The sequence below is a fragment of the Flavihumibacter solisilvae genome (assembly GCF_000814475.1).
Classification (GTDB): Bacteria; Bacteroidota; Bacteroidia; order Chitinophagales; family Chitinophagaceae; genus Flavihumibacter; species Flavihumibacter solisilvae.
This window is the reverse complement of the sequence record NZ_JSVC01000004.1, coordinates 1-57,671: the sequence shown is the minus strand read 5'-3', so window position 1 is coordinate 57,671 and position 57,671 is coordinate 1. Positions and strand designations below refer to the sequence as shown.

Here is a 57,671-nt window from a genome sequence, read left to right as displayed (position 1 = left end):
TTACCCGCAACGCCATATGCCAGCAGGGAAAAATCAAAGCCTTTGTACTCAGCCCCGAGATTAATCCCGAAAGTCCAGTCCGGATTCGGATCGCCGATCATCGTGCGATCCAGATCGCTGATCACGCCGTCTTTGTTGAGATCAACATAACGAACGTCGCCTGGTTGCGCAGAAGGTTGCACCAGGGTTCCACCTTTTGAATGCGCATTAACCTCATCTTCTGTCTGGAAAATGCCATCAGTTTTCAGCCCCCAGAAATAACCAACGGGGAAACCATTTTGCGCCCGGTAAAATTCAAGTGAGTTGTCGAACAGGGAGTTCGTATTACCATGTATGATCTGGTCCTGTGTCGGGATATTATCGATCCTGTTCTTATTATAAGCACCATTCAACCCGATATTATAGTTGAAGTCGCCTATATTATTCCGGTAGTTCAATGCCAGTTCCACACCGGTGTTACGAACCTTTCCGCCATTGATCACAGGCGCATCGGCGCCTGCCGTCCCCAATACAGGAGCCACAAGCAGCCAGTCCTTTGTATCCTTGATATAATAGTCGAACGTAACATTCAGTTTGCTCCTGATAGTAGCATCGAATCCAATGTTAGTCTGTTCTGAAGTCTCCCAGGTTATATCAGGGTTACCCAGCCTGCTTGGGTATGCTCCGGGAACGAGCAATCCTTCTTCCGTACCGAAAATGTAATTCGCATTACTGAAACTCACCGGAGTCAGGTACTGGTATCCCGCAATATTCTGGTTACCCACCTGTCCCCAACTTGCACGGATTTTCAGGAAGTCAAGCCATTTCGAATTATCGGCAAAACGTTCCTTCGATACCACCCAGCCTGCCGCAAATGAGGGAAAATATCCCCATTGGTTGCCAGGTGCAAACTTCGATGATCCGTCTGCCCTGTATGTTGCATTGAACAGGTACTTTTCATTGAAGTTATATTGCAGCCTGCCGAAGTAAGACATCAACGCATCTTCGTAAGGAGATCCATCGAGTGTAATATTAGTTCCATCGGTGTTGGTTGCGTTATCCAGCCACGCATGATCCAGGTCTCCAAAGATCAAATTGCGGTTTCGCCCGTACATTCCGGAACCTGTTGATCTCAGTGCTGAACTACCTGCCATTACATCAAACTGGTGCAAATCCTTAACACGGAAATTGTAACTAAGCAGGTTGTCCCACTGTAATGACCGGCCCCTGCCCATGGACTGCGACACGGTACTGTTGTCGTTGAATGCATAAATAGAAAGTTTGTATTCAGGCAGGAAAGAACGCCCTTCGGAACTCGAAAGATTCACTCCCAGGCTTGACCTGAATCGAAGTCCCTTAACCGGCTCAACAAGTACATACAGGTCACCGAATAAACGCTGGCTGTTATACCTGTTCTGGTTATTATACAGCATTAACGCATATGGATTGGCCTCGCCATTGTTCCAGGTGGAATTGCTGTTATCGAAGAAGCTACCCTCGTCGTCATACATGGGAACGAGCGGACTTGTATTGAATGCACCCCGGATCGTGTTGTTATATTGATTGCCAACCTGGATCCCGTTATTCTTCTGGTAATTGAATGTGAGGTGTTGACCAAGTTTCACGATGTTCTTATACACACCATGTTCTGTATTGATCCGGAACGTATAGCGTTCAAAGTTGGAGAGATCCTTTCCGCCTACGATTCCTTCCTGGCCAGTGTAACCAAAGGAAGTGGAGTAGATGGAAGTTCCACCTCCGCCCTGCACACCTATCACATAATTCTGTGTGGCTGCATTTTTCACGAACATCTCATCGAGCCAGTTGGTGTTGACCGGCATATTGTTTACCTGCTCATTGGTAAAGTATGGATTCTTTCCAGAGTTGATGGCCGCTTCGTTCATGATCACTGCATATTCCTTCGCATCCAGCAGCTGCGCCTTTTCCGGCACATTCTGCAATCCGTAAAATGCATCAAGCGTAACCTGGGGCTTCTGGTTGGCCCGGCCCGTTTTTGTAGTAACCAGGATAACACCATTTGCAGCCTGTGATCCATATATAGCAGCAGAGGCCGCATCCTTCAGCACGTCCAGTGATTGGATATCTGCAGGGTTCAGGTATGAGATATCGTTGGTATAAACCCCGTCAACTATATACAGCGGTGATGCGTTACCGATAGTTCCCTTCCCTCTTATCACCACACTCATGCCGGAACCGGGCTGCCCTGAAGTAGTAGTGATCTGCACACCCGGTGCCTGTCCCTGAAGGGCCTGCAATGCATCGGTAGTGTTTTGTTTCTGAAGGTCGTCACCCTTAACCTGCAGGTTGGCACCGGTTACAAGCTTTTTCTTCTGTACTCCGTATCCGATCACAACCACATCTTCCATGCGGTCCTGTGATTCGGCAAGAAGGAGATTGAGTTCGCCTGTTCCACTCACCTTGTGCTCTGTTTGCTGGTGCCCGATATAACTGATCACCAGGATATCACCCGGTGATGCATCAATGGCAAAACGGCCGTTCTCATCTGCAGTCACCGTCTTGTTGGTACCTTTTACCGAAATGGTGGCACCGGCCAGTACCGATGCGTTCTTTTTACTGGCAACCCTTCCGCTGACCCGGGCTTGCTGGGCCAGGGCGGACTGGCAACAAAGCAACAGGACAATGGCAGACCATCGCAGCAGTCGCAGTGTAGGAATCGTTTTGTTTTTTTTCATGATCGCACTTTTAAAGTTTTATTGTCAGTGGCCTTCCATCGTAAGTGACTTGTTTGAATTTGACTGAAGCGCCCGGCGCGCCTGGCTTTGCGGGACTGATTCCCGCCACGCGAAATACTCTTTTGCTGATCATACCCGGATATTTACCGGTTCTTTCACCGATCTGCAACTCGCCGGATTTGTCTGCATAACGGAAAGGGATAACTGAAAACTCACCTTTCTCATAGTGATAGTTCAGCCCGTCGTCTTCATATAATTGAAAGGCTCCGTTGCTCCCCTGGTATACATATAATGTGATGGTGTCAGCAGGTTTCTCGGAAGTGTATTGAAGGTCAGGACCCAAAGGAAGAATCGCTCCTGCCTTTACAAATACGGGCATTCGCTCATAAGGTGCCGCAGCTTCGATCTGCTGGCCGCCGGCGTACCATTTGCCCGAATAGAAATCGTACCATCCCTGTCCTGCGGGCAGGTATACGCTGCGTGACTTACTGCGATAGTTATACACCGGGTTTATAAGCAGTGATGGACCAAACATATACTCGTCGCTGATGTTCCAGGTCTTCTTGTCAGCAGCGAAATCCATCACCAGTCCCCTCATGATCGTATTGTCACTGTGATATGCGCTTCCTGCAAGGGAGTAGATATATGGCATCAGCCGGTAACGGAGCTGGTTGTAGTAAAGCATTGACTTATATGCCGGGTGGGTCTCAGGCGCAATATTGAAGATTTCACGATAGGGATACTGACCGTGAGACCGGAACAAGGGAACAAAGGCTCCGAACTGGTACCAACGGGTCATTAATTCCCGCCATTCTTCCAGGTTTTGGGCATCCGGTTTTTCAAAACGCTGCTCTACGACAAAACCACCAATATCCATTGTCCAGTATGGCAATCCCGATAAAGAGAAATTGATACCCGCGGTGATCTGTGCCTGCATATCGTGCCAGGTGGCACCGATATCACCACTCCAAATTGCTGCAGCATAACGTTGGGATCCCGCAAACCCTGAACGGGTAAGCAGAAATACCCTTTTGTCCGGATCTGTGGAACGCTGGCCTTCATAGATCCCCTTCGCATTCTGCAAAGGATAAGCGTTAAGTACTTCCGCAGCGGGACCGAGAGCTGTCCCGCTCATTTGCTGCTTCCGCTTTTCCGGAGAAACGTTCGACAGGATATCCGGTTCGCTCGCATCCATCCACCACGCATCTATTCCTTTTTTATAGATCTTTTCATGAATAAGATCCCAGAATCCTTTCCTCGCATTCTCATTGAATGCATCGTAAAATGTAGAAATGTATCCTTTACCGATCCAGTCGCGCTGGCGGTCGGCAATATTGCGTTTATACAACCAGCCCTCTTTATCGAATTGCTGATATGAACTAATGCCTTCATAAAATTTCGGCCAGACGGAAATCATCAACCGGGTATTGAACTTTTTGTGCAATACATCGATCATGCTGTCCGGTGAGGGAAACCGGGCCGGATCAAAATCCTGGCTGCCCCATTCCGCTTCTTTCCAGTAGCTCCAGTCAAGTACGATATTATCCAGCGGAATCTTTCTCTTCCTGAATTCAGCAACTACATCCAGTATTTCCTGCTGGGTTTTGTATCGTTCACGGCTTTGCCAGAATCCCAGGGCCCATTTCGGAACGATCGGTGCCTTACCAGTAAGTTTCCGGTAACCTGCGATGACTTCATCGATACCTGATCCGTGTATGAAATAATAGTCGATGCACTGTCCCGCCTCCGAAGCGAATGCGAACTGGTCGATCTCATCCCGGGATAACGGCTCCTGCCATTTTACGGCGAGATATGATTCTGAGCCTTCCGGTTTCCATTCAATGCGCAGGGCCGACTGGCGGTTATCAGCAAGATTGACCTCCACCAACGCGGGAGCAGGATTCCATGCCTTGCGCCAGCGGTCGATGAGCAAATGTCCATCTACCCAGACCCTGAGGTATCCTCCATATATAAACCGCAGTTTGTGTACACCGGAGATTTTGCTTCCTATACTTCCTTCCCATACCACGTGTCCCTTAGCCGGGTCGAACTCTGTGGGAAGGGTCTTCCTGGAATCACCGAGAAACTCCATGTTTATATCGGCCTCTGCCTTTTGAATTACCGGCCTGGATGCCGTGGCAGTATCATTAAAATATGAGGCGGTCAGCCAGCCAGGTTCACCAGCTGCCGATTGCAATGCCAAGGTAGCAAGGGGGCGGAAAGGCCGGGTATTACCTGCTGTAGTAAGCGAATAATTGTCCCAAAGGATCCCATAATTTTTTGGAGAAACAAGGAAAGGAACAGCTACTTCCGTATTGTTCTGGAAAAAATTCACCTGCTGGCCGCGGTAATTCAGAATTCCATCCTGGTGTTGACCGAGTCCATACCAGGCATCCGAACTGTCTGACTGGAAAGTCTGACTGGGTTTCCAGGAAGGCTTTCCCTCGTAGATCGCTGGTTCAAAGCTCCGGCCATGCGGATCTTTTTCCTTCAGGATCGGCTTACCTGAGACATCAAAAAAGCTGACTGCGCCGGTAGACTTCCGCACAATGGCTGTAAGCTTTTTCGTTCGTAGGGTAACATTCCCTGTATCTTCTTTTGTTTCCCACCTGAGATTGGGATCAGCAGAATAAACCGTAACCAGGCTTTGTCTTGCGAAGATTTCCGTACCTGGAACCGCTATCACCCGGATGATGTTTTCCGCCACCACTTCCAGTTTTACGGCCTGTGTTTTTCCGGTAATGGCGTGGTCAGTGTATACAATTATACCGTCTTTTGTCCTGGTGAAAGAAGGTCTCCCCGGATCAGCTTTTACAAATAAGCAGGGAATAAGAATTACTGACAGCAGTAGCCTGGCACTCAGATTCATGGCAAACATTTCGTTGTTCTGGTGAAATAATCTGCCATAAAACTACCCGACGACCCCGATTGGTAGGGGTGTCAAATGTTTCCAATTAGGGTATCATTTGTTAATAATCAATGTTTTACAGACGCCGCATACTGCGAAGGCAACACATTGAACTCTTCCTTGAAATACTTGCTGAAGTTTTTCGGATTGTTGAAGCCAACCTCCCAGGCGATCTCAGAAATACTCTTACCGCTTTTCTGCAATAACTGTGCGGCACGTTTCAGCCGGATGGACCTGATAAATTCAAGGGGTGCCTTCCCGGTCAGGGATACTATCTTTTTGTATAAGGCTACACGGCTCATGTGCATATCCCGACTAAACTCCTCAACAGAAAAATCGGGATTGTCCATATTCCTTTCTATAACTGCAAGGGCTTGCTTTATGAATTGTTCGTCCAACGGGGTAATGGTGATTTCCTCCGGGTTCACTTCCACCTGTTTCTGGAACCGCTTCTGCAATAGTTTTTGCTGGGCCAGCAGGTTCCTGATCTTCGATGCCAGGATCTCAAACGTAAATGGCTTGGTGATGTAGTCGTTCACCCCGGCCTGTAATCCTTCGAGCTGCCGTTCCTCGCTCCCCATCGCAGTAAGCAGGATGACGGGGATATGCGCTGTCGGGGTACCACCCTTGATTCTTTTTGCCAGTTCGATCCCGTCCATTCCCGGCATCATTACGTCACTCACGACCAGGTCGGGCGACAGGCTCCTGGCTTTCTCCCATCCTTCCACCCCGTTAACGGCTTCTATCACTTTGTACTGCAGCTTAAGATTATCCTTCAAATAAAATCGAAGATCGTCGTTGTCTTCTACCACCAGGATTGTCTTTACTGAGGACGAATGGCCGTTCCCCTGGCCGTCTGCTTCCAGGGTTTGGTCCGCCGTAAACTCTTCCAAACCGTCCTCAGCCTGTGGACTTTGCTGATATATTTTCCGGGCGGGTAAGCTTACCGTAAAGCATGTCCCTTTTTCGGGTTCACTCCTGACAGTAACAGTTCCGTTGTGCAGTTTAACAAACTCGCGGGTTATGGCCAGTCCAATGCCGGTGCCCTGGTTTACCATTTCTGCCGGTACTTCACTTTGGAAAAACCGCTCAAAGATCCGCTCGTGCTGGTCGGAAGGGATACCGATACCGGAATCGCTGACCTGGATATGCAGGGTGCCATGGTTCTGCCCTTCTACCGGTTCGTCGTAAGCCAGTTGAACAGCCACGCGGCCTTTACCTGGTGTATATTTAAAAGCATTTGACAAGAGGTTAAAAAGAATTTTCTCCATTTTGTCCCTGTCGAAATAAATTTCCAGGTGTTCTATATTGGTACCGAACGAAAGGTCTGTTTGTTTCTTTTCTGCAATGTCTGAGAAAGAATATGTGATGTCGCGTATAAACTGGATAATGTCTCCAATGGCCGGGTGTAACCGGATTTCCTCCACCTCCATCTTCCGGAAGTCGAGAAGCTGGTTCACGAGATTGAGAAGGCGTTTGGCGTTTCGCTGTACCAGGTGAAGTTGCTTTTTCTGGTCAGGGTTGCCGGCATTGCTGATCAGCTTCTCCAGCGGCGCTAAAATCAGGCTCAGGGGCGTGCGGAATTCATGACTGACATTGGTAAAGAATTTTGTCTTCAGCCGGTCAATTGCCTGTACGCGTTCCGCTTCCCGACGCTGCTGCTGGACTTCAAACCGCATCCTGGCCCGGTCAATGATGATACGGCGACCGAGGTATAAAGCGCCGAACACGGTTAGCACATACAGTACCATGGCAAAGGGCGTACGCCAGAATGGAGGTGCCACGTGAATGTCCAGGGATTTCGGCTGTGACCAGCTTCCGTCGGCCAGCTGCATCTTTACTTTAAGTGTGTAATTCCCGGGATCAAGGTTCGTAAAGGTCGCCCTGCGTTGTTTTCCATCAGCATACAGCCATTCATTACTGAAGCCTTCCAGCATGTACGCATACTTATCCCGGGTTGCGTGGGAATAACCCGGTGAAGCGAATTCGACGGAGAATACGTTTTCCTCGTATTTCAGTTCCAGCTTGTCCGACACCGTAAGTGAGTTGGGAAGCAGAACACGACCATTTACCTCCTGACCCGGGTCTACCGGCTGGTTAAACACCTGCAAACCGGTAAATACTATCCTGGGCGGGAACGGCGCATTGCTGATCTTCGCCGGATCAATGATGTTGAAACCTCCCGGTCCACCGAAGATCAACTCCCCTGAAGCTGTGCGAAGTGCTGCATTCTCATTAAACTCCCTTCCCTGCAGGTTATTGATCTCGTCATAATTGGTAACCGTGAGATTAATCTTTCCATCACTCCCTTTGTCAGGTTGCACTTTACATAATCCGTTTGGAGTTGTGATCCAGAGATTTTGCTGTTTGTCTTCAGTAATGGTGAGAATGGTATTATCAGGAAGACCGTTGGCCATGGTAAACACCTCGAAATTCTTACCGCTTTCGTTCCATAGATTGAGCCCCTCACGGGTTCCGACCCAGATCTGTCCATTGCTGTCCTGGAGAAACGTAATGACATTATTATTACTGAGACTGTTCTTAGTTGAGTTGTCTTGAATCAACAATGGCGACGACCTGCCTTTCTCATAAATATAGAGGCCGATCGCTGTTCCTACCCAGAGCCGGCCGGAGCGATCTTCCATCAGCGCTGATATATACGAAGTTGGAAGGTAACGACTGAAAGAATTTGTCTTCCTGTTAAACAGGTTTAGTCCACCACCGAGAGTACCCACCCACAGATTCCTGTTTTGATCTTCAAAAATTTCCCACACCCGGTCATCTGACAGGCTGGTCGTATCGGAAGGTACATTTTTGTAATGGGTGAAGGTTCTGCCGTCGAAACTGCTTAATCCACCGAAATAGGTACCGATCCAGAGTATGCCGGTGTGATCGATACAAAGGCTAACCACCACGTTGTTACCCAGGCTGTTCATATTCCCCGGCTGGTGCAGGTATTGCCTGTAGCTGTTTTTTGACCGGTCAAAGTAGATCAGCCCTCCCCCATTCGTTCCAATCCACAGGTTGCCTTTATTGTCTTCCACGAATCGGTTCACATCATCAAAGGGAAGACTCCCCGGTTGGGATTCCTGGTGATGATAATGACGGAAGCGTGCGATCTGTTCATTGAGAAAGTTGAGGCCTTTTTTATATGTTCCAATCCAGATGATGCCCTGGTCGTCTTTGTACAATGAAGTGATACTGTTCAGACTTATGCTTGCCGGATCACGGGGATCATTGGTGATATAACGGATATGATCAATCTTTTTATCGATGATATTAATTCCACCATGATCAGTCGCAACCCAGAGAAGCCCTTTGCGATCCTCGATCATACCCGTGATGAGGTTATTATTTAATTTCAAGCCCGGAGTTGATTCGTTCAGCTGGCGGATACTATTCTGCCGCACCTGGAATAATCCTTTGGGCGTGCCGGCAACCCAGATCCAGGCATCATTGTCGCTGTCTACGAAAATATTGTAATTATAGTCGCCCGGGTTAAGCTGTCCAAGCGCAGCAATCGTTTGGACTACTTTGCCACTACGGATATCAGCTTTCTCAATAAGGCCATCCCGGTAAACGATCCAAAGGTGGCCGGATACTTCTTTCACGGCAGCAACGGTTCCGTTTGCCGGGAATCGTTCGGCCTTTTTTGCCCTGTGATCATATTTATAAAGACGGGCAGAATCGTAAACGAACCAATAGCGGTCTTCATCTCCCCTGGTGATACTGATAATATTGCCAGCCGGAAGGGAAAGTGATGCCAGGTATTTATTTACATCAGGACTGAACTTTTCCGTTTGTGCATTATAAATACAGGGCGTATTTCGCGTAAGCACCCACATTTTATTATCCGGCAGTTCATAAAGTGAACTGATATAATTGTCGATGATACTACCGGCATCTGCCTGGCTGTGCCGGAACACCTTTAAGTTATGACCGTCATAACGATTGAGCCCGGACATAGTGCCAAACCACAGGAACCCCTGCTGGTCCTGCAGCAAAGCATTTACCTGGTTATGCGAGAGCCCGGAATAAATATCGAGCCGGGAAAACATCAGATCCTCTTTCTGGGCAGTCAGCTGGAAGGTGTACAGCAGCAGTAATATCAAGCAGGAAGCAAAGCGCATGAGAGCCGGGTGTTACCCTGTAAAGATAATTGAAGATGGAAACCACAGGCAAAATACCGCCCACCACAATATTCCTTAATTATTTATTGTTTTACGATAATTATTTATACATTTACAGCATATAATTAAATTTTTGCAGTCAATGACTTCCGTACGAATTCTGGCAAGGATCCTTTTTTACCTGAGCAGGGTGCTGTGCTTACTGTACTTTGGGATGGCCTTATTTTCTCTTATTGCATTTACCAGCGGGTGGGGATTGAACGTGGTGGATGAAGGCCGTCATTTCCAGGTGTATTTACCATTTTCCCAAACTCCGATGCTGCTCGGCGATTACAACCTGACGTATATCATTTTCTATTTCATGATGCCGCTCACTTTATACGGGTTGTTTTTCCTGTTGCTGGGAAATGTTTTCAGGATATTCTTCCAACCGAGATTATTTACATCGAACGCCATCAGGCACCTGCAGGTATTCTACCTCGGTAATTTCATTGTACCACTGCTCGTGATGTTGTCTACCGCGTTATTTGCGACTCTCGACGAAATGCATATTGTTCTTACTGCCCTCCATTTTGTTGTAGGCATATTCGCATATTTCCTTGCCGCCATTTTCAGGCAGGGTGTACAACTTCAGAACGAACAGGACCTATATATCTGACCCATGCCAATTATTGTAAACATAGACGTAATGCTGGCAAAGAGGAAAATGCAGAGCAAGGAACTGGCCGAGATCCTTGGCATTACCCAAGCCAATTTGTCCATCTTAAAAACAGGAAAAGCAAAAGGTATCCGCTTCGATACACTGGAGGCCATCTGCAAGGCACTTGACTGCCAGCCGGGTGACATCCTTGAATTTGTGCCGGAGAAAGAATAAATCAACAAATACATATGCTTTCGAAAAAACGCCGGTAACGGCGAAGGGAAGCCTCTTGCCTAAAGCGAACGATCATGCATACACTAACCATCAGTAATCTCACTAAAATGTACCCGAACGGGGTAAAAGCACTGGACAACATTTCCATTGAGATCAGCAACGGCATGTTCGGGCTGCTTGGCCCGAATGGTGCAGGGAAGTCAACATTAATGAAAACGATAGCGGGACTGCAACCAGCGAGTTCGGGAGAGATCTTTTTTAACGGGCAGGACATCCTCAGCGATCCCCTGTTGATAAAACGGCATCTTGGTTACCTGCCACAAGAGTTCGGCGTTTACCCGAAACTGACTGCTTACCAGTTGCTGGATCACCTGGCAGTATTGAAAGGTGTGCACCGGAGTGAACGGCAGGACCAGATCCATGCCTTATTACAGCAGGTCAATCTTTACGCCGAGCGCAACAGGGAGGTGCACCGGTTTTCAGGGGGAATGCGCCAACGTTTCGGGATAGCACAAGCCCTGCTGGGAAGCCCGCGTATCATCATTGTTGATGAACCAACAGCAGGACTCGACCCGGAAGAGCGAAACCGTTTTAATAACCTGCTCAGTGAAATTGGCGAACAGGTGATTGTGTTGCTTTCCACTCATATTGTAGATGATGTGAAGAGCCTTTGTTCCCGGATGGCCATCATCAATAAAGGCCGCATCCTGGCAGAAGGATCACCCGCAACATTCCTGGATTCAATGGAAGGAACCATCTGGAAAAAATCGATTGACAAACTCGACCTGCCTCATTATAGTAAAAATCACCAGGTGCTTTCAACGCAATTGAATGCCGGTCGCCTGCAGATCCACATTCATTCAGTGAACGCACCCGGCAATGGCTTCGAACCGGTAGTACCCGGACTTGAGGATGTCTATTTCTTTCAACTGATTAAAGAAAACGCAGCATGACCTGGACTTTATTAATATCAGAATACCGGTTCTATTTCCGGAACCGGCTGCAATACCTGCTGTTCCCATTGATGATGGTATTGGGAGTAATGGTCAGCCAGTTCGCACGGTTCTCCTTCCCCGGAGTTTATCTCAATTCACCCTGGGTAATAACTTATGTATTTGGGCTATTAACGATCAGCAATGTATTCATCATTACACTTGTCGCAGCCCAGGTACTGACCCGCGAAAGCGATGCGCTATTTGACAGGATCCTTTATGCTACACCTCTTCAAAAAAAGCATTTCCTTCCTGGCAGGTTTTTAACTGTATTCAGTATCAGTATAATTTATTCTGTGCTGTTAAACACAGGTTACATGTTTGGCCACCTTTTACGCGCACAGGGTGGCGAAGATCTGGCAGCGTTCAACATTTTATATTACGCATATCCATTCATGTGCCTGACTTTGCCAAACGCATTCTTCTGTACCGCCATAGTTACCGCGGCCGGGTGGATCTCCAGGAACAAACTTGTCATCTGCATAGCCGGGTTATTCATTTATATCCTTTACATGGTAACCGGGCTATTCTCCAATTCCCCGTTGTTCGCAAATGCATCCCCGGTTTCAGCTGAATCTGCTGCAATCATGGGCCTTGCCGATCCGTTTGGCATGGTCCCTTTTTTCGGGCAGACCAAAGACTGGTCGCCTTTATTAAGAAATACAAGGGTAATCGGGCTGGAAGGAGATTTCCTCCTGAATCGCCTGCTGACAATAGCATTCGCACTTGTCACACTGCTTCTTGGTTACAGTGCCTATCGGTTTACGCAAAAAGAAAAACGCAAAAAGGTTACCAGGACGTCAGAACCCATTGCACCTGAAACCAATGCAAGGCCGGCTCCAAAAAAGATACTTTCCCCGGGACACTACAACCTGGCAGTTTTATCCAGCTTTATCAAACTGGAACTTCGATCAGTGATCAGTGGAATTCCAATGAAACTGGTTACTATCCTCTGGATCTTTTTCCTGTCAGTTGAGATATATAGTGAAATAGATGCCGGCATCAGGTTCCCGCAACGATATGCCAGTTCAGCATTGATGATTAAAAACATCGCCAACAGCTTTTCCTTTTTTATGCTCCCGGTTTTACTGTTCTATAGTATGGAAATGATCTGGAGAAGCCGTTCGACAAGAATAGCGGATATGGAGAGCGCAAGTCCCGTTAACCCCATAGCTGTACTGGCGGCGAAATGGATCTCGCTTTCATTAATCCCTGTACTGCTTACAATACTCGCATGTCTTCTGAGTTTGGGATTACAGCTGTTTTTACAATATAACCATATTGAATGGCACGTATATGCGACACTGTTATATATTTTGATCGTTCCAACATTGTTGTATGCCGGTATTATCATTTCCATCCAGGCACTTGTAAAAAACAAATATGCCGGTTTTCTCCTGTCAGCAGTTTTCATTTTTGCGACAAGTTCATTCATGAGCAGGGCAACCGGCTATTCACATCCTTTGCTGCGGTTTGCCAACTCCTACACAGGACAATATTCTGAAATGAATGGTTATGGTGCCTACCTGAATGCATTCGGGATGAAGATGATCTTCTGGACCGCCTTCACGATCCCAGTTGCACTGGTTGCCGCACAAAAATGGAGCGCAGGGAACTACAGGCCACGGGCAATTACAAAACTGATAATGATCCTATGCCTGGCGGTTGCTGGAGTTACCGGCTTCCATATCAGCCGGATGTCTGATGTTAGAACGGGCACCCAAAAGAATCACCAGGCTCAACAGTATGAAGAAAAATACAAAGGTTACCGCACAACAGTGCAGCCCGTTATCAAATCGGTGAAAACGCAGATCGACCTTTACCCCAACTTCAACCGCTATGACATCAGGGGTGAATACACGATGGTTAATCAACATCATCAACCCATTGATAGTCTCCTGTTATATTGTCACAAGGACATGACTATAAAAACAATGGAGATCAACGGCGCAGAGCTTACCAGGGAAGACCCGGCATTTGGACACTATAGCTATCACCTGCATAAACCATTGCAACCCGGCGATTCCATTCGCATGCAATTCGAAATCGGTTACCGATGGTCACCCTATAACCGTCATGATCCATTCAACGCAATAATGGGAAACGGCTCTTTCATGCGCATCAGCCGTTATTATCCCCGTCTCGGCTACCAGTCATCGAACGAACTGGACGACGAGGCCGAACGAAAAAGACGCGGAATGCCGCCTCCCGCAGCTTTAAAAACACCGGAGCAAAAAGATACTTCGGCAAAGGCAGATGATTTCATCCGCTTCGATGCCACCATTTCAACCGATGGAGAACATACTGCTGTTGGTACAGGTGAACTGGCAGGTCGATGGAAGGCAAACGGCCGCAATTATTTCCGGTATTCTTCGCCGGCGCCTATTCCATTCCGCTTCGCGGTATCTTCGGCTGTATATGCCTGTAAGAGCTCGGCACAGGATGGAATACCTATCGAAGTGTATTACCACCCAGGGCATAGTGAGAATGTGGAGCAATTGCTCGAAAATACCCGGCAGGCACTTCGTTATTGCCGGAAGAATTTTGGCGAATATCCCTTCAAAGCGATTCGATATGCGGAAGTCTCGTCTTTTACAGAAGGATTTGCTGCCACAGCCTATCCAGGTGTGATTTACATGACTGAAAACATGACCTTCCATTCCGATCTGGGCAAACAACGGACTCGCGATGTCATCAACGAGTTAGCTGGTCATGAACTTGCACATTCCTGGTGGGGGGACACCCAGGTTAACCCGCAGGATCTTGAAGGCGCTATCATGTTAACGGAAACACTTGCTATGTACACCGAGCTGATGATCTACAAGGAAGCCCATGGCGTTAAGGCGATGAAAGATGTGGTTGAGATGCATCGTTTCATTTATGAAAATAGCGGACTTGCATTCACTGACGGTCCGCTCTACAAGGTTCATCATAAAAATGTGGCCCTTGCGTATAACAAGGGCCTTGTAACGATGTATGAACTATATGAACTTATCGGTGAACAAAAGATCAACCTGGCACTCCGGAATTTCCTCTCGAAGCATGCATACCCAAAACCACAACCCGCTTCAACAGATCTCGTTAATGCGTTCCTTGAAGTGAGCGATGAGAAACTACACGGGAAAATCAGGGCATTGTTTTATGATTGATCAGCGGGTTGCTTTTAATTTTTCCGGCGTCCCTTTAACGCGCATTTCAATTTTCAGGTCGCCACCATTTTCACCGGAAAACTTCCCGTCAAAGCTAAGCTGGTTGCTGCCATTCACCAGGGATGGCAGCGGCCCGTTCAGTCCTATGGTCTGCAGTAATTGCCACTGCCGGTCATATAATTTCACAGTTTTACCATCACAATAGAGGTGCTGGTTGTATTTAAGTGTAACGGGAATGGTAAATGCATCCTGCTGGTTGATGGTAATGACCGGGTTGCTGAAAGTGACTTCCAGGTCGCTTTCTTTTTTCGGCACCATCGTAATAATAAATGCTGCAGCCTGTGAGGCATGCGGATTTTGAAAACTGAACGTGGAAAATACAGGTTCACCCGGCTGCCTGATCTTCTGTTCATGCACAAAATGGGAATTGTGTACCGGTATCAGCTGATGGTCACCAGCGGCATTTTTTTCGAGGTGGAATTCATTCCTTGTATCCTCCATCAACAGTTTTTGTGATGCTGTGAACATTCCCTTTTGACGGGCATCTTCCCATAATTTAATGGCTGCAAGAACTTCGTTTAGCCGGCCATGCTTCTTCATTGTTTCGAGGCTTGTTGACAATCCAAACCCTGCATCGAAACCCGCACCACGGGCGAGCATCCATTCAATGTCTTCGAGACTTGTTTCTGCTTTCAGGCTGAACCATCCCAGCATTGAAGGCATCAGGTTGCGGCGGTAAAACTGTTGGTTTCTCAGGCGCAGTTGCAATTGGCTCTCCCTGAACCCTGCATACCAGGGTTCGCCCCAGTTCATACGGGTGTAGATATGCCAGAAATAGTGGCCCGGGTTGCTGGCGTCATTGATCACTTTGCCTTTAAGTGCAGGTGATAGATTGTCAAACCATGTTTTTATGAACAACTGCTTACCATAATCGCCCATCCCTTCACTCCAGCAACCTTCCAACCCATCAAATGAGATCTGCATCAGGCCCGTTTCATTGTACAGGCGCGCAATGGTTTTCGCCATTTCCTGGTCAAGTTCATAATTACCCAGGAATACCTGGTAAGGATGATCCATCAGTTTGCCTATACTATCACCAGTCTTGTGAGCCGAGGCAGTGGTACCAAAAGCACCACGCTGGCAATTCAGGAGTTTCCATGGAGCTGATGCCGATACCGAAGAATAGCGGATGATCTCGGTACCTACGACAACTGCCTTCAGCGTGTTGTTTCCGAACTGGTTAAAGAATGACGGATCGCCAATCACTACTTCATTTGCTGATGCGTTTGCGTCAGCAGCCAGTACTGAATATCCAACACGTGCGAGCCGGGCATCAGGTATTGGCGTAACATATGGATCGTTGGTAGTTATGAAATTTGAAAGTGTATGCAAACCCAGCCGCATTTGTTGCGCTTTGGCAATATCCACGCATGCTTTCATACTTGCCCAGTTGTCGGGGAACTCCTTATTATTCATCCTGAAATGACCCCACGTATCAAACGGTCCACCATGATACAGATATCTCAAACCTGCCTGCTGTGTTAAAGCCAGGGCCTCCTTGATTGTATTGACACCAAAGTCCATGATCAGGTAAGATTCCGTTGAATGCGGAGCTACTTTTCCCCACACTCCATCCAGCATGGGATGAGGCAGGTTCTCTTTCAGCTCTATAGACGAAATAACGGCAAGGACCTGTGGGGTGGCAACTCCGAAAATGGCAAGTTTACTGCCTATAACACCACCATCCTGTTTAAATGCGGGAGCAAGATAACGGGGGTGACTCCAGTTATCAATCACGCGGTCTTTATTCCTGTTACGACAATATGCCTGGATGAGGCTTCCATAAGAAGTAGCTTTTGCAACGTCACCACGAAGCAACTGTTCATTCACTTCCACGGTTGGCTGGATGTCGCTGTCTACGTCAGGGCTCCCGCCGAGGGTTTTCACATTCAGGGCCTGGATGCCGATTGCAAAATCTTTATTGCGCACTACTCCAACTACCTCCCCTATTGTATCGGCAATTGTAGTGGGAAAGGGGCCCCATTTTATCCACTCGGCAGCGGTGGCATTTGTCAGCTGTGTTAACTCTAGTGTTATATAATCCTGCTGCTGAACTACTTTAATAGCGGCCTCAACATTACCTGGATAAGAAAGCATCAGCAGACCGGGTTTTGCCTTCCATTGTAACGACACTGGTTCCAGTTCTTTGCCATCCATTTTCACGGTAAGTAAGGCATTTCTTACACCCTGTGGAAGATAATTTTTATTGGCTGTGCCGGAAGCAAGGCTGGAAAGTCGTCCGTCGTTCGTCAAACCAAGCCGGAACTGTCTGGTTGAAAAGTTTACCTGGGCATAGACGAAGTTTTGTATAAAAAGGATCAAAGGCAGCAATAACAGCATTCGTTTCATGGCAATTGTAATTGCGGCTAAATTATCCCGTCATTTAAAACGGAAGTACTTGTATTTAACCAGCTTTCTCTTCTTATTTACCCATGAAGCAAATCATGCACCGTTTGAATAGATCAAACAAGATTTATTTCAACGTCAACGTTTCCATTGATGGCTTTTGAATATGGACAAGTCTTGTGAGCTTCATTTACCAGTTCCTGTGCAACGTCGCGCTCTAATCCCGGCAGACTGACATTAAGGCGTGCCTGCAGTACATACCCGCCGCTATCCTGGGCCAGGTCAACTTCGGCATCAAGCGCTAATTCCTCAGGAAGGGTAATCCGCCTTTTACGGGCAGCTATTCCTATCGCGGATTCGAAACAGGCAGACCAACCTGCAGCGAACAACTGCTCAGGGTTGGTTCCGGCACCACCTGTACCCGGTGTTGATAGCCGGATATTAAGATTACCATCATCACTTTTCGATACACCTTGTTCCCGGCCTCCGGCGGTGTGGGTTTTTCCTGTGTATAACACTTTTCGTGTTGTTGTGGGATTTGCCATTTTCTAACATTTATTGGTGATTAAAATAAGCTGAGGTTTCTTCGATGACCGATTGCATCAGCTGTTTGGCTTTAGTATGTTTAAGCACCGGCGCAATCTGTCCGCCCCAGAATAAGATCATTTCCCATTTCTGCTGTTCAATCGCCGCTTTTCTCAAAGACGACATGAATGTTGTTTGAAGGGGAAAGGGAAGAAAGCTTTTTTCCATTCCGGAATTTTCCCTGGAAATCCTGCTGACGAGGCCACGGCCAAGCCTGCCTGTATATGCGCGGGTAAGCATTGTATACTTTGCGGCGTCGGAAAACAGCATCTGGCGATGAACCGGTAATGCATTCGATTCGTCTGTAGCCAGGAACGCAGTACCAATCTGAACTGCATCGGCTCCAAGTGTTAGTGCTGCAGCCACACCGCGGCCGTTGGCAATTCCTCCCGCTGCGATGATGGGCACCTTAACTTTTTCCCGGATCAATTGAAGCAATACAAAGGTTCCTGTAGTGGATGCTTCCGCGGGAGCCATAAATGAAGGTCGGTGACCGCCGGCTTCAAAGCCCGATGCAACAATCATCTCAACTCCTGATCGTTCAAGCTCAATTGCTTCATCGATAGTGGTGGCGGCCCCAACGGTAGTAATGCCAAGCTTGCGGAATTGTTCCAGGACATCAGGTGCGAGGGTTCCAAAAACAAAACTGAAGACCCTGGGGCGGATATCGAGTACGACCTGCAATTGATTCTCAAACCTCGATTTGAATGGAGCAGGTTTACCAGGCAAGGGTATACCTGCTTCATCAAAGTAAGGTTTGAAAAGCCTGGATGCCAGGTCATATTGGTCATCGGACACAGTTCCGTTTTTCGCGTCCGTATCGGACACCCACAGATTCAGGTTGTAAGGCTTGCCGGTTAATGACCTGATCTTCCGGTCAACTTCATAGATTTCCTGCGGACTCAGGGTATATGCTCCATACCCGCCGAGTCCGCCTGCATTTGAAACAGTTGCCACCAATTCAGGGGACGAAAGTCCACCGCCGAACGGACCTTGCATAATCGGATATTCAATGCCTAACTGAGCTGTTGTTTTAGTGTTGTACCACATGCCTGTTGATTTATGCGCTTGTATCGGTGAGCATTTTATTTACCAGGAGCCATTTACCATCGATCCTGTGAAAGGATAGGAATTCATGATAATGAAATGCATACATTTTAACCTTAACTTCTGCTACCGCAATGGAATTTACAACACTGATTTTTATGATCTCACCTTTGAATGGCTGTCCTGAATCCTTTGGACTCTGGCGGTTCTTTACACCCTCCAGGTACTGCTCCAGTGTTTTGGCATAAGGCTGGCCTTTAACATCACCGAAAAGCAATGTACCGGGATGATAGACACGACCCAGTTTTTCCAGGTCGCCCTCATAAATCCCCTGGAAATAATCTTCCTCAAGAACTGCCGCAATCGCTGCAGAGTCTGTTAATACTGTTTCCATTTTATTTTGATTAATGCTTTGGAGCCCTGTTAAATGCCAGGACACCAAAGCGATGATTATGAACTTTTTCAACTTAGTTGAGATTATGGCCGGCAGCCATTCCACCGTCAACGTGGATGATGGCTCCATTGATGAATCCACTTTTGGCGACAGCATATACAACCTGTGCCACTTCCTCTGATTCGCCCACACGATTGATCAAATGCAGGCCGGCGTTCTGGTCAGCCGTATCACCATGCATGGGGGTACGGATAACGCCAGGAGCAATAGTGTTCACCCTGATATTGTATTTACCGAATTCTGCTGCGAGCTGTAAAGTCAATGCATGAATGGCGCCCTTACTTGAAACCGGCGCACTTGCCGGCGCACCTCCCAATGCATGATTTACCAACGGAGTACCTATATTGATCACAATCCCGTCTTTTTGCAGCAGCATTTGTGGAATAAAAGCCTGTGTTGTAAAGTATGTCCCCTTTAAATTGGTATTTAAAAACCGGTCAAGATACTCTTCATCCACTTCAAGGAACGGCCGTGTTTCAAAGATCCCGGCATTGTTTACTAAAATATCGGCCGACCCAAATTTGTCAACAGCGGTTTTCACTAATAGTTCACCTGTGCGCTTCAATCTTACATCTCCCGGTACAAAAGCGAGATTTGGACCGGCACCCAGTTCAAGATAAGCCTGCAGGATCTTTTCCTCAGTTGCTGAATTGATCACTACATTATCGCCCCTGTCTAAAAAATAGCGGGCAACTTCCTTTCCGATTCCCGAAGATGCTCCGGTCACAATTACTGTTTGCTTTTTCATTTTGCTTAACTTTTTTATTTCTTATCTGCGGTGAAACCTTTTTCACGAAGGACTGATGACTGCTCACCTGCATATCCCCAGTCGTCGAGATCTACTTCCTGGATTACGACATGGGTAAGATGCGGATCTTTGTTCAGTACTTCTGTCATCAGGTCTGTAACACCTTTAATTAACTGCTGTTTCTGTTCGCGGGTGACCCCTTCGCGGGTCGTTTCAATTTTAATGAATGGCATAATTGTAGATTTATGCAAAAGCTGTTTATGCGACAGCTTTCGCGGTTAATGAAATATTTAATTCAAAATCATTGTAAATCAATGTATCGCCCAGGTTTTTGAAGAAGTTCCCGGAACGGAATTTGATCCCGTATTTGGTCCGGTCGATCACTATCCTGCCGGCAGCTGTTAACAGGTCGCCATTAACATCAACGCTGGCGTTGAAACGAACCGGGTGGGTAATGTCTTTGATCGTCAGGTTTCCTTCTACCTCGCTGTTGTTTACTGTGGTTATCACCAGGACTGCTTCGGGGAAGCGCTCAATCCCGAAAAAGTCATCGGAAGCCAGGTGACCGGCAAATTGGGCATTGGTTGCCGGATCGGTAATGTCGAGAATGTTAATGGATGTGGTATCCACGACAACACGTCCGCCGGCGAATTCGCCATCATTTACATTGATCGTTCCGGATTTAATGGAGATTGTTCCATTGTGGGCGCCGGTAACTTTCCGGCCAACCCAATCGATATTGCTCTGCGCAGATACGATTTCGAAGTTTTGCTTTTTCATGTTCTTTGTGCTTTAAATGCAACACAAAGGACGGAAGTATCCGGAACGTGGATAGGTGATGTAGATCACATTCTAATGGGCGTTGTAAAGGCGGCTCAATGTTTCCCTTGAAACACCGAGATAAGCAGCGATCAGGTGCTTGGGGACGAGGTTGTACAATTGCGGATATAATTCCAGGAGTTCTTCATAGCGCTTCTTTGCATCATTGTTCATCAGCGACAACAATCGTTTCTGTGTGGCGACATATCCCTTGTTGGTACGCCACCTGAAGAAATATTCCAGCTGGTGAATGTCCCTGCATAATTTTTCGCGGCTCGCATTGGACAGAGACAACACTTCCGCATCGGTAATGCAATCGACATTGATGCTCGCCCTGGATTTGGTATACAGGGCATTGTAATCCGACGTCCACCACGTTGGCATCGCAAACTGCAGGATGTACATTTTGATCTCATCGTTCACGAAGAATGATTTCAGGCAACCGGAGATTACAAAATATTCAGCATCTACCCGATCGCCCTCGGCAATCAAAACCTGTCCCTTTTTAAATGACTGCGGTTCGAAGTGCTCAAAGCAATAATCAAACTGCTCATCAGTTAAAGAGGCAGTTTTAGCTATGTGTTCACGAAGGATTTCCCTTGCATTCATTGGTTTCCAAAAGTAGCGAATTCAGGAAATCGGTCGTCGCCTTATAAGGAAATAAACCAGTGCAACTATTACCATATAGGGGGCGATCCAGGTAAAATAGCTTAGGTTAAAATTACCACCGGTAACCAGCCAGGCGCCCTCACTATTTTGCGAGGGGTGGCGGGGTAGTATTGACTGCAGGTAATTCCAGCCAAAATGAATTCCTGTTGCAAGATGCAGCCGGCGGGTCCTGATCACAGCAATCCCAAACAGGAATGAACCTGCGCCTGTGGTCAGCATGGTAAACAGCATTTCATTCAATGGCATGCCATAGTTGAGATGCATGCAACCGAACAGGATGGCAGTGACGAGCTGCGCGGACCACTCGCCCCACCTGTTCAGCATCAGCCGGAACGTGTAACCCCGGAATGCCAGTTCCTGTGCAAACGCAGATAAAAAAACGGTGAATGATGAAGCCAGCAAATTGTACCAGTTTACGCCATTTTTATATTCCCAGGTAAAACCAACAATCAGTTTGATAATTAACGCCGTTACCAGCAGCATTGCGATTCCAGCGATGGTACCCACAAGAAATTCCCTTCCACCATTCCGGCCCCCAGGCAAACCAGTTACTTCCACTAATGACATCCCTTCCCACTTCAGCACCAAGCGGGTAAAGGACAACAGGAAGATGCAAAGCAGCAGGTTTGTTACCATCGCACTTTTGCCGGGGAGAAATCCGGCGATCATTTGCGCCAGGAACACCAGCAGGTAGCAGGCCGCTGCATAAGCCAATACCCTTATCAATACAGGCAACCTTGCGAAGGAAATGGAAACTATACTCATAACTTCAAAAATTTATTGGGAACAAATTGGTACTTCGGGCGCATGGTTGAAAATAAGTTCTGCAAAGAGTAGTTAACCAGCTACCGGTCAGTAAAAATTGACAATGAATCCCTGGTTGCCGGAAACAGGCGTTTTGTTTGCGGGCTGACCGGTTTAATCGGTATTTTTCCGATTACATTGCCCTTTTTGGCAATTTAGAGGCATGGACATCCGCAGAACGCTATTCAGTATATATCATCACAAATACGGCAGGTGTTTCCTGCATCTTGCATTCTGGGGCTTCTTTTTCATTGCGAGGTATTACATTGGAATGATCTCCCTTAATCCCCTTAAAGTATATCCTAAAGGCATCCTGCTGGGAAGCCTGTTTGCCACGATCACTACAGCCGCGGCTTTTTACAGTCTTGTTTACCTTATATACGAACGGATCTATAAAAAGAAGTTTTATGCGACTGCCATAATTGCGTTCCTGTTGTGGCTGGTTGCCTATGCATGGCTCGACTATTATTTCGAACTTTTGCTGTTGGCGGACGACACCTGGCGACAATTGATGATGCGGCACAACCCGGAATATTTTGAATACCTGAACCGGCATACCGGGAACATCCTTCTTTCACGTGTCGCTACACTGGGCATTGTTTACCAGTTGTTCGTCTACCTTGCTTTCCCGCTGATGATAAAAATTGCGTTTGCATTTGCAAATTACCAGGTAAGAATGGCCGAATTGTCGAAACAGAACCTGCAACTGGAATTCAGCTTCCTGAAATCGCAGGTAAACCCGCATTTCCTTTTCAATAGCCTGAACAATATTTATTCGCTGATCATTCACGACAAAAAGGACAAGGCAGCAGACCTGGTGGCGCGACTAACCGGCTTTATGCGTTACAGCCTGCACGAAACGGAGGGCAGCCATATAACCAGCCAGAAAGAAATCAGCTTGATGAAAGACTATATTGAACTGGAAAGGATCCGGCTAAACCATACGCAGGTCACTTCCTGGTTTATAACAGGCGAAAAAGAACACCAGATGCCACCGCTGCTGTTCATGCCCATGATTGAAAACGCCTTTAAATTTTGTCCCGATGAAAGCGGTTCATTCATTGAAGTGACATTAAGCATCACCAATGGCCTGCTGACATTCACCTGCAGTAATCGTTTTGATGAGGAACAGTCCGGAGACCGGAACGGTGGTATCGGGCTATTGAACAGCAGGAAACGACTGCAACAGCATTATCCCGGCAAACACACCTACGAGGCAAATCACAGGGATAACATATATTCCGTTCACGTTACAATTGAACTGGAATGACAACGATCAATTGCCTTGTTGTTGATGACGAACCGCTTGCCCGGGAAATAATCGAAACATATCTTTCGAAGATCCCGGGCTGGCAGGTGGCGGCCTCCTGCATCAATGCCATCGAAGCATACGAAGCGATGATGCGTACACCGGTTGATGTCATTTTCCTCGATATCCAAATGCCCATAATTTCCGGCATAGATTTCCTGCGAACGCTGAAGCAACCACCACTCGTCGTTTTTACCACAGCATATGCAGAACATGCAGTGACGGGCTTTGACCTTCATGCTGTAGACTACCTCGTGAAGCCGATCAGTTTCGAACGTTTCTTCCAGGCGACACAAAAAGTCATGGAAAGATTGCAAATCAAAGCTCCTCCTGCCCCTCTCCCTCCTGCAGACATTCCAACTTATTTCTTCATCAAACTGGAAGGCCGGTTGGTGAAGGTCATCTATGATGAGGTGCTTTACATGGAAGCACAGCGCGATTTCACTACTATTCACCTGGCCAATAAAAAATTACTGGCAGGCATGCACCTGAAAGCCATTGAAGACATGCTTTCACCCCCTAATATCCTCCGGGTACACAGGAGTTATATAGTTAACCTCGATGCCATCCGCGCCATAAATGGGAATGTGCTGGAAATCGCCGGAATTGAGATCCCAATCGGGGATCATTATAAAGAAAGTCTGTGGAGGCAATTGGGAATAAAATGAAGTGAATAGGTTATTAAGTCTAGTCAAAAACTGGGGCCAGATTTCGATTTTCCTGCAATTCAACCATTTTTAATAGTTGGTCTTTGGTGACTCTTCTCGTTGATAATTCAGGTAGTTTTTTCACATCGAAGAATTCAACAGCACAGGTTTCTATTCCTGGTTGCGGATAACCACCAATTATTTCACATTCCATGAATAGTTGGTAAACGTCAAATGGAAAGGGTCTGTCTTGATGTTGGTTGTAGTCAATGAGCCCCAATATTCGAATCGGCTTGACGTCATAACCGGATTCTTCTTTAACTTCTTTGACTGTTATTTCACCTGGTGTCATTCCTGCTTCAGCATAACCTCCTGGCAAACTCCACTTATTGTCTGATTTTTCTTTCACAAGCAGTATCTTATTACCCTGAATTATAACTGCTCTTATAGATACTTTAGGAGTTAAATACCCTGTATCCCGATTGAAAACAAATTCCAGCTTTTGCGAATCTATGTTTGTAAGATTAGAAATGATCTGAATACTTAACTTTAATAATTCTTCATATCTCTCCTTATCAAAAGGATCTTTAGTAAATGTCAAACCCGTTTGCGCAATAGAGTTTATTCTTTTGGCAATTTCAATCCAATGTTTTGGACTTTCCTGGTGCATTCTTGTAGATTCTTTCTGTAATTAAGATAGTTTTTGAGTGCTTGAAGTGGCGTTGTCCAAAGCTAAGAAAGAACAGGTAAGACCTGCCAGAAATAACAAAGACCTGACCCAGTTCATTCTTCCCCAGTCAGATGCTACTTCTTTGAGTGTTTCTGTACCAGGAAGTTGGGCTGAAAGAAACATCACTTCATTTCTGGGATAAAAATAGGTGAAAGTTAAAATCATCGATGACACATAACACAGTAAAGCAATACTTAAAACCAATCGAATGGAAGAAGATTTCTTCCAGTATAAGATTAATGCCAATACAATCAAAAGCATATTTGTCGGATCTATCAACTTAAAGAAAGTCCCTGGATTGGCAACTACAAAAAAATCCCTGGTTGCGGTTATTGATTGAGGAATATTGCTTTCCCAGTTGGCTGCATTAACTATTGAATTGTAGATATTGGTAAAAAACAATCCGCTTGAAAACGCAACTATTGCGTACAGAACCATTTTTTTCATGTTTCGTCATTTTTATTTCTGCTAAGCTACCTTTGAGAAAAGAGGTGCGATAGTAAAAAAACGACAAAATCAAATGCTGTCCCAATCCAACTGAAACTGCAAATGTTCGCCCGATAATTCTTTTTGCACAAGCGTGGGCGTGAGCCTGGCAAATTCCTTAAAATCCTTTATAAAGTGTGTTTGGTCGTAATATCCTGCTTCATATGCCAGGTCCGTCCAGGAGATTATTGGTCTGCTTTCAAGAATTTTATATGCCTTATGAAACCTGGCTATTCGTGCGTACATCTTGGCAGGCATACCTAATCGTTCTTTACATTTACGTTCAAAATTTCGGATACTCATACAAGCCATGCCTGCAATCTGGTCTATATTAGTGTTATTGTTGGTCAACAGGAATTGCAGGGCAAAATCAATGGGCAACGGCTCTTTTACCTGGGCTAGCTTTCTGAGAAAATATGACTGTACAATACAATCCAATTCGTGTAAAGAAATAGTGTCGTGAGATTTGTCCAAAAGCTCTTCTATCTCCCTGCCCATAACTTCCCTGGCACTATAGCCATTGTCAAACAGTTCGGTCATTGGAATATTCAAAAACCGGTTCAGCCCTCCGGGCTGAAAAATAATTGTAACGGCTGTGTGGCTTTCTTCTACCAATAACTTGAAGGGAGTAATTTGTGCTCCTATCAATGTACAGGAGGTAACAGTATGGAAATTGTCTTCCCCTGATTTCCTGGACTTAAACCGGGTATAAAGATTAATGAACATTGCCTGTTCGGGAGACGGCATAAAATTACCCTCTATACTAACAGGACCATTACTGAAATCTGATTCTATAATAAAGATATGCCGTATTAGTGAGCGTAATGCGGGATGAATATTACATCGTACTGTACGAATATTTGGTATCGGGTTGTTCATCTGTTAGCACCGAATTGCTGTAGTAAAATAGTAATTCTTTTGTTGAAAATGGTGCCCAATGTCCTTTTCACCTGGCCCTTGATGTGATAGTATAGGTTGGTAGCAGTGGCTCTCTCAAATCGAGGCGGATATCGTAAACGCCTTCCTCAACGGCAATGTCCTTACCGTACATATCCAGCGTTCCATCAAGCTCATTATCGCCATAGTGGTAGCCCCAGTCGTTGTTCAGCCGGAACACGAGGAGGCCTTTCTTCAGCGACAGGTTTTTTAACGACCATATGCCCCTGCTCTCTTCCCTGAAAGGCAGGTCTGGTATGCTGTCATTCCAGCCCTTGCCTGTAGCAGTTCCAGTAATTCCCCATATCGGAAAGATACGCCGGGCACTAAGCTTAATGTCCCTTTGTTGCATGACTAACGCATTGTACGCCCCGTTTTCATCTTTAATGAACTCCAGGTACGCATTTGGTTCCTCCGCATAAAAAAGATTTTCCTTTTCCGCAAGCAGTGATGTCTTTGGATTCTTTGAAACCTGTACCGCCAGACTTCCGTCTTCAACTGTTACATAAAATGTGAAAGAGGGTTTGGCGTTATATGCGCCTGCATATTGCTTCAGCAGTTCAACAGGCAGTTCTTTACTTACAGGGACCTTATAAGGCTTGTCAAATAATATGCAGAGTACTCGTTCTGTAATCTTATCTACCACTGCATTTTCATGATTGTTCAACAGGATAATGCATATATCCTCTTCGGGAATGCTTACCAGGTTGCTTCTATAGCCAGCCGCTCCGCCGCTATGTCCCACCATTAAGTGGCCTTCAAAAGTGGAAGTGATCCAGCCATATCCATAATTGTTTTTGTAGGGAGTGTAGGCCTTTTGTAATGTTTCCTTTTTTAACAGGCTGCCGGCTTGCAAGGCCCTGTGAAACTTATACAAGTCACCAACAGTTGAATAAATCGCGCCTGCAGCATATGGAGCCGGTGGGTCATATACAATTGCATCTTTTTTTATGTGATCTGAGAAAACGGCATAACCTATTGTTTTGTTTGGATCAGCCAAATGCTTGAAATGGAAGCCACTTTGCTGCATTTTAAGAGGTTTGAACAGATAACGACCCATCGCCTCTTCGTAAGATAATCCGCTCAATTTTTCAATGATGAAACCGAGCAGCCAATATCCAGAATTGCTATAACTCCAGTTAGTACCGGGTGCAAAGTCCAGCGGCTGTTTTCCCAGGAATTCGATGAAGGAAGTTTCGGTCTGATCTTTCATGTCGTTGCCCCGGGTATAATCGTATAATCCTGACGTATGGGTCAGCAGGTGTTCAACAGTTATACTATCTCCTTTGGGAAAGGACGGATAGAACTTTGATAGTGGATCAGACAGGGACAATTTACCCTGCTCCACGAGTTGCAGAATAAGTGTCGCCGTGAACGGCTTCGTAATGGAGTATATGGAATATATACTGGAGGAGTCATTTAACAAGCCGGAGCCTGCATTTTTCAAGCCATAACCTTTTTGGAGCAGGACCTTACCTTTATGTGCGACCAGGACCGATCCATTAAATTTATTGACCTTATGATAGGCTTGCATAAGGGCATCTAACGCCTCTTCTTTAGATTGCTGGCAAAACAAGGTCATTGCTAACCCGAGGGTTAACAGCAGCAGCATAATTTTTTTCATGATGTCAGGTTATTAATTTTTCAATTTCCGGCAGGTAGAGTGCGCCCAAAGGAATGGGGATATTTGCGACCCAAACAGATTTTTTATCGATCTTTTTAATATGTTTTTTAGAGACAATGTAAGAGCGATGGACCCTTATGAAATCGCCGGCGGGCAATAAGGCTTCCGCTTCGTTCATAGTAAGCCTGGACAGGATCTTCTGATCTTCCAAAACAAAGCTTACATAGTTGCCGTTGCTTTCCAAGTATTGGATATTATCCAGGGCAACCTTTATTTGTTCATGGCCGCTTTTGATAAATATGTGGAGGGTGTCGGAGCCGGGTGCTTTAGACGATTGCAACTTGTGCAATTCATACGCCTTGTTGCAGGCTTGCAGAAAGCGGGTTAAGGAAAAGGGTTTCAACAGGTAGTCAATTGCATTTAGCTCAAACCCTGTTACGGCATGTTCGCTGTAGGCCGTTGTAAAAATAATCATCGGTGCACCTGGAAGGGAGCGCGCCAAATCAATGCCTGAAATATCGGGCATCCGGATGTCCAGGAACACAAGGTTAGTCGGATGATTGTGTAAAAAATGTATGGCCTCGGACGCCCTGGTGAAAGTACCAGTCAGCTCAATGAAAGTGACCTTCTCGCTAAATCCTTTGATCACTTCTGCCGCCAACGGTTCGTCGTCTATGACAATGGCTTTTAACACTGGCGCGTTTTTAATTAATGATCAATGTGGCTACAAATTCGGCTTCTGTTTCTGTAAGTTTTAAGGAATATTGACCCGGGTACAGGATCCGCAACCGCTCCTTCACATTTTTCAATCCAATCCCTGAGTGATCTTTTTCCATGTTGTCAGCCCTGCCGGGATGAAGGCTATTGCGCACTTCAAATACGATCCGGTCATTTTCACAATTCAGATCAATCGATACCCATGATTTCTCCTCGAACCTGATACCATGCTTGAATGCATTTTCAACAAAGGGGATAAGAAGCATAGGAGCTATTTGTCGTTGGCAGCGGGCTTCTTCGATGTTGTCTTCCACGACAATGTTGGCGTTGCCTGGAATACGCATTTTTTGCAACGCAATATAATTCCTGAGGTAGCCAAGTTCCTTTTCCATCGGTATCGCATCAAGATTGTTTTCCTGCAGCATAAAACGCATCATGTCGCCCAGCATCTGAATACCTACTGCTGTTTGCTCCGACCCTTCCTTCCATGCAGTTCCATGCAGCGTATTGAGTGCGTTAAACAGAAAATGAGGATTGATTTGTGAGCGAAGAAATTGTAAGTCGCTTGTCCGGCGGGCCAGGTCTTTTTGAAGCCCCTTGAGTTGCAGTACCCCGTCTCTCCTGTATTGATAGATAATCCAACACAGCGGCGTAAGGATCAATACCAGCAACAGCCAATACAAGGAAAAATGAAGCATCTTATTACTGCCGCCATATACCACGGTTGCGAAAAGCGATCCTACGGTGCTTGAAGTCAGCAGGCGGAGTAAACACGGCTTTTGATACCAATGGAAGTGCTCGATGTAGGGAAATAAGACGTATATATTATAAAGGAACAGGCCGAGTACGGGTGTTGTCCAGGCTATATAGTCCTGCAGATTTCCTGGCCCGGAATCAAATAAAAGTAGTGTCAGGATATAAAAAAATAAAAGGGTTGTACCGGTGTTGACGAATGAGACTCTGAATTCTCTTCGTCCGTCTTCCTTTTCAATAAGCCAAATGATGGTCTCGCGTAGTGCGGCCAATACAGTGAGAAGAGAAACAACGCCAAGAGCTCTGTCAAATCCAAAAAAGGGGTTGTTCAGTGGCTGATCATTATACCCCAGTAAGGAAAGCAGGCGATACTCCCTATAATTCACCAGGTCCGGCCTTCCATAATAAGACAGGGCATTGGTACCAATGGCAAGCAAGTAGGCAGCAACCAGGAAGCTGATCAACGGAAAGAGCAACTTCCAGGAAAGGATCTTTTCGATGTGTTGAAGACGTATTTTTTTTGCCGCAGTTATAATGACGAGATTAACGAGGAGGTATGTGCCATACATCAGGACAATGGAACCAACCTGGGGAACGATAAAATTTTTAAAGTAGTTGAAGGGGATTCCGTTTTGTCGAAATTGAGTTAAGATCTGTTCTTCAAGTCCCCTTGAAGAGAAGGCATACCGGCCTGCCAGGCTGATTACTATTTGCGCAATAGCGAGGATGCTAACGAGTATTATTTCCTGTTCCCGCCACCTGAGTTTCATCTTTTGGAATTTTCAGCAATATTAATCCCATTGTTTTTTCGGTGCTGATAAATGTGACGGAAATTAAAAAGATGTGATGAAACCCCTTGTTAACGGTAGTTAGTTTGTAAGACTGCTGTTCGTTGAAATAAATTCTGATAATCAATCACAAACCCTGCTTCATCTACCTCTAATATCGCTTCAAAATCATTGGGAACATTCTCGAAGTAATAGGTGGAATTTGAAACACAGGTGTATTTCTGACGAACAGCCTTTAGCTGTTGTTCTAAAACGTCGCAATACAGTACGTGAATTTCCTTTGGCTGATTTCGACTTAAATTGAGCCTCCTAATTGGTAATGTGTTGGTGAAAGGTGTTAAAGAGATATCAACATCAATACACCCAGTGAATTGACTGGCTATTTTACCGTCGTTTGTCCAAATACCCTTCCCGTCGCCTTCAAATCTTATTGATCTAACCTGGTCACTATGGCGACTTATAATTTCAAAAAAAACAGTTTCCCAATTCGGGTTGGTTTCAATGCGATATTCAACTTTAAAAATTTTCCCTTCATATGAGCCAATGATGGTTGAAGTTATTTCCGAGCCCGTTTCCCCGGCTTTAACCAAACAGTTTTCTAATGAGTGGTATTCAAGTCCTGTCCAAAGTAGGTTAGTCTGCATAAATCAGTTGCCAATTACCGTACACTTGATAACTTTACTCAGCAACATAAAATTTACTGAATAAAATAAACCTTTACAATTTTACCGTCCTTGATTTCATAAATGGCAATCGCTTCCAGTTTTTCCGGCTGTCTTGCACCAGTTACACTTTCGTGGTCAATAACAGTGTTTCCCTTGATAATCCTTCCTCTGATTGTGCAATGTAAATCAGGCGAACCGTCAAATAATGCAGTATATTGTTTTCGTATAATTTCTTTACCTTTTCCCAACAGTTTGTCAGGGAAAATATAGATTTCCGCATCGTCCGCATAAGGTTCTAAAAAAGCATTAATATCTCTTGCGTTGTATGCGTTGAGTTGTTGTTGCACCAGACTTTCAGGCGTTGAGACTACAACGGTTTCAGGTTTAATAGCCTTTCCATTTTTGAATACCAGGCTTACTTGGGTAAGATTGTTCAAATCCTCTATGGGATTGGCATCGAGCAAAACCAAATCGGCAATTTTTCCTATGGAAATGCTGCCCGAACTCTTTATATTATTAAAAATATTTGCTGGATTAATTGTTGCTGATTGAAGGACTTGCCAGTTGCTCAAACCGCTTGCCTTCATTACTCTCAACTCGCTGATAAAAGAAGTAGCGTGTTGAGTACCGATGTTGCCCGCATCCGTTCCCGCTGCAATAGTTACACCGCCGTCCGCTATTTTTTTCAGGTTTACAGCTTTGATGGAATCCATTCGGGAAAAATAAGCCGTGAATTTCTGTGAATGTAACAAGCTAACATATTTTTGAACAAATGAAGTGTCCGACAAATGTTTGAAATCGTAAATCGAACCGATTGTTTTAGGATTTGCGTTTTCTAAATCGTAGGCATCATAACTGATTTTATCTTCAAACGGTTTAAAATAATTATTCTGCACCGTCATTGTAGGCGAAAGCACAATGTTTTTTGATTTGAGCAATTTTACAAACTCATCAGACACCACTTCATCCTCTATATTGTGAACCAAAAAGTCGCAGCCGTTTTGTACGGCAATCTGAGCAGTAATTCGTTCTGTAGCGTGTACAGCGACTTTCAAATTATATTTATGTGCTTCTTCGATAATGGTTTTTACAATGGGTTCAAGTTTCTTTGCCGCCGCTTCCAATCCTGTACTGTCCGGCTGTACGATGTACCAAATTTTAATGAAATCGGGATGATAGAGTAGTTGTTCTGCTACTAACTTTTTGGCATCGTTAATGGTTGTAACTAATTTGAAAGGTTCGTCTTCTTCTGAACTTTTAAATACTTCGGGTTTATAAGTTGTAAGCAATGGGCCTGTCATATAAACCTTTGGAGTGTTTGTTTTTTGTGAGAGTGAATCTCGTAACGATAGGAAATTATATGTGGCCCCAACGTCAATCACGGTAGTAATTCCCGTTTTTATATACCTATTCAGAAAGTCAGACAAATTGCTCTTTGTCCAGGCAATTTCCTGTTCATAAGAAACATACTTCCTTAAATCAAACGCATCTGGTCTTGTGTAAAGTCCACCACTTTGGCTGAAATGTACGTGTGCATCGGTCATTCCGGGTATCAGGAATTTTCCTTCGCCGTTAATAACTGTTGCGTTATTGGGGATTTTTACTTTTTTAGTTGGTTTGATGTCAGAAATGGTGTTTTCGCCAATGAGTACCGTTTGTCCGGGAATAAGTTTTTGGTTTATGACATCTACTACCGTTACGTTTTGAATATATGTTTGTCCGAAATTGTCTACCGAAACAAAAATAGCGGCTAATAAGAATATTAATTTTTTCATCTTTCAAAAAATATGATATTAAATATAAGCAAGCATAAACAACAATGAAATAGTTGATTGTCAACTAATTTCGATTGCATTTTGGGATATTCCATTGGCAACAAAATCGATCCCCACCTAAATGAAAGAATCCTGAGAGGTACTGTGCGTGCTTCGGCCGAGGATCCACGTAAGGTACGGGGTAGAATGTGTTTGCCAGGGCAGCCGTCACTCTTGACAAGGAACCGTCACGCCGCAATGGTTTCCGCTGTATTCACCTGCCAATAGAAACTGTTAGCCGTCATGTAGTAAACCGGAGCTATAGAGCTATCCTGGAACCAGCAGCTTTTAGCGGGAATGTGCCGGTAGTTGCACAAAATCACGTTCAGGAATCTTTCCGCAAAAAACTTTGCAAAATCGGTGCTTTTCACGGGTTACCTTTTCGGTTGCACTGATATTAATTAGGCGCACAAATTCGTGGGGGCGGTCGCATCCGGAACCTGTGGCTAAAAATTGAATCAACCACCCCAAAATTTGAAAAATTTCGACTTTTTTCTACCTGCATTCGCCCAGAGTCCGGCCGAAGCCGGGTAAGTGCCTGGAAGGTGCCGAGTAGACCAAAGTTGGTCGAAAGCTGGACCCTAGCTGGACCCTACGTGGAAATCTAAAATATTGATTTGCAAACATATAAAAAAACACATTTTATGGCCACAATTGACGGAAACCAACTCTTCCACAAGGGCAGTGGAAAGATCGGAAACTACATTCTTCGCCAGCGTAACGGGAAAACGGTCGTGTATAGCCGACCTGTATCCGAAACCAACTGGGCACCCACCCCGCGCCAGCAAAAAAACCGGGAGAAGTTCGCGAAAGCCAATGAGTACAGCAAGAAAGTCCTGACCGATGTGCAATTGCGCAACTTTTACAGCGGCTTCCTGAAAAAGAAGCACCTGACCATCCAGACAGTTGCCGTGCGCGACTTCAGGCAACCACCTGTAGTAGAGGGCATCGAGGTACGGTACGAACAAAACCAGGCAATCATCCGTGTGGAAGCGGATGACGACACAAAGGTTACCGGGGTTGAGGTTACGGTGATTAACAGGGATGGACAGGTTATTACCCGGGGGCAGGCACAGTATGCGGAGTATTGGTATTGGGACTTCAACGCCGGCGAACTTCCCAAAATACCTGGTGGCTACCGGGTGGAAGCAATTGCTTCGGATATGCCCGGTAATACCGGCACGCTGACCACGACGCTGGATGAACAGTAAGTTGCCTGCATCAATGTGACGCAAGCTCGATGTACCGGCAAAAGGCGTTCGCGAGCCGCATCTGGGCGGGACTTTTACAATCCGGCTCAAAGAGTCTGGGACTGGCGACGAGGATACATACTCCCCTCGCGCGGGAAACGGCTACGTTCAAACGATTTAAACTATACAGGAACTCCATTCCGCGGGGCGCATCTGCCGGAGTGGAAGTTGCCATTGAAAAAATGATTACCGGGGCTTCCTGTCCCTGGAATTTATCGACCGTCCCGACCTGTATTCCTGCCGGGACGGTCGCCTTTATTTTTCCGACCTGTGCATTATAGGGTGCGATCACTTTGATATCTTCCGCTGTAAGCACATGTTGCTGCCTGTTTTCATCGACCCAATAAACATTGTTGGTAACCAGGCCGTCTATTATCGCTTTCACCTTATTGACCTCCTCCATTGATACACCCTGGTTGCCGCTGTGTTCAACAGGAACGAACCAAAGCCCGGCTCCTGCAAATGCTGTATCACCAGCAACACGCTGGTTGATAAGCTTGTCCATGGCATGCAGCCTGCCTTCGTAGAAGAGTTCCGAAACAAACGAACAGATCGATGGATGCATCCTCCAGGTGGTATCCAGGAAAATTCCTTTTTCGGGAAGAATTGTTTTGTGCCCGCCCAGTACATGTTCTAACGCGGATACCTCCGTGCCTTCGGGGTGACTGCCCTGCTGGGGTTGCTTCAATTGCTGTGGATCGCCCAGTAATACCAGGCTTGTGGCTGCCTGTGACACAGCCAACGTGTCAATGAGTGACAGTTGACCAGCTTCGTCAACGAAAAGCACGTCTACCGTGTTAAAAAAGTCTTCCCTCGCCCAAAGCCATGCGGTACCACCAACCACTTGTACCTCACCGTTATGCAATGCTGCAAGAATGTCGGCAGGTTTGGTTACTTCCTCAATACCCTTCATGGTGGCTTCAGAAATTGTTGTCACCTTCTGCATGCAGCTTAGGGCCACACCTGCTGCACTGGCCTTATCCGATGCCTTCTTCAATAAGTTCTGAATTACCTTATGACTAAGGGCGGTTACACCTACCTTCTTTCCTTCTTTCACTAATGCCAGGATCATTTGGGAAGCCGTATAACTTTTGCCCGCGCCGGGCGGCCCCTGGATGGGAAGCACACCCTGGTCTAAAGCCGTAACCCAATGGACCGCCAGGTGTTGTGAATCGATGTCTTTTAGAAATAGGCGGGATGTACGTGGCGGATGGCCCAGCAGCAGATCTCTTCCTGCCCGGCATGGCCCATCTGCATCGATCCCGTTTTCCGCGACCCAGGTGGCTATGCGGAGAATTGCGTCGGCTTTGATTGTATCCTTGATGTCATCATGGACAAACACCGTTAGCGGATGATTATCCTTAATCGATGGCCCTTTCTTAATTCGGATGGTGTTTGTAGTGAGATCGATACTGACCACTTCGCCCGCTGGGCCGCCATAGCCTGTAGATAGTAACTTATCACCGGGATGAAGATCAGTATCCTGCGGAGGAAAGCGGTACAGGTCAATAACACTTTTTTTAACGGTTTCGCGGTTGCCCGTATAGGTTAGTCCGGCCAGTCCCGCCTTTTCATCCAGCATCTCTTCATCCGACAGGTCTCTTAACCTGAACATCTCCCACCATGTGGCTTTCTTCTCCCTGCGGTACCAGTCGAGCATATTTGCCAGCAGCCATCGTCCCTGCTCTTCATCGCTACGTTCAGACCTTTCCTGCGAAATGCCGGCAGTCAACCGTTCAAACAGGTCCTTTATTTTTTGCTGGTGGGCATCCAGTTCTTCACCGGGATCGCCATTATCAAAAATTGGCCGGGGAATTTCAGCCCCCTGCATAACCAGGCCTGATCGCAAGTTTTCGAGCCAGTTCCTTAAGGCCCTGGTTGACTCACAGTCTTCGCGGTTATACTGAGCAATAGCGAGCCGCATTTCTTCCGGCAATTCATCCGTCGGACCGATCTCCAGCAATTGTTCAAAGGCACGTTTGTGCAAAGCGGCGTCACGTAATGCCAGCTTTCGTGTAAAGCCATGTATTATTTCAAGTTCTTTCAAAGAATAAGACTCGATGCCAGCCCTTAACGCCTGCCTTGTTACAGTGAAAAGATCAACAAATATTCCTGCCCTCAGCATCCGGTCTATTTCATTTTCACGCGTACCATGCTTTCCCATCAATCGTTTTAAGGCAGCAGGCTCGTAAGAAGTGTAATGGTAAATATGCAGGTCGGGATATTTTTCCCACCGCTCCATTACCCAGTCAACAAATTGCTCAAACACAGCCTTCTCCTGGTTTGCATCGAATGCCCATAAATGATGATACACTTCAATGGATTGTTCGTAACAGGTCCAGCCGAAAAGATATTCAAGTCCACCAGTACCCACAAAAGGGTCACCTTCGAAATCAAAAAAGAGATCTCCTTCCGATGGTTCTGGCAGCCTGGCCAGGCCGGCTCCTTCCTGCGGATCAAGTAACTCATACGGTGGCGTTCCAGTTTTACGTGCTGCCACCTGCAATCTTGCCTGCTCCCTGAGCCGGGTATATGTTTCAGCAGCGCCTTTTGACGGTTTCCAGGCCAATGGCAATGGCTCTCCCGACAGTTTCTCCACTGTTGAAATATTACGCTCTGTGAGTTCTTTTGTATGAGCAGTTGATAAGCCTGCTACGAGCGAAAGGTGATCGTCAATCCTGCGCCTGCCCGAACAATGCTGCCACCAGCGACAAATGGAACAATGATCAACCGGTTCAGGGTAAGTAGTAGCGATTTCACTATCCCTCTCCAATGCCAGTAGCAATCGTTTCTGAACGAGCCTTGTATAAGCACTGAAATCATCAACGCGATAAGACTCCCTTTCGAACCCGTTAACAGGTTTGACGACATGCATCAACTCCGGGCTAACGCCCTGGATAGCTGATATCATCTGTGAATACAGGCTTATTTGGAGCACGGTGCCGGCGCAGGTGTCGACGGCCAGTTTGGTATCAGCAACTTCATATGACCAGTTACCCAGCCGACTCGGTTTATCAACTTTGAGAAGGAAGTCAGCCCGACCCTGCCATTGATCCATCTTCAATGCTGCCTGGTAAATTACATCGGCGCCATTTTTCATTGCCTGGATGGTCTGGTCAACAGTCAGAGATCCATCATTGGCAGAAGGCTTCACAATGGTAAGGCCTTGACCTTTCAAATACTGAAGATAAGCGGCTTCAAAGTGCATGCCTCTTTCCTGCAGGGCCTTTAATCCCGGGTCGAAAAAAGCAGGTAATTCCAACCGGCCTTTCGCTACCTGCATGTTTAACCAGCTGAGATGTGCGCAGGCAAGGTGATTCGAAAGGTCGGCTGCAGAGAGAAGGAGTGATGTATCCAAAATTCGCATAGCCGCTTTTTTCCTAACTTAACAAAAGCGAAAATACAACCACATGCCCGTAAACTTTAACTGCAGATGAATCACCTTTCACCTGACAGGATTGAAGAAAGTGCTGCTTTGCAACAACTGGCCTCTTCGGGGAACGAATTCCTGGCACTCTTTAACCGCAATCAACTGACCGTTGAAGTTTACAGGCCCGATAAGATTGATCGCCAGCAACCGCACGACCGTGATGAGTTTTACCTTATCATTAGCGGAGAGGGTAAGTTTCAATTGCGCGACCAGGTAATGGATTTCAAAAAAGGCGACTTCCTCTATGTACCGGCACATGATGAACACCGCTTCCTGGATTTTTCCGATGACTTTGTAACCTGGGTATTCTTTGTGGGAGATAAAAAATGACTTTCGTTCCTTCTAGTTATACTGGTCAAGCTCTTTGTGAAATGACGATATCTCCTCGCTGGTAATACCCTCGCCTTCCGTTATTTTCCAGATCATCTCCTGGATCCGTTCATAGATCCGCTTCCATTGGGGCGGCTCATACTCCGGGAGGTACTGTTCATGCGGGTTGTAATGGTTCATAAGGCGCAACCCCGGCTTCCCGCCCAGGTACAACAGCAAATCCAGCAGGTTGGGGTCATCGGTAACTTTGTGCGGTTGGTAAAAGCCTTTATTGAGCGGATAGCCCGTCACGTCTTCAGTTGCATAATCTTCCCAGGGAAAGGCCCATTTTTCGTTCAAACAGGCCAGGCCAAGGTAAATAGTCGTTGTGTCCCGGCCCGGTCCAGGACCACCTTCTGCCGGCGGAACCGTCACTATTACTTCAACCGGTGAGATCCCATATTGCATCCGGTGATGGACAAACTGGACAAACGTAAGTCCGGAAGGAATTCTCACCGTTATTGGTATTGTACTGTCGTTCACAAAGCTGATATCAGTGTAAAAAGTGTTTGCAGAGCCGTACAGTTTGCTGAGGTCGGAATTAAAAGCGTGATAGGGCCTGGCCACAACGGATATTTTAGCAGGAAGTACCCAATCCGTGCCTGTTGGCAGTCCCGGATTATCGCCCAACCCGGGCCGTGAGTGTGTACCTTCAATTGGAGAAAGTTCGCCGGAAAAATTCTTCTCTTTAGTGCAGGTCGCAAAACAAAAAACCAGGGCGAGTAAGGGTACTAATAAGCATTTCATATTGCAAAACTAGTCCGCATAGATGGGTGGAAGACCCGGCATACCGCCGGAATGCCCGCATTTTATGCTGAAACAACGAATTTAAGTGGCGGACTTTCTTTACCGGATTTAATATTATATTTACTACACCTTCCCTCTGAGACTCCCTCTCCGTCCAATCACTCAAAAAACATCAACAATGAAGCGCTCTATCCTTCCAACACTTTCGGTGAGTGTAGCACTGTTCTGCCTGTTTTCATGTGGCGGCGGACAACCAGACCAGGATGCCACGGACTCGACAACAGCTGTGAGCACCGACACTACAACTGCGGCTCCGGCAACAGCTGCCCCTGTTAACACCATCATAACCACGCCACAGAACATGATGGTAGTTACTCACAAAGTGGCTGATTTTGACAAGTGGCTGGCATCTTTTGAAGCTCATGATTCTATGAAGCTTGCCCACGGCATCCACAATTATGTAATCGGCCGTGGAGTGAAAGATCCCAACATGATACTGGTTGCAACTAAGGTCGATGACATCGAAAAAGCAAAAGCATTCGGTAAATCAGCTGACCTGAAAAAGGCTATGAAAGAATCCGGTGTACAAGGAACACCTGTTATGAGCTATACGATAATGACATACCAGGATACCGGAACTATCGAGACCGATGTACGTTCCCGCGCAACATTTACAGTGAAGGACTGGACTAACTGGCAGAGATCTTTTGACAGTTCACGCCAGTTAGGGATTGACAATGGCCTCAAGCTTCGGGTATATGGACATGAAGCAGGTAACGATAAAAAAGTAACGGTTGTATCAGCAGTGCTGGACTCAGCTAAAGCACAGGCATTCTGGAAATCAGACCAGCTGAAACAATTGCGTGCAGCATCAGGAGCAATAGGTGAACCCGACAGGTTCATCTTCAGGGTTGTGAAGCGATATTGATGAAACAATATATTTTTTAAGCCCGGTAATGAAGCCGGGCTTTTTTCTGACTGCCATAAAATACAGGTTCAATGCGGGAAAAGATCCTGGCTATACCACTGTGCATATTAATTTCCCTTTTGCTGGTTAAATGCAATCAACAACCGGATAATTCCCTGGCATCGCAAAATGATAGCATGCCTGAAATTAAAACTGAACCTGTCAATTTAGAGCTTTCAAAGCTGGTCCCAGGAAACGACAACATACAAAAAGAAGAAGTCATTGTGGAATGGGATGACTACTTCGGACAAAGAAAAAAATATTCAGCATATCCACTGGTGAAAATCCTGGATACCGTGCTTCGTAATCATCACCTGGATAAAGAGAATACCATCGTAATCTTTGATTGCATTGACGGATACAAGCCCAGTCTGCCAGTTTCAGAATTATATGGAAATATCCAGGGGTACCTGGTAGATGCTTCCGGACCCGACTCCCTTCCACATAAATTTCAGCCATATTACCTTGTCTGGAAAGGTCCAATGATCGAAGTAAAAAAATATCCCTGGCCATATGGTTTGTCTGGATTACAACTTGTATCTGCAAATGAAATGTTCAAGGTTATAAAACCTGCCGGAGCCGATAAATCAACAGGCTTCCAATTATTCTACAGCAATTGCCTGAAATGCCATTCCATAAATAAAATCGGGGGAAAGATGGGACCGGAACTGAATGTGCCGAAAAATATAACTGAATACTGGACAGAACGGGATATTGTTGGTTTTTGCCGTAACCCTGCCAGTTACCGCTACAATAGCGCTATGCCTCCTATTACCAACCTGTCTGATAAAGAGCTTGCTGAAATAGTGTCCTACCTGAAATACATGAAAGGCCACAAAACACATGCGAAATAAACTGTATTTCGTTTTTGGCTTTTAATTTGCCCCTTACAAGCGTACTTTGTTGTTCCAGCTGAAACCATGTGACTATGAAAACGAATACCCTTGGTCTGACGATTCTCCCTGCTATCAACTTCGCATCGCACCAAAACCATATTCCACTGATCAGGAATATCCTCATTACCAATACCGGCAAAACCGATTGGCAGGACCTTACATTTACCATCACCGCCAACCCCGTATTTGCACTGCCCTACAGCCACTCCATCTCCGTACTGCGGCCTGGAGAAAGCTATGAACTGAAGAACAGAACCCTGCCGATCGCACCCCAATACCTCGCTGATCTCACAGAAAAAATAAGCGGCACGCTGGACTTTGCATTACACCAGGGAGATGAAATTCTCCATTCGCAACAGGTAGGCATTGACCTCCTGCCCTATGATCATTGGAGTGGCATTGGTCACCTTCCGGAAATGATCGCAGCATACAGTACGCCGAACCACCCCGAAATTCCTGTGATCATCAGGCGCGCTGCGGCTATCCTGGAAAAATGGACGGGAATCCCGTCTTTCGATGGCTACCAATCCAAAAATCCAAACCGGGTGCGCAAACAGGTGGCAGCGATTTTTGAAGCTATTGCGGAACAACAACTGGTTTACTGTTCGGTACCGGCAAGTTTTGAAGCACATGGACAACGGGTACGGCTGGCCGATGCGATCTTCCGCGACAGGCTGGCCAACTGCCTGGACATTTCGCTGCTGTATTCCGCCTGCCTGGAAACAGTTGGGATTCACCCAATCATAGTCTTTATTAAAGGACATGCATTTATTGGAGCCTGGCTGATAGAAGAATCATTTGCCGACCAGGTTAATGATGACGCGTCACTCCTCAGCAAACGCACCGCAGATGGTATCAACGAGATCGTAGTGGTGGAATCCACATGCATGAACGCCGGGCAAACCGTCGCATTCGATGAAGCGGTGCGACATGCCGATCAAAAGCTGGCCCAGGACTTCCAGTTATTTGTAGATATCAAACGTGCCCGTTTTGGGGGCATAAGGCCTTTGCCACTTCGGGTACCCTCTGCGACTGGTTGGACGATAGTCGAAGAGTCGTCAAAGCAAAGGGGCAACTTATTACCGGAGGACATCCGGATCGGACCAGGCTTAAACCATGTGAGCAAAGTTGATGTTTCCAAACAACAGATCTGGGAGCGCAAACTGCTTGACCTGAGTCTTCGCAATACTTTGTTGAATATCCGGCTGACAAAAAGCATCATCCGGTTCATCACGACCAATGTTGAGGCACTTGAAAACGAACTGGCAGAAGGAACCGAATTCCAGGTGCTGGCGCAGCCTGCTGACTGGGACCTGTCTGGCCGGGATGCCGGTCTTTACCAGGCCATTCATAAATCCGATCCATTATCTGACCTGGTTAACCATGAATTCGGACAGCGGCGATTACGTACATACCTGTCCGAACCCGAACTTGCCGGCAGTCTCACAAATATTTACCGTGCCTCGCGCCTGGCACTGGAAGAGAACGGTGCAAATACTTTGTATATCGGCCTGGGGCTTTTGAAGTGGTTCGAAACCCCGCTGAGTGAAAAACCGCGCTACGCCCCTATCCTGCTGATACCTGTGGAGATCATCCGAAAAACCAGCCACAAAGGTTTTATTATCAGGAGCCGCGAAGAAGAAACCATCATCAATATCACCCTGCTGGAAATGTTGCGGCAGGACTTTGGGATTGCAATAAGTATGGAAAGTCTTCCGCGTGATGAACAGGGCATCAACGTAAGAGGGGTTTTCAACTACATCCGGCAGGCGAGCATGGCCCAGGATCGCTGGGATGTGGAAGAACAGGCTATATTGGGAACCTTCTCTTTCAGCAAATTCATCCTCTGGAATGACATCCACAACAATGCGGAAAAACTATTACAGCACCAGTTGGTATCAAGCCTGCTTGATGGGCAACTCAGCTGGCAGCCTGCACCGGAGATTACAACAACCGATATCAAGGACGCTGTACTGAAGCCTGAAGAGCTGGCACTACCCATTGCTACGGATTCCTCACAATTACAGGCAATACTGAGCGGGGCCAAAGGCCACAGCTTTGTTCTGCATGGCCCGCCCGGCACGGGCAAGTCACAAACCATTACCAATATCATTGCTCATGCTTTGTACGCCGGTAAACGTGTGTTGTTCGTTGCTGCCAAGAAAGCGGCACTGGATGTTGTGGAACACCGGCTGGACGCAATCGGTCTTGCTCCTTTCTGCCTGGAACTGCATTCGAATAAAGCAAAGAAATCGGCTGTACTGGACCAATTGAAACAGGCTACCCAGTCTGGAATCAAACGTGCCCCGGAAGCTTTCCAGCGCGAGGCAAGCCGCCTGTTTGATTTACGTAATGACCTTCATCAATATGTTGAATTATTGCACCGCAGCCATGGATTCGGTTATTCTTTATTCGACCTTATCAGCAGGTATAGCCAGTTGCCTGGATGCGATGATACTGTGTGCTTTCCGGCAGATTCCATTTCCGCATTAACTTCCGATCAATGGGTGCTCTGGGAAGACCGGGTGGCAGAACTGGAAGCAGCAGGAAACGTGATAGGACACCCGAAAGGTCATCCATTGGCAGAATGGCCCGCCCCTAAGTACTCCAGTCAGGTAAAAGCAGATGTAACAAGTCAATTGGTCAGACTGCTCCAGGAACTGGAACGGCTGGCAGACCTCTCCCCTAAAATAAGTACGGTGTTAATCCTGGAAGGTCGGGTAGCCAAAATCAACCAGGAAGATGCAATGGCACGAATGGCAGCAGCGTTGGTACTGTTGCCTGATTGTCCGGCCAGCATGCTTTCGGCAAATGCATTTGAGCAAACTATGTCGCAGGTGCAGGCCATTATCCCTCATGGAAAAAAAAGAGATGCCCTGAGAGCAGAACTTTTACGGGACTTCCATGATGAAATTCTCAGATTCCCTGCAGCAACAACATTAACTGAATGGAAAATAGCTGGGGACAGCTGGTTTTTACCAAGGTGGACTAAACAAAACGCCTTACTGAAAAGATTGAAAAGGTTGTCGAATTCAGGCAGGGTGAACAAAGCAGATATTGAAGGCACGCTAGCAAAACTGATCGATTACCAGCAGGAACAACAGCAACTCGAATCTGCAGGGTGGCTGCATACACTTCTTGACTTTAACTGGCGAAATGGAAACCCGGACTGGATCGCACTTGAAGAAACCGTTCACGTGCTTTTGATCTTACACCGGTCCGCAGCCGATATCCTGCCACTGGAAGAACTTCAGCAATGGCGCAAAACACTGGCAACCAGATTCAGCGAGGGTAGCAAACGCTTTACCGATTATCACCGCGATGACTTCGAAGCCTATAAATCCTCCTATCGAAACATAACCATCCATTTAAATGAGTTAAAGCAACTCGTTGAACTGGATGGAGAAAGATTATTGGCTGCTTCTGCCGACTGGAGACAGGACCTCACAAGCATGACCAGTCGCTGGCTGCAGAATATCAACAAGTTTCGCGACTGGTTTAACTACCGTCAAATTCGCAGCAAATCAATTAACGATGGTCTCACACCATTGATCACCGCATATGAAAACGAGTCATTTGACACCGGTGAACTGGTACTGCATTTCCAAAAAGGCTTGTTTCGTTCCGCAGCCGAATGGATCATTGACAATTCCCCGCTGCTCAGCAGTTTCAACAGTGAACTGTTTGATCAGAAAGTGAAAAGATTCCGTGCCATCAGCCAGCAGTTCCAGCAACTGACACGCGACGAATTGCAGGCCAGGCTTGCGGCTAAAATACCTTCGTTCTCCCAGGAAGCAGCACAAAGTTCGGAGATCGGCATCCTGCAGCGTGCACTCAGGAGCAATGGCAGGGGAATATCCATCCGAAAACTGTTTGATACAATCCCAAACCTGTTGCCGCGTCTCACACCCTGTATGCTGATGAGCCCTATCTCCGTCGCCCAATATTTTGAGCTGGGAAAGTTCCAGTTCGACCTGGTGATCTTCGACGAAGCCTCCCAGCTACCAACATGCGAAGCAATAGGCGCTATTGCCCGTGCAGCACAGGTGATTGTTGTTGGCGATCCCAGGCAGATGCCACCTACGAATTTCTTCTCCACCAACCAGGTTGATGAAGACAATATTGAAAAGGAAGATCTTGAAAGCATCCTCGACGATTGTCTCGCGCTTTCAATGCCATCCCAATACCTGCTCTGGCACTACCGAAGCAGGCATGAAAGCCTCATAGCTTTCAGCAATGCAAACTATTATGAAAACAAACTGCTCACCTTTCCTTCACCGGATGATATTAACTCACGCGTTAAATATGTGCCGGTAGACGGTGTATATGACCGTTCCAATACACGTCAGAATAAGGCAGAGGCAGACGCTATCGTTAATGAAGTGGTGCGCAGGTTAAGCGACCCGCTTCTGTCGGGGCAAAGTATTGGCATCGTGACCTTTAGTGCAGTGCAGCAGATCCTTGTGGATGATTTACTTGACAAGGTTTTCTCTTCCCGCCCAGACCTGGAAAAAACCGCTCTTGAACGCGATGAACCATTGTTTGTAAAGAACCTCGAAAATGTACAGGGTGACGAACGTGATGTGATCCTGTTTTCCGTTTGTTACGGTCCGGATATTGAAGGTAAGGTGAGTATGAACTTCGGACCCATAAACCGCGATGGTGGGTGGCGGCGGTTAAACGTTGCCGTATCACGCGCCCGCATTGAAATGATCGTTTTCTCCAGCCTGCGTTCCGACCAGCTCGACCTGCGACGTACTACTTCAGAAGGTGTGGCCAATCTCAAAGCCTTCCTGGCATATGCTGAAAAAGGAAAGATGGCGCTGGCGGTGAATACCATTCATCGTATGGACGAAGAACACAGTTTTGAAGAAGTTGTTGCAGATGCACTAAGGGGAAAAGGCTATACCGTACATACACATGTTGGCAGCTCCAGTTACAAGATCGACATCGCAGTGGTGGATCCTTCAAACGAGCATCGTTACCTGCTCGGCATTCTCACGGATGGCCGCAACTATTACCAGGCCAATACTTCCCGCGACCGCGAGATCGTGCAGGTGGACGTACTTCGCCAACTTGGCTGGAACATACATAAGATCTGGAGCACCGAATGGTGGGAAAATCCCGGGCGCGTGCTAAGTCGTCTATTTGAAGTACTTGAACATGCAAAACACAACGAAAGCTATGAAATCAAAAAAATAAATGGCGGGGATGAAACCCAGCCCGTCGCCACGAATGAAGAAGCATTCCAGCAACTGGCAGTGGTAGAACCTGCTGACAAGGCAATCTCTCTTGCAAGAGATTACAGGCCTACAGTGCTAGGGGCAATAACCATATCCAGTTCCGATGAATTCCTGTCAACCGTTAACCACTCGCGAATCCTAAACCAGGTAAAACAGGTAATAGAAATGGAAGCTCCAATCAGCAAATCATTATTGACGCGACGCATCCTTGGTGTATGGGGGATCAGTCGTGCAGGATCAAGGATCACGGCTCAACTTGAACTGGCGCTCGACAAACTGGAAGTAAAGCAAGTGGATGCGGGTTACAATACTTTTCTCTGGTCAAAGGATTCAGATCAAAAAACATTTTCCTGTTACCGTGTTGCCCGAAGCGAATCCGGCAGGCGGGCTGCAGAGGACCTTGCCCCTGAAGAAATAATGGCAGCAATGAAAGAATTGCTGTCTAACCAGATCAGCCTGGCGCCTGTAGATTTGGTAAGGGAAACCGCAAAACTGTTTGGATTTACCCGTCTGGGACCAGTAGTGGAGCAGGTTATGGAATATGCATGGAAAAAGGCCGTCGCTTCAGGTTGGTTCCAGGAAAATAATGGACGGATTCTTATCTAATTTTATGTTCCATCAGTTCCGTTGGCGCATAACCGAAATGTTTTTTAAAAGCGTACGAGAAATGTGAAAGATTCTCAAAACCGACTTCAAAGTAAACATCTACCGGCTTTTTCTTTTTTTCGGAAAACTGGTAGTGAGCCAGCTCCAACCGCTTTTGGGTCAGCCATTTTTGAGGAGTGGTATTGAATGCTTTTTTGAAGTCGCGCTTGAAAGTGGTCAGGCTTCGACCAGTGAGATACCCGAACTTCTCCATCGGCATATTGAACATGAAGTTCTTTTCCATGAATCCCACGATATCAATCTTACCCGGCTCGTCAAAGTCTGCAAGGAAATCGTCAATACCTCCGTCAATTGCCCTGAGGATACTGATCGCCTCTATGATTTTCAATGAGGCAATATTTTCAGGAAAATGATCTTTCAGCTCGAAGTAAGGAACGAGGGATGCAAGGCAACTTCTCAACAATGGATGATCATTGAAGGTCCGGATCTTCGGTATTGCCGCGATCCTTGGCTTCAATTCGATATCGCTATAAAAATTCTTCAGCCTGGCTGTGGTCAGGTGCATCACAACTGCCTTATGAGGTAAGCCGTCTTTGGGATAGGTAATAATCGTAGCCAGCTGGTTCCGCGGAATCAGGAAAATATCCCCCGCCGAAAACTCGTACGTGGCTTCGGCCTGCACGATCCGTGTTCCGCCGGAAATAAACCATACCAGCATATGGTTATCAAACATCACTTCCGTCTTAAACAGCTTACTCTCAAAGCAGGAAAGCTTAATGTCCGGCGTTATATATTTCACCGCGTGCTCCATAGTCAAATTTACGTTAACCAACAGAGAATGTAATGCCCGTCATGTCCTCGCTCAGCTTCCACAATTTCTTTGCCCCGGTTTCATCAAGGGAATAAGGTTGCACTCCGCACAATGAAGAAGGTTCATCAAAAACGTGTTTAATATCACCATTGTCAAGAACGGCAACATCGGCGTCCTCACAATACACGCCACCTATATCTTTCAACAATGGACTTGTGGCACACCATACTGTGGTCGCGGCGCCCTGTGGATTTGTTTTCAGTTTCTCCGCAAATTCCGGGAATATTTTCCCATCGGCATCATGGGACCCCATTTGCTGGAAAAGTTCTATTGGCGCTTCACGCCCTAAATCAGTACCGTGTACCGATCCGGGGTGAAGGGAATATGACCGCACATTGAATTCCTTACCGCGGATATCAAACTCTACAGCAAACAAATTGTTGGCAGTTTTTGACTGCCCATAGGCAGCCAGGGTTTCATAGTCACGCCCATCAAAATTCGGGTCATCAAAATTGAACGGTGAAATCTGGTGTCCGAAGGAAGATACATTAATAACCCTGGCGCCGTTGGCCCTTTTTAAAGCCGTCCATAACCTTGCAGTGAGCTGGAAATGGCCCAAATGATTTGTTGCCAGTTGTGATTCATAACCGCGGGAATCGCGCCGTAACGGCACCCACATGATCCCTGCATTGTTGACCAGGAGGTGTAGCGGCCGGCCGGACTCAACAAACCTTGCAGCAAAGGCATCGATGGATTCCGGATTCATCAGGTCCATTGTCTCCAATTCAACGTTTGCAATTCCTTCAAGATTCTTCTTTGCCTTGCTGGCATCCCTGGCAGGAACGATAACTTTTGCCCCCGCCTGGGCAAATGTCCTGGTGGTTTCCAATCCTATGCCAGCATACCCACCGGTTACAATGGCAATTTTCCCTGTGAGATCAATTCCGCTGATCACATCATTTGCTGTAGATACAGCGTTAAAACCTGAGCCGATCGGCTTCTGTAACGCACCCTTGTAGTTGCTCTGTCCCATTTTCTTGATTGTTTTGTTAGGACAAAATTCGAGTGCGTTGAGTTTTCCCAGTTTGTTTAAAAGGCCGAATTTACTTTGTTTAAAAGTCCATATTCAAATACCCATTTCAGTTAGTTTATAAATAAAGGATCAAAAAAACCGGCAGACAGGAGACCACTAATACATGAGAGCAGCCCCTGTCGCCGGAAGAAACATCAGGCAGGTCAGAAAGGATTCCTGGGCTTCTTCACCCAATTGGCTTGGAGTGGGTGGATCTGGATATGTCGAAATGTTGTTCTTATTTTCGTAATGAATCCCGAAACCGGGTCCAGTGGGTACAAATTGATAAGAATATTTTAAACGCCTTTAGCCAGGGCACATCGAATGCGCTTCAACGCACGTTTCTTCTGTGTCTGAATGGTGTGAACTGATAATGATAATCTCCGCGCAACTTCCGCTGCCCGCAAGCCATCAATATAAGAGAGATTAAAAACCACCTGCATCTTTGCCGGCATGGATGAGATTTCCTGACGGATCTGCTGTAACACACGAATCTCCCCTTCCTCTGTCTCCAATCCGAATTGTGACAGGTAATTCCATTCTTCATGCGCCTGCTCCGCTTTCGATTTCGCCTGCAGATATTTGAAGCAGGCATGTCGGATCATCGTATAGAGATATGCCTTCAAACCTTTTATGCTCTCCATCTGTGCCCGGCGTTCCCAAAGTTTGAAGAAAGATTCAGCAATAATATCATCCGCAGCATCTGCTTCACGTGTAAGGCGCAATGCATAACTCCTTAGTCTATGTTTTAGCAACCCGTAAAGGCGGGTAAGCGCAGCTTCGCAACCACTTCGGAAAGCAGGCAGCAGGCTTTCAACATTTTCATATGGATCGTGACTTAACATTATTTACAGCAAACACTTACCTATTGGTGATTGTAACATTTATGGCAACTTTTCACCTTTACCTGCTTATAGGCAAGCGTGAAATCTAAGATCGACTTATATGTAATCAATAAAGTACGCGAGAGGCGAACAGAACTGAACGTCTCCCAGGCAGACCTTGCCAATGAACTGGGCTTGTCGGTAGGTTTTATCGGCAAAGTCGAAAGCTCCAGGTACCCCGCACACTACAACCTCAAGCACATTAATCAGCTTGCTGCCATTCTTAAATGCAGTCCACAGGACTTTATCCCACGTAAGCCTTTATAATACTGATTGGCGAATGTAATTATAATTTCCTTTACTCTCCTATAGGAAAGTATAAAAACCGAAAATTATTTCTGCGTCTTCCGGCAAAATCAGGGCACTATCGAGATAAACAGGTAAGCTGCAAACACCATCAGCAGAACAATTCCGTAGAGGATGTTCGTCTTGCCCGTTATCAGTGAAAGCATTACTGTAAATATTGATAAGACCAGCAATACAGTAGAAGCAGTGTCTATTCCCAGCAACACTGTGGTATCAGTGAATAAGGCAAATATTGCTACTGCTGGAATGGTCAGGCCGGTGCTGGCCAAAGCCGACCCAAGCGCCAGGTTCATGCTGGTCTGGAGCCTGTCTTTCCGGGCATTATGAATTGCGGCGATGCCTTCAGGCAATAGGATTATCATGGCAATAATGATTCCCACCAGCGTTTTGGGAGCGCCGATAGCTGCCACTCCTGACTCGATCGCGGGTGACAACTTTTTAGCCAGCAACACTACTGCGCCCAGGCAAAATAACAGTAACACCAGGCTGATCCATGCGGTTTGGCGTGTAGGCGGTACCGCATGCGCTTCTTCATCTACCGGACCTGCCGGTACAAAGTAATCACGATGGCGGACAGACTGGACAAATACAAACGCCAGGTACAATACGATACACGCAATTGCTACAAAACTTAACTGGCTGTTGGTGTACATCGGGCCAGGATGACTAATGGTATAATTCGGGAGTACCAGGGTTAAAATGAGGATAGCCATTAACGTTACCAGCGCCGAAGTTGCTGCATGCTTTGTAATTTCCTGCTCATGGTATTTCAGTCCACCAACAAGAAGGCACAACCCGATGATTCCGTTCAGAATGATCATACTCGCTGCAAAAATGGTATCCCGGGCGAGCGCCCGGCTTTCTTCGCCTCCGGCCGACATTAATGTAATGATGAGCGATAACTCAATAATGGTTACAGCAAGCGCAAGTATCAGGGTTCCAAACGGTTCACCTACACGGTGGGCTATGACCTCAGCAAGGTGAACTGAAGCCAGTACGGAAGCAATTAGCACGACAGACTGTACTATAGTAACAAGGAAACTGGAACCGCTGATAAAAATAGCGGCCCAGGCAATTACAGGTGAGACTAAGATCCACAATGGGAGATTAAGTTTGTTCTTCATTGGCCTCAAAATAAGCATTTTCGTCAACCTCAATTTCCGGGCGCAACCATTGTATGCTTTAAAATAGCATTAAAATATCAGCTGATCAACGCAAATTGCATCCAAATAAAATCACTATGGTGGTCCGTACTATTAGCATGTTCCTCGTCATATGGGTTGCCCTGGCCGGTTGCGCCGGAAGTCGCAGTTCATCCGGTACATTTTTCTTTATCCAGATGAGTGACACTCAATTTGGGATGTTCAACGCGGATAAGTCGTTTGAAAAAGAAACTGCACATTTTGAACAGGCCGTTGCCGCAGCCAACAAATTGAAGCCCGCTTTCGTGATTGTGACCGGCGACCTGGTTAACAAGCCTTTTGATTCAGCACAAGTCATGGAGTATAAAAGAATTGCAGCAAAGCTGAACCCAGGAATCAAGCTGTATAATGTCCCAGGCAACCATGACATAGGAAATATTCCTTCCGCTGAAGACATAGCCTCTTACAACAAGATGTTCGGTCCGGATTACTATACATTCAGCCAGGATCACATGTTAGGCATTGTATTAAATTCAATGCTGTTGCACAGTCCGCAAAAAGCGATGCAAAAAGCCAGCGCGCAGGAAGCCTGGCTGCAATCCGTGCTGGAAAACACTCAAAATGAAAAGTGGCAGCACATCGTTATTTTCCTGCATCATCCATTCTATCTCGAACAACCTGGAGAAGCTAACGGTTACTTCAACATCCCGCTTGACACCCGTAAAAAATACCTTGAACTCTTTCAAAAATATAGTATTCGTTATGTATTTGCCGGCCACTATCACCGCAATGCATATGGGCAGCCTGGCAGTCTCCTAATGGTAACGACCGGCCCTGTTGGCAAGCCATTGGGCAAGGATTCATCCGGGTTCCGGATAGTCAAAGTCACCCCGCAAGCCATTTCCCACCAGTATTACCCACTGGACTCCCTACATTAATCTGAATATTACGCAATAGGTACTATATTGGCCTGATGAACACTAAACTTGTTATGAGTGCCAGCGCGGTATTTCTTGGTGTCATTGGCATCTCGCTTAGTTTCCTGGCAGATGAGATAGCTGCATACCTTCAAATTGGCTCTGCACCTATTGATCACCTGGTACTGCAGGTTCTCGGTGCATTTTACTTTGCATTTGCCTTGCTTGACTGGATGGCAAAAGGAAGTTTTATCGGTGGAATTTACAACCGGCCGATTGCCATCGCGAACCTGGCTCACTTTCTCATCGGTGGCTTAGCAATGATAAAAGCACTCATGAACCATCCGGCCCTTCCCTGGGTAATTGCCATTATAGCAGGACTGTACCTGGCATTTGCGCTTGTCTTTGGCGTCCTGTTTTTCCGCACACCTGTACCATCTAAAGCTGCATAACAGATGAAACTCAATATTACTACAGCATTGATCCTATTGACTGCCATTTCGTTTTCCTGCGCCCACAAAATGAAAACAGAAAGCAGCAGTGCCAACCACATTGTTACCGGCGCAGACCAGACTGAAGCATATATCGACTACTTAAAGAACAAAAGAGTCGCAGTCCTGGCGAATCCAACAACCATCATCGGCCAGTCGCACCTTGTGGATAGCCTGCTCAAACGTGGTGTCACAATCGTAAAAGCATTTGGTCCTGAGCACGGATTCAGGGGAAACGCCAGCAATGGAACTAAAGTTGCTGATGAGAAGGACCCGGCCACTGGCATCTCCATTATTTCCTTATACGGCAGCAAAAGAAAACCTTCGGCCGCAGACCTGGCTGATGTTGATCTCGTCATCTTCGATATCCAGGATGTGGGTTGCCGGTTCTACACATACATCAATGTTTTAAGGGATGTAATGGAAGGCTGCGCAGAAAACGGGAAGGAACTCATGATCCTCGACCGGCCTAACCCCAATGGCTACCTTGTGGATGGCCCGATCCTAAACATGCAATACAAATCAGGGATTGGCCAGTTTCCCATTCCTATCGCGCATGGAATGACGATCGCTGAATTTGCGCAAATGATCAATGGTGAAAATTGGATGCAGGGCAAGACCTGCAAGCTCAAGATCATCCCGGTAAAAAACTATGACCATAGGATGGAGTATACCTTGCCGGTAAAGCCCTCGCCGAACCTGAATACCCAGCAAAGCATCATGCTCTATCCTTCCACCTGTTTATTTGAAGGAACGATTCTAAATCATGGCCGGGGCACTTATTCACCTTTCACAATATTAGGAAGCCCGAAACTGAAGGATAAATATCCCTTTACTTTTACTCCAGTAAGTATCCCGGGAATGAGCGAAAGCCCGTTACACATGAATCAAGAGTGTTTTGGCATCGACCTGCGGAACTACGATATTGCCCAACTGCGCAAAACCGGCAGGATCAACCTCCAGTGGATGATCGAACTGTACCAGGCCTACCCGGATAAAGCGAGATTCTTCGACCAGTCGCAAAGCAAACAAATAGGCAGTATCGATAAACTATCAGGGAATGCGGAATTCCGCCAGCAAATCATCGCCGGAAAATCTGAAAAAGAGATAAGGGATTCGTGGGAACCAGGACTTTCACAATACCGGGAAATACGGAAAAAATATCTGTTGTATCCATAATCAGACATCAATATCCTGGTTGATGTTCTTCATGATCCATTCAGGTTTATCAACGTCGGGTATTCTTCCCCGGAAATCGTCGATCACTTTTTGTGAAGCAGCATTCGAATTGCTTTCAAATTTAATCGGCGCTGCTTTAACTGTACTGCCGCCACCTTCTTTCCAGGTCACTTCGATCTTGTAAGTAAAGGCCCGGATCCGCTCACCACTTGCAGTCTGGATATAACCTTCATACGTTATGGACTGAAGCTTGCGTGAAATTTTTGGTTTGGTAACAGCCTGTGTTGATGTTTCAAGAATAATTTTCTGTCCCGGTGGCATCAGATCCCGCATAGAGCGAATGAACTGTTCAATTCCATTGTTCTGCAATCGCTGGTTCACGAACCGTGGTGCATAGAAGAGTGCAAACGGACTTTCCCAACCGAAGCCCTGGCCAAAGGAATGCGCACGTTCTGTCCCTTTCAGTATTGCCAGGCCTGATTCCGTAGCAGTGTAAAACTCCCTTTCAAGGTGTTGTCTCCCAATGGAAGATTTGATATCAGCCTCGTGATGGTAAACACCATCCTTGAACCAAACCCTTTCGCCGCCCGGGTACTCAATGACTGTCTTGCCGTTAAATACACTTACTTCATTGAAATTATAAGCTACTTCCAATACCTGGTAATCCTTTGGCGCTTTTGAAAGTGCACTCACCTCTTCAAGCCTGCGCAGCCGCAGTTCAAATTTCGCCAGTGCTTCCAATTTAGCCTTTGGTACGTTTTCTCCATATTTCGCCATGCCTTTCCTAATCTCTGCGAGCTCTTGTTTAAGCACCGGGCGGTCATCGAGCACCGACTTAAAGATAAGTTCCAGTGCAGGGCATTTTTGTCCTTTTACCGAAGTGCAACGACCAATGTCGCCGTTCTTATACACTTCCACTTCATGTGCCTTGTCAGGAGTAGAGGCATGGCCCTTCATGTCGACTTCCCGGTCGGTTTCATACTTATCTGTTTTTTTCGGGCCGCCTTCATCCGCTTCCTCCTCCACTTTCAGTTTAGCGAAAGTGCCGTCATTTTGTTTTTGCAGGAAGAACTCCCTCATCTTAGGATCAATCCAGTTGCCGTCAACATCCTTTATCCTTGACCGAACCATAGCATTATGATAGTCCCGTTCTTTTACCAGGTTATTGACAAGCGAGTCGAGTTCGCTGGAATTACCGACCTTAAATTCTGAACGCACTGCGACCAGGGCGAAAGTGCCGGATATAAGGGCGTTCTTAATGATTTCGGTGCGCATAGCAGAGCGTTTCCTTGGGTCATTTGCATACACTTCTTCCACCATTGCCAGGTCCCTCAATGTCGTGTATCCCACAAGGCCGAGATTGGTGAGTGCGTCTGCTTTTTGTATTATCAGCAGCGATCGCTCAAGTTTCACGATAGTCGAAAGTTTGCTGAGCATGCCAACTGTCAACGCGCCCTGCTCTGCTTTGGAAAGATCACCTGCAAGTTCAGCAGTGGTTACGAGCGTTTTCAGTGTGTTCACCTTTGACAATTGCACCAATGCACCAGCTCCCCTTAAGACAGGGCCTGCAACATTCAGCAGGTCCATTGCCAGCTCAACGTCGGCATGCAAACGATGGTTGACAGCTCGGTTGTAGATATTATCAATGGCCAGACCTGCACCAACGATCATGGCGCCAAGTCCGAGGTAAGCAGCAAACACAGCAAGTGCACCACCGGTAAAGATCGTTCCGATAATTAATGCAATGATGCCTGCAATTGCAGCCACAATTCCCAAAATCCTTTTTACTTTTTCCCAGGTACCCGGGGCACTTGGCACTTCTCCTTTGTAATCAGGACCCGGCACGCGGTAGGCAATATAACCTTCGCCATAAGCGCATTTTTCCCCAAACTTTGTGAATGCTTTGTGTACGGCATCTTCATCTCCTCCATGCCGTGCCGTTTTGCTGCTCTCACCTTCATATGCTTCCTGTGTTTCACCTGTTGTTACATCCACGAGCATCGCATGAGAGTTATCATTAAGCAATTCATGGCCAATTCCAATGGTCAGCAACAGCGGGTGCACCTGCCCGGTAACGCGACTCACCAATCCCACTACCGGCGCCGGCTGGATCTTATAACCTTTCAAATTTTTCGCAAATTTGCCCACCCTGCCGATCACAGCATTCATCTGCTCGATGCTTTTCTCGCCTTCCTTAATAACATTCTTTAACCTGTCTATTGGCTTTTCATCGCCTTTGGTGGTTTCAGCCCATTGCCACAGGTTTAAAATGACCGAAAACTCTTCGTCAGAGATCTTTCCTTTTTCTGTGTCTGCCAACAACAGGTCCCTGACTGTATTCACTTCGTTTGCCCTGCTGTAAATATTTTCGAGCTTTTTAGCTGCCTGCACAATCTTTTCCTGTTCGCTTATACTAAAAACTGTACCTTCTGTCAACGTTCTCTTTTCCTGTTTTTCCAGTGACTCAAGTTTCGCCTTCAGTTCTTTTTTCTTTTCGTCATCCTTTTCATTTTCTATTTCTGTCCTAAGTCGTTTCATCTCTTTCAGGCGTTCATCCCTTACGCCTCTTGCCATCTCATATCCTTCTGTGAGGTGTACTGTAAAGAATGCTTCACTGGGGTAGGTGTAATGACCATCGCCGGGTTCAGGCAGGGCAAGACAGAAAATAGCATATTCGCCCGGCTCCATAGGCATATCAATCACTGCCTGGTTGTCGTAGCTGGGATGAGTGCCATAAATATATCCAAGCTTCTTACCCTGGGTTATTTCCTTTGGTGTCAGTTCCGACATGATTCCCCTCGCCACATCAATAGCCGGGTTCTTTCCTTTCAGCTGAGCACTTCCCTTGAACCATTTTTGCAAGGCTTTCCGGCGGTCGGCCCATGGCACCGGCATGTTTTCCATATCGGTTTTTGGAATTACCTCGCTGACCCGGTAAACATCCCAGGTATAGATCACTCCCCTGTACCGGGTAAAGGTTTCCGAAACAAGTGCCAGCCGCGACATATTGATCTGCATGAGCATGTCCAGCTTTGCGCCAGTCACGGAACGGAAATCATCGCGCACGTTGTAGGAGATAATTTCAGCGGGGAATGGCTGGTCAACTTTCGTAAAGTTTTCAGGCTTGGCATCATAAGGTTTGATCTCATGTCCCCTAAGCGACAGGGTTGCCTGTTTAACTGCTTCGAAAAGGCTCTTAATATCCGTATTCAAAGTCAGTGGAGAGGCCATCACTCCATGCTTCAGGGTCATTGTTGCTTTTTGGTTTTCATCCTGGCCGGGGATGTACAGCCACAATTGCAGGAACGGGATATCGGCATTATCTTCCTGGGTTGTCAGCCCGGTTTTATCAGGCAGGTCTGCTGCGCCGGGCCGGTCTTTTCGTTCCCCTGCGATCAGGCTGTCAACTTCCGTCTTGATCCTGTAGGCCCACATCATTTTCGGATCAAGCGGCTTACTGCCAGGGGTAACCTGTTCGGGCGTGCGCAGTTGACGAATGCGGATCCGGTCGCGGATTTCCTGCAGCTTAGCTTTCCTGTCATCTTTTTCAGCGATATCAAAATAAACCTGCAGCGGCTTTTTCGGGTCTGCTGATAGCTGGGACGCACCGGCACGCCATTCCTGCTTCGATTGTGAGAAATAAACGTAGAATGCATCTGGCAGATCGGTCGAGAAGTGGTCAGCCTGTTTCAGAACATGGATAAGCGTCGACATCTCCTTCTCGTAAGCGACCATCCATTGGGGTTTGGGCGGTTTTGCTGCTCCCTCACCACCGCCTTCGGACTTTTTGCCACTGCTCTGCCCGCCGCCGCTACCTCCCAGTACAATAACAGCGAACCCCGGGTTCTTTACATTTTTCAGGTAATGCTCTTTGTCTGATTTCCGTGCAAACCATTCGGGAATCGTCAGCTCCTTATCTACCGCATCGAAGATCTTTTTGGCGTCGGGTGTATCACGGCGACCTCCGATCATAACAAAAGTTGTAGTAAGATCATCGTCGCCTTTCTCGATATACTGGTTTCCGAGTATCCCCAGCTTACCATCAGGCAAGCCTATAAGGAAATAAGGAGGAAGATCCATTTTCTTCAGCTGGTAAGACCCAAGGCTTTCTTTTTCAACTCCTTTTTTTCCATTGCTCACATTGTACATCCGTCCCGTTGAGCCACTAACAATTAGTACCTGTACAAGATCAAAGGGTGCAGCTAATTTTCCCAGTGCAAAAAAGAGGTAGGAAATATTCTTGTCAACATCACTCGTTGCTAATTCAGGTGCAATTTCAATATCACCTGCCTTGCGCTGGATGGCTTCGGAACCATTCTGCTGGATGACATGTGTAAGCTCATGCGCAAGCAACTGTTTCCCGGAATAAGTGTCGGGCGAATACCTGCCGGCATTGAAATAAATATCCCGGCCAACTGTAAATGCCTCAGCCCCCAATTGTGTCGATAGCTGTGCCGCATCTTCATTGGCATGAATGCGGACGCTGGAAAAATCAGCACCAAAACGATTCTCCATGAATGATCGCGATGAAGCGTCCATTTCATTTCCTCTTCCTCTCCCCGCCTCTATCCCGCTGCTGACAGCCTCACCCGGTGTTTCTCCACCCGATGATTT

General features: G+C 46.6%; 42 protein-coding genes (1 of these 42 running past the window's edge). 15 read left to right on the top strand and 27 right to left on the bottom strand.

Going from position 1 to position 57,671, the window contains the following annotated elements; genetic code table 11:
- From OI18_RS03815 to OI18_RS03805, 3 genes are all read right to left on the bottom strand, one after another.
- A protein-coding gene (locus tag OI18_RS03815; protein WP_039137401.1) for a SusC/RagA family TonB-linked outer membrane protein crosses the window boundary here: on the bottom strand, positions 1-2,693 show its 5' portion. The gene continues 397 nt to the left of window position 1, outside the view; the window shows 2,693 of its 3,090 coding nt (coding positions 1-2,693); its start codon is at positions 2,691-2,693; its stop codon lies beyond the left edge, outside the window.
- A 10-nt stretch (positions 2,694-2,703) separates the two neighbouring features.
- A complete protein-coding gene (locus tag OI18_RS03810) occupies positions 2,704-5,562 on the bottom strand; it encodes a TIM-barrel domain-containing protein (RefSeq protein ID WP_039137517.1) in 2,859 nt (952 codons plus the stop codon).
- Between the two features lie 107 nt (positions 5,563-5,669).
- A complete protein-coding gene (locus OI18_RS03805; RefSeq protein ID WP_039137400.1) occupies positions 5,670-9,731 on the bottom strand; it encodes a hybrid sensor histidine kinase/response regulator transcription factor in 4,062 nt (1,353 codons plus the stop codon).
- Between the two features lie 142 nt (positions 9,732-9,873).
- Here OI18_RS03805 and OI18_RS03800 point away from each other — a divergent pair, with 142 nt between their 5' ends.
- The 4 genes from OI18_RS03800 (at position 9,874) to OI18_RS03785 (ending at position 14,746) form a co-directional block, all read left to right on the top strand.
- Positions 9,874-10,389, top strand: coding sequence for a DUF2975 domain-containing protein (locus tag OI18_RS03800; RefSeq protein ID WP_039137399.1), 516 nt, complete (start codon positions 9,874-9,876; stop codon positions 10,387-10,389).
- Between the two features lie 3 nt (positions 10,390-10,392).
- Positions 10,393-10,605: a helix-turn-helix domain-containing protein gene (locus OI18_RS03795; RefSeq protein WP_039137398.1), complete on the top strand. Its 213-nt coding sequence runs from the start codon at positions 10,393-10,395 to the stop codon at positions 10,603-10,605.
- 74 nt (positions 10,606-10,679) lie between these two features.
- Entirely contained in the window at positions 10,680-11,558 is an 879-nt protein-coding gene (locus OI18_RS03790; RefSeq protein WP_039137397.1) for an ABC transporter ATP-binding protein, read from the top strand.
- Positions 11,555-14,746, top strand: a complete 3,192-nt coding sequence (locus OI18_RS03785; protein WP_039137396.1) for an ABC transporter permease/M1 family aminopeptidase — start codon at positions 11,555-11,557, stop codon at positions 14,744-14,746. Before OI18_RS03790 ends, OI18_RS03785 begins: the two co-directional genes overlap by 4 nt.
- Here the strand turns inward: OI18_RS03785 and OI18_RS03780 are convergent, their stop codons facing one another.
- From OI18_RS03780 to OI18_RS23595, 9 genes are all read right to left on the bottom strand, one after another.
- Positions 14,747-17,155 carry a hypothetical protein gene (locus tag OI18_RS03780; RefSeq protein ID WP_152616718.1) on the bottom strand — a complete coding sequence of 803 codons (2,409 nt, stop codon included), beginning with the start codon at positions 17,153-17,155 and terminating at the stop codon, positions 14,747-14,749.
- Positions 17,156-17,268: 113 nt separating this feature from the next.
- Positions 17,269-17,697 carry an organic hydroperoxide resistance protein gene (locus tag OI18_RS03775; protein WP_039137395.1) on the bottom strand — a complete coding sequence of 143 codons (429 nt, stop codon included), beginning with the start codon at positions 17,695-17,697 and terminating at the stop codon, positions 17,269-17,271.
- A gap of 10 nt (positions 17,698-17,707) precedes the next feature.
- Positions 17,708-18,787, bottom strand: coding sequence for an NAD(P)H-dependent flavin oxidoreductase (locus OI18_RS03770; RefSeq protein ID WP_039137394.1), 1,080 nt, complete (start codon positions 18,785-18,787; stop codon positions 17,708-17,710).
- Between the two features lie 10 nt (positions 18,788-18,797).
- On the bottom strand, positions 18,798-19,178 hold the full coding sequence (locus tag OI18_RS03765; protein WP_240312713.1) for a nuclear transport factor 2 family protein: 381 nt from the start codon (positions 19,176-19,178) through the stop codon (positions 18,798-18,800).
- A 73-nt stretch (positions 19,179-19,251) separates the two neighbouring features.
- Positions 19,252-19,986 (bottom strand): SDR family NAD(P)-dependent oxidoreductase, encoded by a 735-nt coding sequence (locus OI18_RS03760; RefSeq protein ID WP_039137392.1) that lies wholly within the window; start codon positions 19,984-19,986, stop codon positions 19,252-19,254.
- Between the two features lie 14 nt (positions 19,987-20,000).
- Positions 20,001-20,219, bottom strand: a complete 219-nt coding sequence (locus OI18_RS03755) for a tautomerase family protein (protein WP_039137391.1) — start codon at positions 20,217-20,219, stop codon at positions 20,001-20,003.
- Positions 20,220-20,244: 25 nt separating this feature from the next.
- Positions 20,245-20,766 carry a YceI family protein gene (locus OI18_RS03750; protein WP_039137390.1) on the bottom strand — a complete coding sequence of 174 codons (522 nt, stop codon included), beginning with the start codon at positions 20,764-20,766 and terminating at the stop codon, positions 20,245-20,247.
- A 72-nt stretch (positions 20,767-20,838) separates the two neighbouring features.
- Positions 20,839-21,414, bottom strand: a complete 576-nt coding sequence (locus OI18_RS03745; protein ID WP_039137389.1) for a Crp/Fnr family transcriptional regulator — start codon at positions 21,412-21,414, stop codon at positions 20,839-20,841.
- Between the two features lie 21 nt (positions 21,415-21,435).
- Positions 21,436-22,239, bottom strand: a complete 804-nt coding sequence (locus tag OI18_RS23595; protein ID WP_052272843.1) for a type II CAAX endopeptidase family protein — start codon at positions 22,237-22,239, stop codon at positions 21,436-21,438.
- A 202-nt stretch (positions 22,240-22,441) separates the two neighbouring features.
- On the opposite strand from OI18_RS23595, the gene OI18_RS23590 reads away from it, so the two are divergent.
- The gene (locus tag OI18_RS23590) at positions 22,442-23,548 is read left to right on the top strand and encodes a sensor histidine kinase (protein ID WP_052272842.1); all 1,107 of its coding nucleotides are present in this window, start codon (positions 22,442-22,444) and stop codon (positions 23,546-23,548) included.
- Positions 23,545-24,255 carry a LytR/AlgR family response regulator transcription factor gene (locus tag OI18_RS03730; protein WP_052272841.1) on the top strand — a complete coding sequence of 237 codons (711 nt, stop codon included), beginning with the start codon at positions 23,545-23,547 and terminating at the stop codon, positions 24,253-24,255. Before OI18_RS23590 ends, OI18_RS03730 begins: the two co-directional genes overlap by 4 nt.
- A 19-nt stretch (positions 24,256-24,274) precedes the next feature.
- Here the strand turns inward: OI18_RS03730 and OI18_RS03725 are convergent, their stop codons facing one another.
- The 8 genes from OI18_RS03725 to OI18_RS03690 all read right to left on the bottom strand — a co-directional run bounded on the left by OI18_RS03725 (position 24,275) and on the right by OI18_RS03690 (position 32,708).
- Entirely contained in the window at positions 24,275-24,904 is a 630-nt protein-coding gene (locus OI18_RS03725; RefSeq protein WP_039137388.1) for an NUDIX hydrolase, read from the bottom strand.
- Between the two features lie 21 nt (positions 24,905-24,925).
- Positions 24,926-25,411, bottom strand: a complete 486-nt coding sequence (locus tag OI18_RS03720; RefSeq protein WP_039137387.1) for an anthrone oxygenase family protein — start codon at positions 25,409-25,411, stop codon at positions 24,926-24,928.
- A 69-nt stretch (positions 25,412-25,480) separates the two neighbouring features.
- Positions 25,481-26,329 carry a helix-turn-helix domain-containing protein gene (locus OI18_RS25155; protein ID WP_072038948.1) on the bottom strand — a complete coding sequence of 283 codons (849 nt, stop codon included), beginning with the start codon at positions 26,327-26,329 and terminating at the stop codon, positions 25,481-25,483.
- A gap of 67 nt (positions 26,330-26,396) precedes the next feature.
- Positions 26,397-28,010 carry a serine hydrolase gene (locus OI18_RS03710; protein WP_039137386.1) on the bottom strand — a complete coding sequence of 538 codons (1,614 nt, stop codon included), beginning with the start codon at positions 28,008-28,010 and terminating at the stop codon, positions 26,397-26,399.
- Positions 28,011-28,014: 4 nt separating this feature from the next.
- On the bottom strand, positions 28,015-28,704 hold the full coding sequence (locus OI18_RS03705; RefSeq protein ID WP_039137385.1) for a LytR/AlgR family response regulator transcription factor: 690 nt from the start codon (positions 28,702-28,704) through the stop codon (positions 28,015-28,017).
- A gap of 10 nt (positions 28,705-28,714) precedes the next feature.
- Entirely contained in the window at positions 28,715-30,250 is a 1,536-nt protein-coding gene (locus OI18_RS23585) for a sensor histidine kinase (protein ID WP_052272839.1), read from the bottom strand.
- Positions 30,251-30,339: 89 nt separating this feature from the next.
- Complete coding sequence (locus OI18_RS03695; RefSeq protein WP_052272838.1) at positions 30,340-30,912, bottom strand: putative glycolipid-binding domain-containing protein; 573 nt, start codon at positions 30,910-30,912, stop codon at positions 30,340-30,342.
- Between the two features lie 53 nt (positions 30,913-30,965).
- Positions 30,966-32,708: an amidohydrolase family protein gene (locus tag OI18_RS03690; protein WP_039137384.1), complete on the bottom strand. Its 1,743-nt coding sequence runs from the start codon at positions 32,706-32,708 to the stop codon at positions 30,966-30,968.
- Between the two features lie 683 nt (positions 32,709-33,391).
- Between OI18_RS03690 and OI18_RS03680 the strand changes: the two genes are divergently transcribed.
- On the top strand, positions 33,392-33,958 hold the full coding sequence (locus OI18_RS03680) for a hypothetical protein (protein WP_039137382.1): 567 nt from the start codon (positions 33,392-33,394) through the stop codon (positions 33,956-33,958).
- A 10-nt stretch (positions 33,959-33,968) separates the two neighbouring features.
- Here OI18_RS03680 and OI18_RS03675 read toward each other — a convergent pair whose 3' ends face one another.
- A complete protein-coding gene (locus tag OI18_RS03675; RefSeq protein ID WP_039137380.1) occupies positions 33,969-37,364 on the bottom strand; it encodes a TM0106 family RecB-like putative nuclease in 3,396 nt (1,131 codons plus the stop codon).
- A 66-nt stretch (positions 37,365-37,430) separates the two neighbouring features.
- On the opposite strand from OI18_RS03675, the gene OI18_RS03670 reads away from it, so the two are divergent.
- Positions 37,431-37,757, top strand: coding sequence for a cupin domain-containing protein (locus tag OI18_RS03670; RefSeq protein WP_052272837.1), 327 nt, complete (start codon positions 37,431-37,433; stop codon positions 37,755-37,757).
- 12 nt (positions 37,758-37,769) lie between these two features.
- Here OI18_RS03670 and OI18_RS03665 read toward each other — a convergent pair whose 3' ends face one another.
- Positions 37,770-38,543, bottom strand: coding sequence for a hypothetical protein (locus tag OI18_RS03665; RefSeq protein WP_039137379.1), 774 nt, complete (start codon positions 38,541-38,543; stop codon positions 37,770-37,772).
- Between the two features lie 178 nt (positions 38,544-38,721).
- Between OI18_RS03665 and OI18_RS03660 the strand changes: the two genes are divergently transcribed.
- The 3 genes from OI18_RS03660 to OI18_RS03650 all read left to right on the top strand — a co-directional run bounded on the left by OI18_RS03660 (position 38,722) and on the right by OI18_RS03650 (position 46,255).
- Entirely contained in the window at positions 38,722-39,471 is a 750-nt protein-coding gene (locus OI18_RS03660; RefSeq protein ID WP_039137377.1) for a hypothetical protein, read from the top strand.
- Between the two features lie 176 nt (positions 39,472-39,647).
- Positions 39,648-40,364, top strand: coding sequence for a c-type cytochrome (locus tag OI18_RS03655; protein ID WP_160290188.1), 717 nt, complete (start codon positions 39,648-39,650; stop codon positions 40,362-40,364).
- Positions 40,365-40,438: 74 nt separating this feature from the next.
- A complete protein-coding gene (locus OI18_RS03650) occupies positions 40,439-46,255 on the top strand; it encodes a DUF3320 domain-containing protein (RefSeq protein ID WP_039137373.1) in 5,817 nt (1,938 codons plus the stop codon).
- Here OI18_RS03650 and OI18_RS03645 read toward each other — a convergent pair.
- The 3 genes from OI18_RS03645 to OI18_RS23580 all read right to left on the bottom strand — a co-directional run bounded on the left by OI18_RS03645 (position 46,248) and on the right by OI18_RS23580 (position 48,983).
- Positions 46,248-47,066 (bottom strand): helix-turn-helix domain-containing protein, encoded by an 819-nt coding sequence (locus OI18_RS03645; RefSeq protein ID WP_039137371.1) that lies wholly within the window; start codon positions 47,064-47,066, stop codon positions 46,248-46,250. The genes OI18_RS03650 and OI18_RS03645 overlap by 8 nt on opposite strands.
- A 13-nt stretch (positions 47,067-47,079) precedes the next feature.
- Positions 47,080-48,099 carry an SDR family NAD(P)-dependent oxidoreductase gene (locus OI18_RS03640; protein ID WP_039137369.1) on the bottom strand — a complete coding sequence of 340 codons (1,020 nt, stop codon included), beginning with the start codon at positions 48,097-48,099 and terminating at the stop codon, positions 47,080-47,082.
- Positions 48,100-48,434: 335 nt separating this feature from the next.
- Positions 48,435-48,983 (bottom strand): RNA polymerase sigma factor, encoded by a 549-nt coding sequence (locus OI18_RS23580; RefSeq protein WP_052272836.1) that lies wholly within the window; start codon positions 48,981-48,983, stop codon positions 48,435-48,437.
- 78 nt (positions 48,984-49,061) lie between these two features.
- Between OI18_RS23580 and OI18_RS03630 the strand changes: the two genes are divergently transcribed.
- On the top strand, positions 49,062-49,289 hold the full coding sequence (locus OI18_RS03630; RefSeq protein WP_039137367.1) for a helix-turn-helix domain-containing protein: 228 nt from the start codon (positions 49,062-49,064) through the stop codon (positions 49,287-49,289).
- 89 nt (positions 49,290-49,378) lie between these two features.
- Here the strand turns inward: OI18_RS03630 and OI18_RS03625 are convergent, their stop codons facing one another.
- A complete protein-coding gene (locus OI18_RS03625) occupies positions 49,379-50,452 on the bottom strand; it encodes a calcium:cation antiporter (RefSeq protein WP_039137364.1) in 1,074 nt (357 codons plus the stop codon).
- 119 nt (positions 50,453-50,571) lie between these two features.
- Here OI18_RS03625 and OI18_RS03620 point away from each other — a divergent pair, with 119 nt between their 5' ends.
- The 3 genes from OI18_RS03620 to OI18_RS03610 are packed head-to-tail and all read left to right on the top strand — an operon-like array spanning position 50,572 to position 53,057.
- Positions 50,572-51,408, top strand: a complete 837-nt coding sequence (locus OI18_RS03620) for a metallophosphoesterase (RefSeq protein ID WP_240312712.1) — start codon at positions 50,572-50,574, stop codon at positions 51,406-51,408.
- Positions 51,409-51,443: 35 nt separating this feature from the next.
- On the top strand, positions 51,444-51,839 hold the full coding sequence (locus OI18_RS03615) for a hypothetical protein (protein WP_039137362.1): 396 nt from the start codon (positions 51,444-51,446) through the stop codon (positions 51,837-51,839).
- Between the two features lie 3 nt (positions 51,840-51,842).
- Positions 51,843-53,057 (top strand): exo-beta-N-acetylmuramidase NamZ family protein, encoded by a 1,215-nt coding sequence (locus OI18_RS03610; protein WP_039137360.1) that lies wholly within the window; start codon positions 51,843-51,845, stop codon positions 53,055-53,057.
- Here the strand turns inward: OI18_RS03610 and OI18_RS23575 are convergent, their stop codons facing one another.
- Entirely contained in the window at positions 53,058-57,596 is a 4,539-nt protein-coding gene (locus tag OI18_RS23575) for an eCIS core domain-containing protein (RefSeq protein WP_262493990.1), read from the bottom strand. It lies immediately after the preceding gene.
- Between the last annotated feature and the right edge of the window lie 75 nt (positions 57,597-57,671).

Coding starts and splice junctions, on each gene's coding strand:
- OI18_RS03810 (WP_039137517.1), bottom strand. CDS start 5,562: ATGAATCTGAGTGCCAGGCTACTGCTGTCAGTAATTCTTATTCCCTGC.
- OI18_RS03805 (WP_039137400.1), bottom strand. CDS start 9,731: ATGCGCTTTGCTTCCTGCTTGATATTACTGCTGCTGTACACCTTCCAG.
- OI18_RS03800 (WP_039137399.1), top strand. CDS start 9,874: ATGACTTCCGTACGAATTCTGGCAAGGATCCTTTTTTACCTGAGCAGG.
- OI18_RS03795 (WP_039137398.1), top strand. CDS start 10,393: ATGCCAATTATTGTAAACATAGACGTAATGCTGGCAAAGAGGAAAATG.
- OI18_RS03790 (WP_039137397.1), top strand. CDS start 10,680: ATGCATACACTAACCATCAGTAATCTCACTAAAATGTACCCGAACGGG.
- OI18_RS03785 (WP_039137396.1), top strand. CDS start 11,555: ATGACCTGGACTTTATTAATATCAGAATACCGGTTCTATTTCCGGAAC.
- OI18_RS03780 (WP_152616718.1), bottom strand. CDS start 17,155: ATGAAACGAATGCTGTTATTGCTGCCTTTGATCCTTTTTATACAAAAC.
- OI18_RS03775 (WP_039137395.1), bottom strand. CDS start 17,697: ATGGCAAATCCCACAACAACACGAAAAGTGTTATACACAGGAAAAACC.
- OI18_RS03770 (WP_039137394.1), bottom strand. CDS start 18,787: ATGTGGTACAACACTAAAACAACAGCTCAGTTAGGCATTGAATATCCG.
- OI18_RS03765 (WP_240312713.1), bottom strand. CDS start 19,178: ATGGAAACAGTATTAACAGACTCTGCAGCGATTGCGGCAGTTCTTGAG.
- OI18_RS03760 (WP_039137392.1), bottom strand. CDS start 19,986: ATGAAAAAGCAAACAGTAATTGTGACCGGAGCATCTTCGGGAATCGGA.
- OI18_RS03755 (WP_039137391.1), bottom strand. CDS start 20,219: ATGCCATTCATTAAAATTGAAACGACCCGCGAAGGGGTCACCCGCGAA.
- OI18_RS03750 (WP_039137390.1), bottom strand. CDS start 20,766: ATGAAAAAGCAAAACTTCGAAATCGTATCTGCGCAGAGCAATATCGAT.
- OI18_RS03745 (WP_039137389.1), bottom strand. CDS start 21,414: ATGAATGCAAGGGAAATCCTTCGTGAACACATAGCTAAAACTGCCTCT.
- OI18_RS23595 (WP_052272843.1), bottom strand. CDS start 22,239: ATGAGTATAGTTTCCATTTCCTTCGCAAGGTTGCCTGTATTGATAAGG.
- OI18_RS23590 (WP_052272842.1), top strand. CDS start 22,442: ATGGACATCCGCAGAACGCTATTCAGTATATATCATCACAAATACGGC.
- OI18_RS03730 (WP_052272841.1), top strand. CDS start 23,545: ATGACAACGATCAATTGCCTTGTTGTTGATGACGAACCGCTTGCCCGG.
- OI18_RS03725 (WP_039137388.1), bottom strand. CDS start 24,904: ATGCACCAGGAAAGTCCAAAACATTGGATTGAAATTGCCAAAAGAATA.
- OI18_RS03720 (WP_039137387.1), bottom strand. CDS start 25,411: ATGAAAAAAATGGTTCTGTACGCAATAGTTGCGTTTTCAAGCGGATTG.
- OI18_RS25155 (WP_072038948.1), bottom strand. CDS start 26,329: ATGAACAACCCGATACCAAATATTCGTACAGTACGATGTAATATTCAT.
- OI18_RS03710 (WP_039137386.1), bottom strand. CDS start 28,010: ATGAAAAAAATTATGCTGCTGCTGTTAACCCTCGGGTTAGCAATGACC.
- OI18_RS23585 (WP_052272839.1), bottom strand. CDS start 30,250: ATGAAACTCAGGTGGCGGGAACAGGAAATAATACTCGTTAGCATCCTC.
- OI18_RS03695 (WP_052272838.1), bottom strand. CDS start 30,912: ATGCAGACTAACCTACTTTGGACAGGACTTGAATACCACTCATTAGAA.
- OI18_RS03690 (WP_039137384.1), bottom strand. CDS start 32,708: ATGAAAAAATTAATATTCTTATTAGCCGCTATTTTTGTTTCGGTAGAC.
- OI18_RS03680 (WP_039137382.1), top strand. CDS start 33,392: ATGGCCACAATTGACGGAAACCAACTCTTCCACAAGGGCAGTGGAAAG.
- OI18_RS03675 (WP_039137380.1), bottom strand. CDS start 37,364: ATGCGAATTTTGGATACATCACTCCTTCTCTCTGCAGCCGACCTTTCG.
- OI18_RS03670 (WP_052272837.1), top strand. CDS start 37,431: ATGAATCACCTTTCACCTGACAGGATTGAAGAAAGTGCTGCTTTGCAA.
- OI18_RS03665 (WP_039137379.1), bottom strand. CDS start 38,543: ATGAAATGCTTATTAGTACCCTTACTCGCCCTGGTTTTTTGTTTTGCG.
- OI18_RS03660 (WP_039137377.1), top strand. CDS start 38,722: ATGAAGCGCTCTATCCTTCCAACACTTTCGGTGAGTGTAGCACTGTTC.
- OI18_RS03655 (WP_160290188.1), top strand. CDS start 39,648: ATGCCTGAAATTAAAACTGAACCTGTCAATTTAGAGCTTTCAAAGCTG.
- OI18_RS03650 (WP_039137373.1), top strand. CDS start 40,439: ATGAAAACGAATACCCTTGGTCTGACGATTCTCCCTGCTATCAACTTC.
- OI18_RS03645 (WP_039137371.1), bottom strand. CDS start 47,066: ATGGAGCACGCGGTGAAATATATAACGCCGGACATTAAGCTTTCCTGC.
- OI18_RS03640 (WP_039137369.1), bottom strand. CDS start 48,099: ATGGGACAGAGCAACTACAAGGGTGCGTTACAGAAGCCGATCGGCTCA.
- OI18_RS23580 (WP_052272836.1), bottom strand. CDS start 48,983: ATGTTAAGTCACGATCCATATGAAAATGTTGAAAGCCTGCTGCCTGCT.
- OI18_RS03625 (WP_039137364.1), bottom strand. CDS start 50,452: ATGAAGAACAAACTTAATCTCCCATTGTGGATCTTAGTCTCACCTGTA.
- OI18_RS03615 (WP_039137362.1), top strand. CDS start 51,444: ATGAACACTAAACTTGTTATGAGTGCCAGCGCGGTATTTCTTGGTGTC.
- OI18_RS03610 (WP_039137360.1), top strand. CDS start 51,843: ATGAAACTCAATATTACTACAGCATTGATCCTATTGACTGCCATTTCG.
- OI18_RS23575 (WP_262493990.1), bottom strand. CDS start 57,596: ATGGACGCTTCATCGCGATCATTCATGGAGAATCGTTTTGGTGCTGAT.